The organism is Actinokineospora cianjurensis (genome assembly GCF_003663795.1).
Taxonomy (GTDB): Bacteria; Actinomycetota; Actinomycetes; order Mycobacteriales; family Pseudonocardiaceae; genus Actinokineospora; species Actinokineospora terrae.
Genome location: NZ_RCDD01000002.1, coordinates 749,273 through 805,151, shown reverse-complemented (window position 1 = coordinate 805,151; position 55,879 = coordinate 749,273). Strand labels below are relative to the sequence as shown.

56 protein-coding genes (1 of these 56 only partly in view) are annotated in these 55,879 nt (G+C 72.3%); 28 read left to right on the top strand and 28 right to left on the bottom strand.

Features of this window, described 5'->3' with window-relative positions; genetic code table 11:
- Window positions 1-86: 86 nt before the first annotated feature.
- Genes wrbA through CLV68_RS18170 form a run of 3 tightly spaced genes read left to right on the top strand, consistent with a single transcriptional unit; the run spans window position 87 to window position 2,010 of the window.
- Window positions 87-698, top strand: a complete 612-nt coding sequence (gene wrbA, locus CLV68_RS18180) for an NAD(P)H:quinone oxidoreductase (protein WP_121392027.1) — start codon at window positions 87-89, stop codon at window positions 696-698.
- Between the two features lie 29 nt (window positions 699-727).
- Entirely contained in the window at window positions 728-1,231 is a 504-nt protein-coding gene (locus tag CLV68_RS18175) for a VOC family protein (RefSeq protein WP_121392026.1), read from the top strand.
- A complete protein-coding gene (locus CLV68_RS18170; RefSeq protein WP_246009946.1) occupies window positions 1,228-2,010 on the top strand; it encodes a pirin family protein in 783 nt (260 codons plus the stop codon). The genes CLV68_RS18175 and CLV68_RS18170 overlap by 4 nt, the downstream gene beginning before the upstream one ends.
- 64 nt (window positions 2,011-2,074) lie before the next feature.
- On the opposite strand, the gene CLV68_RS18165 is transcribed toward CLV68_RS18170, so the two are convergent.
- Genes CLV68_RS18165 through CLV68_RS18150 form a run of 4 tightly spaced genes read right to left on the bottom strand, consistent with a single transcriptional unit; the run spans window position 2,075 to window position 5,263 of the window.
- Window positions 2,075-2,263 (bottom strand): hypothetical protein, encoded by a 189-nt coding sequence (locus CLV68_RS18165; RefSeq protein WP_121392025.1) that lies wholly within the window; start codon window positions 2,261-2,263, stop codon window positions 2,075-2,077.
- Window positions 2,260-3,312, bottom strand: coding sequence for an acyl-CoA dehydrogenase family protein (locus tag CLV68_RS18160; RefSeq protein WP_121392024.1), 1,053 nt, complete (start codon window positions 3,310-3,312; stop codon window positions 2,260-2,262). Before CLV68_RS18160 ends, CLV68_RS18165 begins: the two co-directional genes overlap by 4 nt.
- Entirely contained in the window at window positions 3,309-4,472 is a 1,164-nt protein-coding gene (locus tag CLV68_RS18155) for an acyl-CoA dehydrogenase family protein (protein WP_246009997.1), read from the bottom strand. The genes CLV68_RS18160 and CLV68_RS18155 overlap by 4 nt, the downstream gene beginning before the upstream one ends.
- Before the next feature lie 38 nt (window positions 4,473-4,510).
- A complete protein-coding gene (locus tag CLV68_RS18150) occupies window positions 4,511-5,263 on the bottom strand; it encodes an SDR family oxidoreductase (RefSeq protein WP_121392022.1) in 753 nt (250 codons plus the stop codon).
- 143 nt (window positions 5,264-5,406) lie between these two features.
- On the opposite strand from CLV68_RS18150, the gene nudC reads away from it, so the two are divergent.
- Together nudC and CLV68_RS18140 are read left to right on the top strand one after the other, a co-directional pair.
- Window positions 5,407-6,273, top strand: a complete 867-nt coding sequence (gene nudC / locus CLV68_RS18145; protein ID WP_211346614.1) for an NAD(+) diphosphatase — start codon at window positions 5,407-5,409, stop codon at window positions 6,271-6,273.
- 132 nt (window positions 6,274-6,405) lie between these two features.
- Window positions 6,406-8,616 (top strand): MMPL family transporter, encoded by a 2,211-nt coding sequence (locus CLV68_RS18140; protein WP_246009945.1) that lies wholly within the window; start codon window positions 6,406-6,408, stop codon window positions 8,614-8,616.
- A 203-nt stretch (window positions 8,617-8,819) separates the two neighbouring features.
- Here CLV68_RS18140 and CLV68_RS18135 read toward each other — a convergent pair whose 3' ends face one another.
- Window positions 8,820-9,095, bottom strand: a complete 276-nt coding sequence (locus CLV68_RS18135; protein WP_121392019.1) for a GlsB/YeaQ/YmgE family stress response membrane protein — start codon at window positions 9,093-9,095, stop codon at window positions 8,820-8,822.
- 126 nt (window positions 9,096-9,221) lie between these two features.
- Between CLV68_RS18135 and CLV68_RS18130 the strand changes: the two genes are divergently transcribed.
- A complete protein-coding gene (locus CLV68_RS18130) occupies window positions 9,222-9,863 on the top strand; it encodes a phosphoribosyltransferase (RefSeq protein WP_121392018.1) in 642 nt (213 codons plus the stop codon).
- A gap of 42 nt (window positions 9,864-9,905) precedes the next feature.
- Here CLV68_RS18130 and CLV68_RS18125 read toward each other — a convergent pair whose 3' ends face one another.
- The 7 genes from CLV68_RS18125 to CLV68_RS18095 all read right to left on the bottom strand — a co-directional run bounded on the left by CLV68_RS18125 (window position 9,906) and on the right by CLV68_RS18095 (window position 18,255).
- Complete coding sequence (locus CLV68_RS18125) at window positions 9,906-10,271, bottom strand: STAS domain-containing protein (protein ID WP_170224431.1); 366 nt, start codon at window positions 10,269-10,271, stop codon at window positions 9,906-9,908.
- 139 nt (window positions 10,272-10,410) lie between these two features.
- Window positions 10,411-12,258, bottom strand: a complete 1,848-nt coding sequence (locus CLV68_RS18120) for an ArnT family glycosyltransferase (protein WP_121392376.1) — start codon at window positions 12,256-12,258, stop codon at window positions 10,411-10,413.
- 5 nt (window positions 12,259-12,263) lie between these two features.
- Window positions 12,264-13,553: a bifunctional glycosyltransferase family 2/GtrA family protein gene (locus CLV68_RS18115; RefSeq protein WP_121392375.1), complete on the bottom strand. Its 1,290-nt coding sequence runs from the start codon at window positions 13,551-13,553 to the stop codon at window positions 12,264-12,266.
- An 85-nt stretch (window positions 13,554-13,638) separates the two neighbouring features.
- On the bottom strand, window positions 13,639-15,492 hold the full coding sequence (locus tag CLV68_RS18110) for a glycosyltransferase family 39 protein (protein WP_121392016.1): 1,854 nt from the start codon (window positions 15,490-15,492) through the stop codon (window positions 13,639-13,641).
- A gap of 67 nt (window positions 15,493-15,559) precedes the next feature.
- Window positions 15,560-15,964 carry a hypothetical protein gene (locus tag CLV68_RS18105; RefSeq protein ID WP_147460055.1) on the bottom strand — a complete coding sequence of 135 codons (405 nt, stop codon included), beginning with the start codon at window positions 15,962-15,964 and terminating at the stop codon, window positions 15,560-15,562.
- Between the two features lie 88 nt (window positions 15,965-16,052).
- Entirely contained in the window at window positions 16,053-17,507 is a 1,455-nt protein-coding gene (locus CLV68_RS18100; RefSeq protein WP_281274672.1) for a sensor histidine kinase, read from the bottom strand.
- 16 nt (window positions 17,508-17,523) lie between these two features.
- Window positions 17,524-18,255, bottom strand: a complete 732-nt coding sequence (locus CLV68_RS18095) for a response regulator transcription factor (RefSeq protein WP_121392013.1) — start codon at window positions 18,253-18,255, stop codon at window positions 17,524-17,526.
- A 225-nt stretch (window positions 18,256-18,480) separates the two neighbouring features.
- Between CLV68_RS18095 and CLV68_RS34020 the strand changes: the two genes are divergently transcribed.
- The gene (locus CLV68_RS34020; RefSeq protein WP_170224430.1) at window positions 18,481-19,104 is read left to right on the top strand and encodes a hypothetical protein; all 624 of its coding nucleotides are present in this window, start codon (window positions 18,481-18,483) and stop codon (window positions 19,102-19,104) included.
- Between the two features lie 22 nt (window positions 19,105-19,126).
- Here the strand turns inward: CLV68_RS34020 and CLV68_RS18085 are convergent, their stop codons facing one another.
- Both CLV68_RS18085 and CLV68_RS18080 read right to left on the bottom strand, forming a co-directional pair.
- Window positions 19,127-19,414 (bottom strand): hypothetical protein, encoded by a 288-nt coding sequence (locus CLV68_RS18085; protein WP_092780111.1) that lies wholly within the window; start codon window positions 19,412-19,414, stop codon window positions 19,127-19,129.
- Between the two features lie 267 nt (window positions 19,415-19,681).
- Window positions 19,682-20,290 (bottom strand): alpha-ketoglutarate-dependent dioxygenase AlkB, encoded by a 609-nt coding sequence (locus CLV68_RS18080; protein ID WP_121392374.1) that lies wholly within the window; start codon window positions 20,288-20,290, stop codon window positions 19,682-19,684.
- A 274-nt stretch (window positions 20,291-20,564) separates the two neighbouring features.
- Here CLV68_RS18080 and CLV68_RS18075 point away from each other — a divergent pair, with 274 nt between their 5' ends.
- The 8 genes from CLV68_RS18075 to CLV68_RS18040 all read left to right on the top strand — a co-directional run bounded on the left by CLV68_RS18075 (window position 20,565) and on the right by CLV68_RS18040 (window position 26,792).
- Window positions 20,565-20,897 (top strand): hypothetical protein, encoded by a 333-nt coding sequence (locus CLV68_RS18075; protein WP_121392011.1) that lies wholly within the window; start codon window positions 20,565-20,567, stop codon window positions 20,895-20,897.
- 111 nt (window positions 20,898-21,008) lie between these two features.
- Complete coding sequence (locus CLV68_RS18070) at window positions 21,009-21,314, top strand: hypothetical protein (protein ID WP_092780107.1); 306 nt, start codon at window positions 21,009-21,011, stop codon at window positions 21,312-21,314.
- Window positions 21,315-21,473: 159 nt separating this feature from the next.
- Window positions 21,474-21,860, top strand: a complete 387-nt coding sequence (locus tag CLV68_RS18065) for a hypothetical protein (RefSeq protein WP_211346672.1) — start codon at window positions 21,474-21,476, stop codon at window positions 21,858-21,860.
- Window positions 21,861-22,075: 215 nt separating this feature from the next.
- Window positions 22,076-22,420, top strand: coding sequence for a hypothetical protein (locus tag CLV68_RS18060; protein WP_121392009.1), 345 nt, complete (start codon window positions 22,076-22,078; stop codon window positions 22,418-22,420).
- A gap of 56 nt (window positions 22,421-22,476) precedes the next feature.
- Window positions 22,477-23,472: a 1-aminocyclopropane-1-carboxylate deaminase gene (locus tag CLV68_RS18055; RefSeq protein WP_121392373.1), complete on the top strand. Its 996-nt coding sequence runs from the start codon at window positions 22,477-22,479 to the stop codon at window positions 23,470-23,472.
- Between the two features lie 113 nt (window positions 23,473-23,585).
- On the top strand, window positions 23,586-24,767 hold the full coding sequence (locus tag CLV68_RS18050; RefSeq protein ID WP_170224429.1) for a PP2C family protein-serine/threonine phosphatase: 1,182 nt from the start codon (window positions 23,586-23,588) through the stop codon (window positions 24,765-24,767).
- Window positions 24,760-26,352: a sensor histidine kinase gene (locus tag CLV68_RS18045; protein ID WP_121392008.1), complete on the top strand. Its 1,593-nt coding sequence runs from the start codon at window positions 24,760-24,762 to the stop codon at window positions 26,350-26,352. The genes CLV68_RS18050 and CLV68_RS18045 overlap by 8 nt, the downstream gene beginning before the upstream one ends.
- Window positions 26,349-26,792 (top strand): response regulator, encoded by a 444-nt coding sequence (locus tag CLV68_RS18040; protein WP_121392007.1) that lies wholly within the window; start codon window positions 26,349-26,351, stop codon window positions 26,790-26,792. Before CLV68_RS18045 ends, CLV68_RS18040 begins: the two co-directional genes overlap by 4 nt.
- 67 nt (window positions 26,793-26,859) lie before the next feature.
- On the opposite strand, the gene CLV68_RS18035 is transcribed toward CLV68_RS18040, so the two are convergent.
- From CLV68_RS18035 to CLV68_RS18020, 4 genes are all read right to left on the bottom strand, one after another.
- Window positions 26,860-27,252, bottom strand: coding sequence for a hypothetical protein (locus CLV68_RS18035; protein ID WP_147460053.1), 393 nt, complete (start codon window positions 27,250-27,252; stop codon window positions 26,860-26,862).
- Window positions 27,253-27,476: 224 nt separating this feature from the next.
- On the bottom strand, window positions 27,477-27,788 hold the full coding sequence (locus tag CLV68_RS18030) for a hypothetical protein (protein WP_121392005.1): 312 nt from the start codon (window positions 27,786-27,788) through the stop codon (window positions 27,477-27,479).
- Between the two features lie 83 nt (window positions 27,789-27,871).
- Window positions 27,872-28,468, bottom strand: coding sequence for a hypothetical protein (locus CLV68_RS18025; protein WP_121392004.1), 597 nt, complete (start codon window positions 28,466-28,468; stop codon window positions 27,872-27,874).
- Between the two features lie 75 nt (window positions 28,469-28,543).
- A complete protein-coding gene (locus CLV68_RS18020) occupies window positions 28,544-29,980 on the bottom strand; it encodes an SDR family NAD(P)-dependent oxidoreductase (protein WP_121392003.1) in 1,437 nt (478 codons plus the stop codon).
- A gap of 437 nt (window positions 29,981-30,417) precedes the next feature.
- On the opposite strand from CLV68_RS18020, the gene CLV68_RS18015 reads away from it, so the two are divergent.
- The 3 genes from CLV68_RS18015 (at window position 30,418) to CLV68_RS18005 (ending at window position 33,242) form a co-directional block, all read left to right on the top strand.
- Window positions 30,418-31,191 carry an enoyl-CoA hydratase/isomerase family protein gene (locus tag CLV68_RS18015; RefSeq protein WP_246009944.1) on the top strand — a complete coding sequence of 258 codons (774 nt, stop codon included), beginning with the start codon at window positions 30,418-30,420 and terminating at the stop codon, window positions 31,189-31,191.
- Window positions 31,192-31,598: 407 nt separating this feature from the next.
- Complete coding sequence (locus tag CLV68_RS18010; protein WP_170224428.1) at window positions 31,599-32,819, top strand: NAD(P)/FAD-dependent oxidoreductase; 1,221 nt, start codon at window positions 31,599-31,601, stop codon at window positions 32,817-32,819.
- Window positions 32,820-32,855: 36 nt separating this feature from the next.
- A complete protein-coding gene (locus CLV68_RS18005; RefSeq protein ID WP_092775422.1) occupies window positions 32,856-33,242 on the top strand; it encodes a response regulator in 387 nt (128 codons plus the stop codon).
- Window positions 33,243-33,244: 2 nt separating this feature from the next.
- On the opposite strand, the gene CLV68_RS18000 is transcribed toward CLV68_RS18005, so the two are convergent.
- Entirely contained in the window at window positions 33,245-34,465 is a 1,221-nt protein-coding gene (locus tag CLV68_RS18000) for a GAF domain-containing sensor histidine kinase (protein WP_121392001.1), read from the bottom strand.
- 175 nt (window positions 34,466-34,640) lie between these two features.
- Here CLV68_RS18000 and CLV68_RS17995 point away from each other — a divergent pair, with 175 nt between their 5' ends.
- Entirely contained in the window at window positions 34,641-35,057 is a 417-nt protein-coding gene (locus CLV68_RS17995; RefSeq protein WP_121392000.1) for a DUF6319 family protein, read from the top strand.
- 639 nt (window positions 35,058-35,696) lie between these two features.
- On the opposite strand, the gene CLV68_RS17990 is transcribed toward CLV68_RS17995, so the two are convergent.
- Window positions 35,697-36,734, bottom strand: coding sequence for a sensor histidine kinase (locus CLV68_RS17990; RefSeq protein ID WP_425454860.1), 1,038 nt, complete (start codon window positions 36,732-36,734; stop codon window positions 35,697-35,699).
- Window positions 36,731-37,417 (bottom strand): response regulator transcription factor, encoded by a 687-nt coding sequence (locus tag CLV68_RS17985; RefSeq protein WP_121391999.1) that lies wholly within the window; start codon window positions 37,415-37,417, stop codon window positions 36,731-36,733. Before CLV68_RS17985 ends, CLV68_RS17990 begins: the two co-directional genes overlap by 4 nt.
- 108 nt (window positions 37,418-37,525) lie before the next feature.
- Between CLV68_RS17985 and hrpA the strand changes: the two genes are divergently transcribed.
- The gene (gene hrpA, locus CLV68_RS17980) at window positions 37,526-41,434 is read left to right on the top strand and encodes an ATP-dependent RNA helicase HrpA (protein WP_121391998.1); all 3,909 of its coding nucleotides are present in this window, start codon (window positions 37,526-37,528) and stop codon (window positions 41,432-41,434) included.
- 274 nt (window positions 41,435-41,708) lie between these two features.
- Window positions 41,709-42,629: a sensor histidine kinase gene (locus tag CLV68_RS17975; protein WP_121391997.1), complete on the top strand. Its 921-nt coding sequence runs from the start codon at window positions 41,709-41,711 to the stop codon at window positions 42,627-42,629.
- A gap of 1 nt (window position 42,630) precedes the next feature.
- Here the strand turns inward: CLV68_RS17975 and CLV68_RS17970 are convergent, their stop codons facing one another.
- Window positions 42,631-43,266, bottom strand: a complete 636-nt coding sequence (locus tag CLV68_RS17970) for a DUF427 domain-containing protein (protein ID WP_246009943.1) — start codon at window positions 43,264-43,266, stop codon at window positions 42,631-42,633.
- Between the two features lie 55 nt (window positions 43,267-43,321).
- Here CLV68_RS17970 and CLV68_RS17965 point away from each other — a divergent pair, with 55 nt between their 5' ends.
- Window positions 43,322-44,101: an ion transporter gene (locus CLV68_RS17965; RefSeq protein ID WP_121391996.1), complete on the top strand. Its 780-nt coding sequence runs from the start codon at window positions 43,322-43,324 to the stop codon at window positions 44,099-44,101.
- 551 nt (window positions 44,102-44,652) lie between these two features.
- Window positions 44,653-45,759: an aminotransferase class V-fold PLP-dependent enzyme gene (locus CLV68_RS17960; RefSeq protein WP_170224427.1), complete on the top strand. Its 1,107-nt coding sequence runs from the start codon at window positions 44,653-44,655 to the stop codon at window positions 45,757-45,759.
- A 5-nt stretch (window positions 45,760-45,764) separates the two neighbouring features.
- Here CLV68_RS17960 and CLV68_RS17955 read toward each other — a convergent pair whose 3' ends face one another.
- Both CLV68_RS17955 and CLV68_RS17950 read right to left on the bottom strand, forming a co-directional pair.
- Entirely contained in the window at window positions 45,765-46,004 is a 240-nt protein-coding gene (locus CLV68_RS17955) for a hypothetical protein (RefSeq protein WP_121391994.1), read from the bottom strand.
- A complete protein-coding gene (locus CLV68_RS17950) occupies window positions 46,001-47,182 on the bottom strand; it encodes a S8 family serine peptidase (protein ID WP_121391993.1) in 1,182 nt (393 codons plus the stop codon). Before CLV68_RS17950 ends, CLV68_RS17955 begins: the two co-directional genes overlap by 4 nt.
- Before the next feature lie 161 nt (window positions 47,183-47,343).
- Here CLV68_RS17950 and mshC point away from each other — a divergent pair, with 161 nt between their 5' ends.
- Window positions 47,344-48,570: a cysteine--1-D-myo-inosityl 2-amino-2-deoxy-alpha-D-glucopyranoside ligase gene (gene mshC, locus CLV68_RS17945; RefSeq protein WP_121391992.1), complete on the top strand. Its 1,227-nt coding sequence runs from the start codon at window positions 47,344-47,346 to the stop codon at window positions 48,568-48,570.
- Window positions 48,571-48,612: 42 nt separating this feature from the next.
- Here mshC and CLV68_RS17940 read toward each other — a convergent pair whose 3' ends face one another.
- Both CLV68_RS17940 and CLV68_RS17935 read right to left on the bottom strand, forming a co-directional pair.
- Complete coding sequence (locus tag CLV68_RS17940) at window positions 48,613-49,746, bottom strand: MFS transporter (RefSeq protein ID WP_121391991.1); 1,134 nt, start codon at window positions 49,744-49,746, stop codon at window positions 48,613-48,615.
- The gene (locus tag CLV68_RS17935) at window positions 49,743-50,639 is read right to left on the bottom strand and encodes a PAC2 family protein (RefSeq protein WP_092775483.1); all 897 of its coding nucleotides are present in this window, start codon (window positions 50,637-50,639) and stop codon (window positions 49,743-49,745) included. Before CLV68_RS17935 ends, CLV68_RS17940 begins: the two co-directional genes overlap by 4 nt.
- 227 nt (window positions 50,640-50,866) lie before the next feature.
- Between CLV68_RS17935 and CLV68_RS17930 the strand changes: the two genes are divergently transcribed.
- Complete coding sequence (locus CLV68_RS17930; protein ID WP_121392368.1) at window positions 50,867-51,505, top strand: HAD family hydrolase; 639 nt, start codon at window positions 50,867-50,869, stop codon at window positions 51,503-51,505.
- A gap of 44 nt (window positions 51,506-51,549) precedes the next feature.
- On the top strand, window positions 51,550-51,813 hold the full coding sequence (locus CLV68_RS17925; RefSeq protein WP_121391990.1) for a phosphoribosyl-ATP diphosphatase: 264 nt from the start codon (window positions 51,550-51,552) through the stop codon (window positions 51,811-51,813).
- Here CLV68_RS17925 and CLV68_RS17920 read toward each other — a convergent pair.
- A complete protein-coding gene (locus CLV68_RS17920; RefSeq protein ID WP_121391989.1) occupies window positions 51,810-52,658 on the bottom strand; it encodes a RecB family exonuclease in 849 nt (282 codons plus the stop codon). The two genes, CLV68_RS17925 and CLV68_RS17920, sit on opposite strands and share 4 nt — an antisense overlap.
- Window positions 52,659-53,456: 798 nt before the next feature.
- Between CLV68_RS17920 and CLV68_RS17915 the strand changes: the two genes are divergently transcribed.
- A complete protein-coding gene (locus CLV68_RS17915; protein WP_170224426.1) occupies window positions 53,457-54,590 on the top strand; it encodes a site-2 protease family protein in 1,134 nt (377 codons plus the stop codon).
- An 80-nt stretch (window positions 54,591-54,670) separates the two neighbouring features.
- Complete coding sequence (locus tag CLV68_RS17910; protein ID WP_092775408.1) at window positions 54,671-55,504, top strand: tRNA (adenine-N1)-methyltransferase; 834 nt, start codon at window positions 54,671-54,673, stop codon at window positions 55,502-55,504.
- A gap of 64 nt (window positions 55,505-55,568) precedes the next feature.
- Here CLV68_RS17910 and CLV68_RS34775 read toward each other — a convergent pair whose 3' ends face one another.
- Window positions 55,569-55,879 carry the final stretch of a hypothetical protein gene (locus tag CLV68_RS34775; RefSeq protein ID WP_211346610.1) on the bottom strand. The gene runs 505 nt beyond the window's last position, so the window shows 311 of its 816 coding nt (coding positions 506-816); the start codon falls outside the window, past its right edge; it ends in the stop codon at window positions 55,569-55,571.

Sequence of the window (55,879 nt, the reverse complement as noted above, 5' to 3'; positions counted from 1 at the left end):
AGCCTACGCAGCACCCCTCTCGTTGACATCGCAACTACCCGGGGCTACAGTCGCGGTAGTTAATTCATTAACTAGTTGGAGGAACGGTGACCGAGCAGGTCAAGGTGGCGGTCGTGTACTACTCGGCGACGGGCAGCGTGTACGCGCTGGCCAGGGCCGCCGCCGAGGCGGCGGAGAAGGAGGGCGCCGAGGTCCGCCTGGTCAAGGCCAAGGAGCTCGCCCCGGCCGAGGCCATCGCGGCCAACGAGGGCTGGGCGGCGCACGCCGCCGAGACCCAGTCGGTTCCCGAGGCGACGATGGACGACCTGGACTGGGCCGACGTCGTCCTGATCGGCAGCCCGACCCGCTTCGGCCTGCCCGCCGCGCAGGTCAAGCAGTTCATCGACCAGGCAGGTCCGCTGTGGTCGCAGGGCAAGCTGGTGGACAAGGTGGCATCGTCGTTCACGTCCACCGGTACCGCGCACGGCGGCCAGGAGACGACCATCACGGCGATCAACAACACCTTCTACCACTGGGGCGCGATCATCGTGGCCCCCGGCTACGCCGACCCGATCCAGTTCCAGGCGGGCAACCCCTACGGTGCCAGCCACATCTCCCACAACGGCGCCACCCCGCCGGGGGAGACCGAGTTGGCCGCGATCTCGTTCCAGGCGAGCCGCGCGGTCAAGGTCGCCGCCCGGCTCAAGCGCGGCGCCTGAGACACCCGAACCCGGAAGGCGGAGAAACCATGGCACTGCCGGACAGCCGCGTCGCCGAGCTGACCGCGGAACGCGACCGGCTGCGGACCGAACTGCTGCGCGAGCGCGGGCAGCGCCCCGCCAGCAGCGCCCGCGGCATCCACCACACCGCGCTGATCAGCGGGGACGTGCGCCGGACGGTCGAGTTCTACCAGGACGTGCTCGGGTTCCCGCTGACCGAGATGTTCGAGAACCGCGACTACCCGGGGTCCACGCACTTCTTCTTCGACGTGGGCAACGGCAACGCGGTCGCGTTCTTCGACCTGCCCGGCCTCGACCTCGGCGACTACGCCGAGGTCCTGGGCGGGCTGCACCACCTGGCGATCTCCATGGCGCCGGACCAGTGGCAGGCGGCCAGGGCGCGGCTGGATGCCGCCGGTGTGGCCTACATGGAGGAGAGCGGCACCTCGGTGTACTTCCGCGACCCCGATGGCGCCCGCGTGGAACTCATCGCCGACCCGCTCGGCGAGATGTACGGGGAGTTGGTCGTATGAAGGACAACAGCATGAACATCGACACCGCGGTGGATGTCCGCAGGGCCGGGGACCGGTTCAAGACGAACATCGGCTGGCTGGACTCGAAGCACTCGTTCTCCTTCGGCCACCACCAGGACCACCGCAACACCCACTTCGGGCTGCTGCTGGTGAACAACGACGACGTGGTGACCCCTGGCTCCGGGTTCGACACGCACCCGCACCGGGACATGGAGATCGTCACCTGGGTGCTGCGCGGCGCCCTGGTGCACCAGGACTCCGAGGGGCACAGCGGGATCATCTACCCGGGCCTGGCCCAGCGGATGAGCGCGGGCACCGGGATCCTGCACTCGGAGAAGAACGACTCGTGGCGGGTCTCCGGCGGGCCGAAGCACGCCGACCCGGTGCACTTCGTGCAGATGTGGGTGGTGCCGGACGAGGCGGGCAAGGCCCCCGGGTACGAGCAGCTGGAGATCGACGACGAGCTGCTCGCGGGCGGTCTGGTGCCGGTCGCGTCGGGGATGCCCGAGCACGAGGGTGCCTCGGCCATCCGGATCGGCCAGAAGCACGCCGCGCTCTACGCCGCCAGGATCGCCCCCGGTGGCACGGTGACGCTGCCGGACGCGCCGTTCGTGCACCTGTTCGTGCCGGTCGGGTCGGTCACGCTGGAGCAGTCCGGTGCGCTGGCCACCGGTGACGCCGCGCGCATCACCGCCTCGGGTGGTCAGCGGGTCACGGCCGGGCCGCAGGGCGCGGAGATCCTGGTGTGGGAGATGCACGCCACTGTCCGCCTGGGCTGACTCCCGCACGGGAGGACCCGTGATGTGCGAGGGGCCACGTGGCCCCGGCGCCTGACCTGCCCGGTCAGGCGCCGGTGTCGTCGGTGCGCGGGGGAGTGGGGCGGCGGACGTAGAGGACACCGGCGTCGAGGTCGATCGGGCCGGTGGTCAGCTCCTCGATCCGCTCGAGTGCCGGGTCCTGGCCGTTGCCCGCCTCGTCCTGGCTCTCCTTGCGGAGCTTCTGGCTGCCGAACAGCTCGCCGAATGCGCTCATGGTGTCGACTGTAGGGGCAGGTCCACCAGCGGGGCGAGGGTCGCGCGGTGCCTGCCGGGGGTGCCGAGCGCGATCTCGTCGGCCTTGGCGCGCTTGAGGTACAGGTGCGCGGGGTGCTCCCAGGTCATGCCGGTCCCGCCGTGCAGCTGCACGCACTCCTCGGCCGCCCGGACCGCGACCGTCGAGCACAGCGACTGCGCGACCGACACCGCGATGTCCACGTCGACCCCGGTGGCCAGGGCGTCGGCGGCGTGCCGGGCGGCGGCGGTGGCCAGCACGATGGACTGCCACAGGTCGGCGACGCGGTGCTTGAGCGCCTGGAACGACCCGACGGGCCTGCCGAACTGGTAGCGGCCCTTGATGTGGGCGACCGTGCTGTCCAGGCACCACCGGGCGATGCCGACCTGCTCGGACGCCAGGATCCCCGCCCCCACGACCAGGGCGGCGCGGACGGCCTCGTCGCCGGGGCCCGCGAGCGGGGTCGTGGGGGCGCCGGTGATGTCGACGTCGGCGATGGGCCGGGTCTGGTCGAGCGAGGTCACCGGTGTGACCGCCGCGTGGCGTGCCTCGACCAGGTGGACCGTTCCCTCGACCGGGACGACGAGCACATCGGCTGCCTCGGCGTCGGCGACACTGCGCGCCTTGTACCCGCCTGCTGTTGGTCCCCAGGACGACAACGGCACCACCAGGGCGGCTGTCGTCTCACCCTGGGCGAGTCGGCTGAGCAGGTCACGGGCGGCGGGGTCGTCGGCGAGGTGGGTCAGGACGGCGGTGGCCAGGACCGCGCTGCCGAGGAACGGGACCGGGGCCACTGATCGCCCCAACTCCTCGGCGACCACCGCCGTCTCGCGGTAGCTCGCGCCCTGACCGCCCAGGTGTTCCGGCACGTGCAGCGAGGTGGCACCGATGCGCGCCAGATCCCGCCACAGCGCCGTGTCAGCTCCGTTCCCCAGGTTGGCGAGCACGGCAGCGGGCGCGGCCCGGTCGGCGAGCAGACCGGCCACGCTCGCCCGCAGGTCGTCTTCGACGTCGGTGTAGAGCAGGTTCATCGGGGGAGGTCCTTCCAGGGCACGTCCTTGTCGGACCTCGGTTCGGCGGGGAGTCCCAGCACCCGTTCGGCGATGATGTTGCGGAGGACCTCGGAGGTGCCGCCCTCGATGGAGTTGCCCTTGGCGCGCAGGTAGCGGTATCCCGCCTCGCGGCCGGTGAAGTCGACCGCGGCCGGGCGGTGGGCGGTCCAGTCGTCGTAGCGGAGGCCGTCTTCGGCGAGGAGCTCGACCTCGAGGCCGGAGAGGGCCTGGGACAGGCGGGCGAAGCCGAGTTTCATGGCCGAGCCCTCCGGGCCGGGGGAGCCCGCGGCGAGTTGTTGGCGTAGGCGGATCCCGGCCAGGCGCAGCGCTTCCGACTCCACCCACAGGCCCAGCAGGCGGTCGTGCAGCTCGGCTGTCCTGCGGTCCGGGTGCGCCCGCCAGGTGTCCGCGACCACCCCGACCATGCCGCCCTCGCGCGGGACCGGGCGGCCGCCGATCGCGACCCGCTCGTTCATCAGCGTCGTCTGGGCGATCCGCCAGCCCGCGCCGACCTCGCCGACCCGGTGCGCGTCCGGTACCCGCACCCCGGTCAGGAACACCTCGTTGAACTCGGCCTCGCCGGTGATCTGCCGCAGTGGCCGGACCTCGACCCCCGGCGCGGTCATGTCGCACAGGAAGTACGTGATCCCCGCGTGCTTGGGCACGTCCGGGTCGGTGCGGGCGAGCAGGATGGCCCACCGGGCGTTGTGCGCGCTGGAGGTCCACACCTTCTGCCCGGTCACCACCCAGTCGTCACCGTCGCGCCGCGCCCGCGTCCCCAGCGCCGCCAGGTCCGATCCCGCTCCCGGCTCGCTGAACAGCTGGCACCACACCTCCTCGCCGGTCCACAGTGGACGCAGGAAGCGCAGCCGCTGCTCGTCGGTGCCGTGCGCCAGGATCGTCGGCGCGGCCATGCCCAGCCCGATGCCGATCCGCCGCGGGCTGTTGTCCGGCGCGCCCGCCTCGGCCAGCGCCCGGTCGACCTCCTGCTGCGCGTCGCGGGGCGCGCCGAGCCCACCGAGCCCGACCGGGAAGTGCACCCACGCCAGGCCCGCGTCGAACCGGGCCCGCAAGAACCCCAGCCGCTCGGTCTTCGCCGGGTCGTGCGCCGACAGCAACGCCGTGACCCTGTCCCGCATCCCGCTCACCGTTGCTCCTCCATGCCGCGCGAACGCCATCAGTCCGTCGGTCCACCGGCGACGTAGACCACCTGACCGGACACGAACCCGGCCTCCTCGCTCACCAGGAACGCCGCCGCGGCCGCGACGTCCTCCGGTTGCCCGATCCGGCCGACCGGCACGGAAGCCGCCACGCCCGCCTTGAAGTCCTCGAACGACACCCCGATCCTCGCCGCGGTCGCCGCCGTCATCTCGGTCTCGACGAACCCCGGCGCGATCGCGTTCGCGGTGACCCCGAACCTGCCCAACTCGATCGCCAACGTCTTGGTCAGCCCCTGCACGCCCGCCTTCGCGGTCGCGTAGTTCGCCTGACCGCGGTTGCCCAGCGCCGACGTGCTCGACAGGTTCACGATCCGCCCGTACCGCTGCTCGGTCTGGTGGCGCTGCACCGCGCGGCTCATCAGGAACGCGCCCCGCAGGTGCACCCCGATGACCGAGTCCCAGTCGTCGTCGCTCATCTTGAAGACGAGGTTGTCGCGCAGGATCCCGGCGTTGTTCACCAGCACCGTCGGTGGCCCGAGCTTCTCGGCGACCTCCGCGACCGCCGCCTCGACCTGCTCGGTCACGCTCACGTCCGCCCCGACGGCCAGCGCCGTCCCGCCCACCCCGGTGATCGCCTCGACCGTGCCCGCGCAGGCCGCGGCGTCGAGGTCGAGCACCGCGACCGCGAACCCGTCCCGCCCGAGCCGCGTGGCGATCGCGGCACCGATGCCCCGCGCCGCCCCCGTCACGATCGCGATCCGCTGGGTCACTGGCCCTCCACTGGTCGTCGCCGCCTGCGAATCGTCACCGCACCGGAAGTTACTCCCGGGTCCGTTCGAGTGTCCACCATCTCGCTGGCCCCGACCGAACGGCCGTGACAGGGTGGGGACAGACCCACCGATGGAGGCTCAACGTGGAGAACTCCCTCATTCCGTACAGCGGTATGGTGCTCGACCGGGCTGGTGCGCGACGGGCTGACGCGGCCTGGATCGACGCAAGGCGACCGAGCGGGCACGCCCTGGCGTTCTGGCGCGACCGGTGCCTGGTCCGCGACGGCCGACCGCTGTTCACCACCGTCACCGACGACGCGGTGTTCCTCGGCCTCGACGGCGACACCGCCCTGTTCGCGCGCGACCTGTCCGAAGTGGACGAAGGCGTCGCGGTCGCCGACACCGGCGCGCACGGTGCCGCCGACATCCGCGTGCTGTTCGCGGACCTCGGTCCGGAAGACGCCACCCGCCTCGCCTACGCCAGGGGAATCCTGCACTGGCGGCGCAACCAGCGCTTCTGCGGCGCCTGCGGTAGCGCCGCCATCGACTCGCACGGCGGGCACGTCCGCCAGTGCACCGGCTGCGGCAAGCTGCTGTTCCCGCGCATCGAACCGGCGATCATCGTCCTGGTCGAGCACGGCGACCGCTGCCTGCTCGGCCGCCACCGCGGCGCCACCGGCTTCTCCACGCTGGCGGGGTTCGTGGAGATCGGCGAGAGCATGGAGGACGCCGTGCGTCGGGAGGTCGCCGAGGAGTCCGGAGTGGCGGTCGGCGCGGTGCGGTACCTGGCCTCGCAGGCGTGGCCGTTCCCATCCGGACTGATGCTCGGTTTCCGCGCGGTGGCGTTGTCGCCGGACATCGCGGTGGACCTCGACGAGCTGGAAGAGGCCCGCTGGTTCACCAGGGCCGAGGTCGCCGCGCTCGGCGGCCGCAGGCCGGACTCGGTGGAATCGTTCCTAGTGGACCACTGGCTGGTCGGTTCCTCACTCCCGCAACGCATGCACGGGTGACCCCGGTCACCCCTAGGGGGTCGTCCCCTGGCCAAGATCGGGGACGAATCCTGATTCGCCGGTGCCACGCCGCTGACACTCTTCTGCCCAACAGCGAAGAGTGTCGTTTCCGTCAGCGGGGGGAACCCAGACATGTCAGGCAATTCGGCGACGCAGGCAAGACCGATGGCGACGGTGCGGATCGCGCGGTGGAGCGCGGAGCACCCGTGGCGCGCGATCACCGCGTGGCTGGTGTTCGTCGCGGTGTGCATCGGGGTCGGCAACATCGTCGGCACCAAGACCACCGACTTCGACGACGCGGCCAAGGGCGAGCTCGCGGTCTACCAGAAGATGGTCGACGACGCGGGCTTCAACCGCCCGGCCAGCGAGAACGTCCTGATCACCGCCCGCTCCGGCGCGCTCGACAAGGCGGCGGCTGGCAAGGTCGCCGAGGACGTGCGCGGCAGGATGTCGGGCCTCAAGGAGGTCGGTGAGGTCAGCGAGGCGCTGCCCTCGCCCAACGGCAACGCGCTGCTGGTCAGCGTCGAGATCGCCGGTGACCGCAAGACCGCCGACGAGCGGCTGCAACCGCTGCTCGACGCCACCGCCGCGGTGCAGGCCGCGCACCCCGACCTGCTGGTCGAGCAGGTCGGCGGCGAGTCGCTGAACAAGGCGCTGTCCACCGCGCTCGGCGACGACTTCGCCAAGGCCGAGCTGATCAGCATCCCGGTCACCCTGGTGATCATGCTGATCGCCTTCGGCGCGGTCATCGCCGCGGGCATCCCGGTGCTGCTGGCGCTCTCCGCGGTGGCCGCCGCGATGGGCCTCTCGGCGCTGGCCTCGCAGCTGGTGCCCGCCTCCGAGAACACCTCCAGCATGATCCTGCTGATCGGCATGGCCGTCGGCGTCGACTACTCGCTGTTCTACGTCCGCCGCGAACGCGAGGAACGCGCCAAGGGCCGCACCCACCTCGACGCGGTGGAGATGGCCGCGGCCACCTCGGGGCACGCGATCGTGGTCTCCGGGTTCGCCGTGGTGGTCGCCATGGCGGGCATGTTCGTCGCCAACGACGTCATCTTCACCTCGATGGCCATCGGCTCCATCCTGGTCGTGCTGACCGCCGTGATCGGCTCCATCACCGTGCTGCCCGCGATGCTGGCCAAGCTCGGCCGCTGGGTGGACAAGCCCAGGGTCCCGTTCGTGTGGCGCCTGTCGGCCAAGGGCGGCGAGCCCAGGGTGTGGAAGGCGATCCTGCGGCCGTCGCTGCGCCGCCCGGCCACCACGCTCACCGTGGCGGGCCTGGCCCTGGTCGCGCTGGCCATCCCGGCGCTGGGCATGAAGCTCAACTCCCCGTCCGACGCCGACCTGCCGCGCAGCATCCCGGTCATGCAGTCCTACGACCGGATGACCGCCGCGTTCCCCAGCACCGGCGCCACCCACGCGGTCGGCGTGCGGGCCCCGGCCGACAAGGTCGCCCAGACCGAGGCCGCGGTGACCGCGCTCACCGAGCGGATCAAGGCCGACGCCGGGTTCGCCCACGAGCGCGAGATCGAGGTCACCCGCTCATCGGACGGCCGGGTGTTCCTGCTCAACGCGGCCATCTCGTCCTCGGCGGCCAGCCCCGAGGCGGACAAGTCCCTCACCTGGCTGCGCACGGTCGCCCTGCCGCAGACCGTCGGGGCCGTCGCCGGTGCCGAGTTCGCGGTGAGCGGGCAGACCGCGGGGGAGAACGACTTCGTCGACTCGATGAACGAGTCGCTGCCGTGGGTCATCGCGATCGTGCTGCTGCTGACGTTCATCATCATGACCTGGACGTTCCGCGCCCCGCTGATCGCGCTGTCGTCGATCGCGCTGAACATGCTCTCCGCCGCGGCCGCCTACGGCGTGCTGGTGCTGGTGTTCCAGAACACCTGGGCCGAGGGCCTGCTCGGCTTCACCTCCACCGGCGGCATCGTCGCCTGGCTGCCGCTGATGCTCTTCGTCGTCCTCTTCGGACTCTCGATGGACTACCACGTGTTCGTCGTCAGCCGCATCCGCGAGGCGCGGGACTCCGGTATGGACACCAGGGCGGCGATCTCCCAGGGCATCACGTCCTCGGCGGGCGTGGTCACCAGCGCCGCGGCCGTGATGATCGGGGTGTTCTCCATCTTCGCCACGCTCAGCACGATCGACATGAAGCAGATGGGCGTCGGCCTGGCCACCGCGATCCTGCTCGACGCCACCCTCATCCGCGCCATCGTCCTGCCCGCGCTGATGGGTGTGCTCGGTGAGCGGAACTGGTGGACGCCGCGGATCCTGCGCCCCCGCCGGGTTCCCGCCCCGGTCGAGGCCGAGCAGACCCGCGAGCTGGACCCGGTCGGCTGATCCCGGGACGGCGCTGAACAGCCCGACAACGAGGGGAAGCCCCGACCAGCGAACTGGTCGGGGCTTCCCGCAACCCTGTACTTCCCCTGACAACCCTGTACTTCCCCTGACAACCCTGTACTTCCCACTGCAACCCTGTACTTCGCACTGCAACCCTGCTGCATCCCCTGCGCGGCTGTTCCCTGCCCGGTCAGCCCGCGGGGTTACCGGCGGGCGTGGCTGCGCCCGTAGAAACCGGCGACCAGCGCCACACCGAGCGCGGCGAGGCCGATCTGGAAGATGATCTCGATCCAGTCCACGCCCGCGGTCGTGCCGACGCCGACCGCGTTGGCCAACGCGGTACCCAGGAAAGCCGCGACGATACCGACCACGATGGTCAGCCAGATCGGGATCGACTGCTTGCCGGGAACCACCAGGCGGCCCAGTGCGCCGATGATCAGACCGATGATCAGCGCGGTGAAGATGCCGGTGACGGTCATTGTCCGCTCCCTCGAATCTCGGTGGGGGTCTCGACACTGAGGTACCCCGGCGAACGCGATTCTCACTCGATCCGGCGAACTTTTTCTCGCCCGGCGGCGACCGAACCCGGGGCGCACACTGGGGGGATGCACTACACCGACCGCGTCCACGCCGGTCGGGTGCTCGGCGCGAGGTTGGAGTACCTGCGCGGCGAGGACCCGGTCGTCCTCGGCCTGCCCCGCGGCGGGGTCCCGGTCGCCGCCGTGGTCGCCGCCCTGCTCACCGCCGAACTCGACGTCGTGCTCGTGGGCAAGGTCGGCGCACCCGGCACCGCGGAACTCGCGGTCGGCGCGGTGGGGGAGGGCAGGCACGGATCGGACTGGGTCGAGGTGCGCGCCGAACCGGTGCTCGCCCTGCTGGAACTGTCCTGGTCGGACGTCGCCGACACCGTCGCCAGGGTGAAGGCCGACCTCACCGACCAGTCCCGGCGACTGCGCGGCGGCGGGGAACCGCACTCGCTGCGCGGCCGCACCGTCGTGGTGGTCGACGACGGGGTGGCCACCGGGTCCACCGTCGAGGCCGCCGTCCGGGTGGTGCGCGGACTCGGCGCCGAACGCGTGGTGCTGGCCGTACCGGTCGCCCCCGCGAGCGTGGTCGACCGGCTCACCGAGATCGCCGACGACGTCGTCTGCCCGCTCGCCCCGGACGACCTGAACTCCGTCGGCCAGTGGTACGAGGACTTCACCCAGGTCGACGACGCCGAGGTCCGGGAACTGTTGTCCCGGTGACCGCTCCCGCTGTGACACAGTCACAACAGGGTTGTTCGGCGGTCAGTCGACAGTGACCCCCGCCGCGCCCACAGCGGGCCCCAGCAGGTCCAGGATGCGCCGCATGGACTCCGGCGGGTTGCGCAGCACCAGCCTGCTCTGACCCGGCAGCGTCCCGGCCGCCCGCAACAGGGTGATCACACCGGACACGTCGATGAAGTCCAGCTCCGCAAGGTCCAAGTGGACGTCGCCGGTGGCCTGGGTGCACAGCGCGACCAGCAGCTGCTCGAAGTCCGGCCGGGTGCGCAGGTCCGCGTGCCCGGTCAACCGGCCCTGCCGGGGAACCACCCCGTCCGGGGTGGCCCGCCCCGGCTGCCGGTCGGCCCGGTGCTCGGCGCGCGGTGGTGGCTGCTCAACGATCGCGACCACCACCCCGGTGGGGCCGGGCGGCCGGGGCGGGCGTCGCGTCGTCGAGCACGGCGAGCCTCCCAGCGGCGTCGGAACCGAGTGGACGGCAGCCTACGCGGCACCGACGCCGCTGTCCCAGGTCCAAAGACCCCAGCCGGGGTCAGCCCGCGCGGACCGCCAGGTCGTACACCGTCTGGCCGCCAATCGTGACCTGCGCGAAGTTCTCCTGAACCCAGGTCGCGATCTGACTCCCGCCGCCGAAGCCGCCACCGCGGCCGCCCTCGACGTAGTAGCGGACCTGTCCGGACTCGACGTACGCCTGGAACTGCGCCAGCGTCGGCGCCGGGTCACCGCCGTTGAACCCGCCGATCGCCATCACCGGCATGCCACTGGCCAACTGCAACGAGGCAGCGCCCTGCGAACCGGTGCTCGCCGCCGCCCAACGACCCGTGGTCGCCTGCAACGCCGCCACCAGTTCCGCGCTGACGGAACCGGTGTCGCCCATACCGCCACCCATGCCGCTGCTTTGCGACACCGGGCCGGACAGCGGGATCGAGCCACTGTGCGCGGTCGCCGCCGTGGCCACCGTGTACGCCGATGTCGCACCGAGACACGCCACCAGCGCCAGCACCGCCACCGGCACCGCCGCCCCGCGCAGCAGGTGCACGCCGGTCGCGATCGCCGCGGCGGCCAGCACACCCGCCACCGCGATGACCCACCGCAGCCACGGCAACCAACTGCCGTCCCAGCCCAACATCACGAACGCCCAGCCCGCGGTCAGCGCGACCATCGACGCCAGCGCGATCCGCGCGGGCAGGTGACCGCGGCCGCGCCACAGCTCGCGGCCGGAGATCGCGACGACACCGGCGATGCCGGGCGCCAGCGCGATCGCGTAGTACGGGTGGACGGTGCCCTGCATGTAGCTGAACACCAGCGCGGTCACCACGGTCCAGCCGCCCCACAGCAGCAGCCCGGCCCTGGTGCGGTCGGTGCGCGGCGCGCGGCGGGTGAACCACAACCCGGCGATCATGCCGACGAGCGCGGCGGGCAGCAGCCACGACACCTCGGGGCCGAACGCCGCGCCGAACATCCGGAACAGGCCGGTTTCCCCGCCGAAACCGGTGTTCCCGCCGCCACCCCCGCCGCCGTTGCCGTCACCGCCGAAGATCCGGCCGAGGCCGTTGTAGCCGAGGGCGAGGTCGAGCACGGTGTTGTCGGTCGACCCGCCGATGTACGGCCGGGACGCGGCGGGCCACAGGTCGGCCACCACCACGTACCACCCGGCGGCCACGACCACCGCGACCCCGGCGGCCAGCACGTGCAGCGCGCGCCGCAGCGGGCTGGTCGGCGCGACCACCAGGTACACCAACACGAACGCGGGCAGCACGAGGAAGGCTTGCAGCATCTTGGTGAGGAACCCGAAGCCGATCGCGGTACCGGCGAGCACCAACCAGGTCGGGCTCGCCTTCTCCGCCGCGCGCACCGTGCAGTACGCGCCGACGACCAGCAGCAGCACCAGCAGCGCGTCGGGGTTGTTGAACTTGAACATCAGTGCCGCCACCGGGGTCGCGGCCAGCGCGGCCCCCGCGAGCAGCCCGGCGCCGGGCCCCGACCAGCGGCGCACGGCCCGGTAGAGCAGCCACACCGAGCCGATCCCGGCCAGCGCCTGCGGCAGCAGCATGCTGAACGACGAGAAGCCCAACACCCGGCCCGACAGCGCCATCAGCCACAGCGCGGCGGGCGGCTTGTCGACGGTGATCAGGTTGCCCGCGTCGAGGGACCCGAAGAACAGCGCCTTCCAGTCCTGGGTGCCCGCTTGCGCGGCGGCGGCGTAGAAGCTGTTGCCCATCCCCGACGCGCTGAGGTCCCACAGGTACAGCACGGCGGTCGCGACCAGCAGCGTGATCGCGGCGGGCAGTTCCCAGCGGGGGTGTCGAGGGGCCGGTGCGGTGCTGGGCCCGGGATCGGTGGGGGTGTCGGTCGCGGGGACGGCGGACTCGGCGGTCACGGTGCTCACAGCGCGCTCTCCAGGACGGGCTCGGCGGGACGGCGGAAGACCCAGCTGCGCAGCAGCAGGAACCGCAGGACGGTGGCCAGCAGGTTGGCCGCGACCAGCACGGCCACCTCGGTGCGGCCGCTCGGCGCGGTGAGCCCGTGCAGCAGCGCCAGCGCGCCGCTGGTGAGCCCCAACCCGAGGACGAACACGAGCAACCCCTGGAACTGGTGCCGGACCGCGTCGCCCGACCCGCGCACCCCGAAGGTCAGCCGCCGGTTGGCCGCGGTGTTGCCGACCGCGGTCACCAGCAGTGCCACCAGGTTCGCCGCCTGCGGCCCGACCTGGCCGCGCAGCAGCACGTACAGCACCAGGTACGCCAGGGTGCTGACGACGCCGACCGCGGCGAACCGCACCAGCTGCCGCAGCAGTCCACGGGGGACACCCGGCGGGTCCGGGGTGATCGCGCCGCGGCCCAGTTGCGCGCGCAGGTCGGCGATCGGCAGCCGACCGGTGGCCAGACCGCGGCCGAGCCGGGCGATGCCGCGCAGGTCGGCGACCGCGGTGCGCACGATGTCGACCCGGCTGTCCGGGTCGTCGACCCAGTCGACCGGCACCTCGTGGATGCGCGACCCGGCCCGCTGCGCCAGCACCAGCAGTTCGGTGTCGAAGAACCAGCCGGTGTCGGCCACGTGCGGCAGCAGCGCCCTGGCCACGTCCGCGCGGATCGCCTTGAACCCGCACTGGGCGTCGGAGAAGCGCACCGCGAGGGTGCCGCGCAGCAGCAGGTTGTAGGCACGCGAGATCAGTTCCCGCTTCGGCCCGCGCACCACCCGGGCGCCGCGCGCCAGCCTGCTGCCGATCGCCACGTCCGAGTGCCCGGAGATGAGCGGCGCCACCAGCGGCGAGAGCGCGTTGAGGTCGGTGGACAGGTCGACGTCCATGTAGGCGAGGACCTCGGCGTCGGAGCCGAGCCAGGTGGTGTGCAGCGCCCGGCCGCGGCCCTTCTCCGCCAGCCGCGCCGCGCGCACCCCGGGCAGCGACGCGGCGAGCGACTCGGCGACCGCCCAGGTGCGGTCCGTGCTGGCGTTGTCGGCGACGGTGATCCGGAACCGGTAGGGGAAGTGCGCGAGCAGATGCGCGTGCAGTCGGCGCACGCACGGCTCCAGATCGCGCTCCTCGTTGTGCACGGGCACCACGACGTCGAGCACCGGTGCCGGTCCCGACGTCCGCACCGGTCCGCGGGCCACCTGCTGGGGGAGGGCGCCGGAGACCTCGGGGTCCGCGGCCGCCGTCTCAGTGGGGGTCATGCCGTAGACGATCGGGCGCCGCGCTGGGTGGTCGGTGTGCGGCGGCTGTGCGCCCGCTGTGGGAAATCCCGAAGTGGTGGTCATCTCAGCGGCTCAGGTCGTAGAGGGTGACGCCGTCGACGGTGGTGGCTTCGTAGTTTTGTGCTACCCACTCGGCGATCTCGTGCGCGTCGTCGCTGCCGGTCGAGCCCTGCATGAACGAGCTCGCGATGTACCAGTGCACCTCGCCGTCGGCGGCCATCCGCTGGAACTCGGCAGGCGTCGGCGCGGGATCCGTGCCGTTGAACCCGCCCAGGGCCAGCACCGGGACACCGGACCCGAGTTGGTACCCGGCTGCGTTGTTGGACCCGATCACCGCCGCGGCCCAGGTGTACTGGTCGGCGCCGGAAGCGATGGCCGCCGACAACTCCGCACTCGGCGTCGGCGCGCCCAGCAGCCCGCCCATGCCCCCGCCGCCCATGCCGCCGCGGCCGCCACCACCAGGGCCACTCGACGCCGACGGACCCACGGACGGCAGCGCACCGGAATGCGCCTGTGCCGCTGTCGCCACCGTGTACATCCCCGGCGCGACAAGGCAGAGCACCAACGCGACCACCGCCACCGCGCGCCCGGCCGCCCTCGGCAGCACCGGGACGAACACGACCGCCATCGCCGCGGCCAGCCCGCCACCCAGCACGAGCGGCGCGAGCCACGGCAGCCAGTCGTCCTCGCGGGAGAGCAGCAGCCACGCCTCCAGCGCCGTCACCGCGATCCCGGCCGACAGGAACCCGATCGCCGCCGGATCGGCCCGGTTGCGCCACACCGCCACCGCGCCGATGCCGAACAGCGCCGCGACCGGCGGGGCCAGCGCCACCGCGTAGTACGGGTGGATGATGCCGTCCATCAGGCTGAACACGGCCCCGGTCACCACCAGCCACAGGCCCCACAGCAGCGCCGCGGCCCGCGTCCGGTCGGTCCGGTCCGCGCGGCGGGTCAGCCACACCAGCGCGACGAGCGCCAGCAGCGCGGCGGGCAGCAGCCACGCGATCTCGCTGCCCATCTCACTGCCGAACAACCGCGACCAACTGGCCGTGCCCCAGCCCGCGCCGCCGCCGACGCTGCCCACCTCGTCGCCGGTGAGCCTGCCCAAACCGTTGTAGCCCAAGGCGAGTTCGAGCACGCTGTCGGTCTGCGAGCCGCCGATGTAGGGCCTGCTGCCGGACGGGATCAGCTCGACCACCGCGACCCACCATCCGCCCGTGCAGATGACCGCGCCGACAGCGGCGCACAAATGCGCGATGCGTTTGCCCAATGAGGTTGGTGCCGCGATGAGGTACACCAGACCGAACGCGGGCAGCACGAGGAACGCCTGCAACATCTTGGTGAGGAAACCGAAACCGACCAACGCGCCCGCGAGCACCAGCCACCGCACACCGGCCCGCTCGACCGCGCGGACCGTCGCGTAGGCGGCCGCGGTGAGCAGCAGGACCAGCACGGCGTCGGGGTTGTTGAACCGGAACATCAGCGCGGCCACCGGGGTCAGCGCCAACGCGGCACCGGCGATGAGCCCCGCGTGGTGCCCCGACCACCGCCGCACCGCCGCGTAGAGCAGCCAGACGGACCCGACACCGGCCAACGCCTGGGGGACCAGCACGCTCCACGAGCCGAGCCCGAAGACCCGCACCGACAGCCCCATCACCCACACCGCGAACGGCGTCTTGTCGACGGTGATGCCGCCCGCGCTGTCGGTGGCGGCGAAGAACCACGCCGACCAACTCTGCCCGCCCGCCTGGGCCGCGGCCGAGTAGTAGGCGTTCGCCCACCCGGACGCGCCGAGGTCCCACAGGTAGAGCGCGGCGGTGCCGAGGAGCAGGACGGCCACGGAGAGCCTGCGCGGCACCGGGGTGCGCGCGGTGTCCGGGGTGGGGACGGCCACCGGCCGGTCAGCGACGAGTGTCATGCCCTCACGGTCGGGCAGCGCGCTGGGGCGGGGATGTGCGTTCCCTGTGCGGGAACTGTGCGCCCGCTCAACCGTTGCAGTGCCGGTCGCCCTCGTCCGGCGAGGTGGACCCCGGCGAGCTGTCGGCGTCCTTCACCGTGACGCACCGGGGGCTGGTGCCGCGCCGGAACAGGACCGAGACGAGGCCGGGGGAGTCCTGCCTGGTGAACGGCCGCATGGTGGCGGCGGGCAGCCCGAGGCAGTCGTCGTTGGGGAACACCAGGACGCTGCGGTTGGTGTCGTTGTCCAGGTGCCGCACGGTGAAACCGAGCCGGTAGCACCAGTCGTCGTCGGGGTTGACGATCCCCAACCCGCCGTCGAACTCGTAGTAGAGGAAGATCCCGGTCGCCGCCGCCGCTTGTGGTACCGAGGTCCCGGTCATCGCGAAACCGGTGACCACAAGCGACACGACTATTCGGCGAACACCTTTCACCGCAACTCCTTCCGCCGCGAACACGTCGCCGGAATTGTTGCCGCGCCGGGTGCGTGATCGGCCGAAAGACACCCGATCGTGGTGATCATCAGACGGTGGCCGCGACCGCCCCGCTCGCCGCGGGGACCTTGACGGTGAACACGGTCCGACCGGGTCCGCTGATCACCTCGACCGACCCGTGGTGCGCCGCGACCACCGCCGAGACGATGGCAAGACCCAGCCCCGTGCTGCCCTGCGCGCGCGAGCGCGACTCGTCGCCGCGGGCGAACCGCTCGAACACCTCGGGCAGCAGTTCCGCCGGGATGCCGGGGCCGTCGTCGGCGACCGACAGCACCGCGTCCGACCCGTCCACCCGCAGCGCCACCGTGATCGTCGTGCCAGCCGGGGTGTGCGTGCGCCCGTTGGCCAGCAGGTTCGCCAGCACCTGGTGCAGCCGCGCCTGGTCGCCGACGGCCAACACCGGCTCGGCGGGCAGTTCCAGCCGCCACGCGTGCTCGGGCCCGGCGACCTTGGCGTCGCCGACGGTGTCGAGCACCAGCCGGGACAGGTCGACCGTCTCGTAGAGCAACGGACGCCCGGAGTCCAGGCGGGCCAACAGGAGCAGGTCCTCCACCAGCGTCGTCATCCGGCGCGCCTCCGACTCCACCCGGGAGATCGCGTGCGCCACGTCCGGCGGCACCTCGTCGCCGCGGCGGCGCGCCAGTTCGGCGTAGCCGCGGATCGCCGCCAGCGGGGTGCGCAGTTCGTGGCTGGCGTCCGCGACGAACTGGCGCACCCTGGTCTCGCTGGCGTGCCGCGCGGTCAGTGCCGCGCCGATGTGGCCGAGCATCCGGTTCAGCGCCGACCCCACCTGCCCGACCTCGGTACCGGGGTCGGTGTCCGCTTTCGGCACCCGCACCGACAGCGCCACCTCGCCCCGGTCGAGCGGGAGCTCGGCGACCCGGCGCGCGGTGGCCGCCATCCGGTCCAGTGGGCGCAATGTGCGCCGCACGATCAGCACCCCCGCCACGCCCGCGATGGTCAGGCCGAGCAACGACACCCCGCCGAGCACCAGGCCCGTGGTCCACAGGGTGTCCTCCAGCGCCTCGATCGGCAGCCCGATCAACGCCACCACGCCGTTGCCCGCCTGGGTGGGCACCGCGATGAGCCGGTACCGGCCCAGGTCGCCGAGATCGCGGTCGCGGGCGACGCCGTCCGCGGGCAGCGCGGTCAGCACCGAGTCGTACGCGGTGGTGGTCAGGTTCTCCTTGCCGGAACTCGTCTGCCGCTGCGCCGAGAACACCACGCCGTCCACGATCGCGGCGTTGATGGCGCCCAGGTCCTGGATCGGCCCGCTGCCCGGTTGCCGGTTGCGGTCGCCCGAGGGCGGTGGGCCGCCGCGGCCGAGGAACTCGGCCGCGCCCTTGCTGGCGTCGGTCAGCCGCGCGTCGAGCTGGTCGACCAGGAACGCGCGCAGGCCGACCACCGTGACCACGCCCGCGACCAGCAGCACCAGGCCGAGCAGCACCAGCTGCTCGGCGATCAGCCGCGCCCGCAGGGACATCGCCCTGCCCGGCTCCTCAGGCGGGCTTGAGGACATAGCCCGCGCCCCGCATCGTGTGGATCATCGGATCGCGGCCCGCGTCGATCTTCTTGCGCAGGTACGAGATGTAGAGCTCGACGATGTTGGCCTGGCCGCCGAAGTCGTAGTTCCACACCCGGTCCAGGATCTGGGTCTTGCTCAGCACCCGGCGCGGGTTGCGCATCAGGTAGCGCAGCAACTCGAACTCGGTCGCGGTCAGCGTCACCGCCTCGCCTGCCCGGAACACCTCCCTGGTGTCCTCGTCCAGCGTGAGGTCGCCGACCACCAGCGCGGAACCGCCGCCGGACTCGGTCACCCCGGTGCGGCGCAACAGCGCGCGCAGCCGCAGCACGACCTCCTCCACGCTGAACGGCTTGGTGACGTAGTCGTCGCCGCCCGCGGTCAGGCCCGCGATCCGGTCCTCCACCGAGTCCTTCGCGGTCAGGAACAGCACCGGCATGCCGTCCACCTCGGCGCGCAGCCTGCGCAGCACCTCGATGCCGTCGAAGTCGGGCAGCATCACGTCGAGCACCACGGCGTCGGGCTTGAACTCCCGGGCCACCCGCACCGCGGCGGAGCCGTCGAGCGCGCTGCGCACGTCCCAGCCCTCGTAGCGCAGCGCCAGGGTCACCAGCTCGGCCAGCGTCGGCTCGTCGTCGACGACGAGTACCCGGACCGGCTGGCCGTCTGGCCTGCGCAGCTCCGGGCGGGACGAGGTGTTCACGGTCATGCCCCCGATCTTGGCCGGTGCCGTTGGGCGCTACCTGTGCCGATCCTGTGTACCACCTGTGTCCGTTTCCCTCTTGTCGCGCCCCGGGCACATAGGCCGCCCTGAGCACAGAGGCCGCCCCGGGCACATAGCCGATGCCCACCCCGTGCACAGCGTGCGCACAGGCTTGATCCCGATGGTTGGTGGTACCGGGGCCACGAGGCCGCGGACGAACCAGGAGGAACCATGACGGAGCAGACCCCCCAACCGGAGCAGCAGCCCGCGGCCTGGGGCGCGCCGGTTCCGGAGCGCACCCAGCCGCGCTGGTCGTGGAAGAAGTCCGCCGTCGCAGGCGTGGTCGCCGTGGGCATCGCCGGTGCGGGCGGGTTCGCCGTCTACGCGGCCAGCGACGCCACCGCGGACAACGCGGGCGGGCGCTCCGGTGGCATGGGCGGCCCCGGCGGCGGGATGGGCGGCGGCCGCGGCGGCATGGGTGGCGCGGGCGGTGTGGCCGGCGCGCTGCACGGCGAGTTCACCGTGTCCGAGGGCGACGGCAAGTACGGCACCCGGCTCCTGCAGACCGGCGAGGTCACCGCGATCAGCGACACCTCGGTCACCGCCAAGAGCACCGACGGCTACACCAAGACCTACACGATCGACGCCAAGACGGTCCAGCAGTCCATCGCGCAGGGCGACACCGTCACCATCGTCGCCACCACCTCCGGGGACACCGCCACCGCGACCACCATCAGCGAGCGCGGCGCGGGCGGCCCCGGGATGGGCCAGGGCGGCGCGCCGGAGGGCCAGCAGGGCGTCCCGCCGCGCCGCGAGGACGGCACCGCGCCGGAGGGCGCGCCGCCGACCGAGTGACGCGGCCGTGGTGGGCCCGGCGTCACTTGTCGACCGGGTCCACCACCTTCGACGCGGCGGTGATGATCGACCACAGTGGACTGCGGGTGCGCTCGTAGTACACCCGCCGGTTGGCCGGTTCCCGGTGCTCGGTGAGCATCCCCAGGTCCACCAACCTGGTCAGCTCGACCCCGCACGCGCTCTGCGCGATCACCGTCTTCGGCGGCTCCGACTGGAAGAACCGCGGCCCGGCGTGCTGGTGGATCCACAGCGCCACCCGCAACCTGCTCGGCCGCCCGAACAGCAACCGCCCGACATCCCCAGCGTCCATGTCCGCGCGCTCCCGTGCTCTGCCGAAGGCCAGTAGTGCGTAGTCCAGTATCAGGAATCAAGATACCGGCGGGGACGGGCGGTGTCGAGGGCGTCGCGCGCGGTGAACGGGCCGACTGCCGGTTCCGGTGCGGTCTGGCCGTGCGCCTGCACGGTCGGATGTCCGCACCGGACACCGTTCTCGGCCGGACACCGCTCTGTCGGACTCGGGTTCGCTGTCGGACTCCAGTGCCTGCCTGCCGCCGTCGTCCACCGGGAACCCCGTTGCCTACCGGACGCCGCGCGGGCGGAACTGGACGCTGACGCGGGGTCCGGTGGGCCGGCTGGTCTTGGGGACGGAGTGGTCCCAGGTGCGCTGGCACGAGCCGCCCATCACCAGCAGGTCGCCGTGGGCGAGCGGGAAGCGGCGGGACGGCCCGCCGGTGCGCGGGCGCAGCAGCAGCGACCGGGTCGCGCCGAGCGAGGCGATCGCCACCCAGGTGTCCTCAGTGGACCCGCGGCCGATCCGGTCGCCGTGCCAGGCGACGCTGTCGCGGCCGTCGCGGTACAGGCACAGGCCCGCCGTGGTGAACTCGATCGGGTAATGCCGCGATAGCGCTTCCTTTGCCTCCGCCAGTACCGGATGCGGCACCGCGTCACCCTCCCGGTAGAAGGCCAGCAGTCGCGGTACGTCGACAACGGCGTCGTACATCGCCCGCCGCTCCGCCTGCCACGGCACGTCTTCCACCAAAGCGGTGAACACGGTGTCTGCTGCGTGTAACCACCCCGGCAGGAAATCCACCCACGCGCCACCGGCCAGTTCGGTGCGGTGCGCCAGGGCGAGATCTCCCAGGCCAGGGCCGGAATCCAGCAGCGAGGTCTGGAACGGGACGGGCATGTCAGGCAGCATACTCGAACACCTGTTCGACCTGCTGGGTTTGCGGTGGTCTGGCAGACTGGCCGCTGGTGACGTCGCACCTCGCACCGGGACGAGGTTTCGCACCGCCGCGATCGGGGTACCCGCCGCCGCCCACCCGCCTTCGCCGCGCCGCGCCGCCGTGAGAGATCGAGGTACCCCCATGGCCACACCCGTCACCGCACCCCACTCGCAAACCCCTGCCGCGCAAGGCCGTCCGCTCGCGACCGCCCCGACGAGAGTCGCGGGGGGACAGGTGCCCGCTCGCGGCCGGACCGTCCGCCAGGCACCGAAAGCGGTCCACCCCGGCCTGCACCTGCGCGCCGCCGTCGAGCGCGTGCTGCCCGACCCCGCCGGGCAGGCCGCGGTCGCCGAGCTGATGGCCGGTCTCGCGTGGACGGCCGCCGCGGGGGAGACCTGCCTGCTCACCCGTCCGGTGGCCGACGTGCGCCGCGCCATCGCCGCGATCGCCGCCGCAGACACCCCGGCCGCGCGCGCCGCGCTCGACCACGCCGCGGCCGCCCTGCTGGATGTGCCCGCGCTCCCGGTGCCGCGCCCCGCGACCGCGTTCGAGCGCCGTTCGATCTAACGTCTTTAACCCGGACGAGTGGACCCTGCCGCTCCGAGTTCAGCCCCCGCCACCTGAGCGGGCAATCTCAGCTGACTGGCTCAACGAAGCGCCGGACCCCTGGGAGAACTCATGACACGGCAACTGGACGCACTGCCCTTCCCCGGAACCCCGTCCCCCGGTCTCGACCTCCGCCGCGCGGTCGACACCGCCCTCGCCGCACTGATCACCCCGCCGTCCGCGGCGGCGGCCCGCGCCATCGCCGACGACCTGCTCGGCGCCCTCGCCAGGACCGCCGCCACCGGCGACACCTGCCTCGTGCTCACCGCCGCCGAGGCGGTCGGCCTGGCCAGGGGCCACCTGGTGGCCGCCCGCGACATCGAGGCCCGCGCCGCCCTGGTCCGCGCCCGCGGCCTGCTCGACCGCAGGGCCCCGTGAACCGCGTCGCGCCCGTGCTCCCGCGCCGGACCCCGTGACCCCACCGGGACGTCCCGCGATCCCCGAATATCCCCACTCACCACCGGGTACTGACCACACGTGACACCGAAGACCTCCCCAGCCGACGCCCCCGACCCGGCCCACTGCCGCCCCGCCGGGGTGGACGACGCGACCGTCGAGGCCGTCGGCAAGCTCACCGAGGCGCTGGAGACCATCGAGCGCGCCCGCGGCCACCTGTACTCCTTCCACCAGCTCACCGGCGGCGCCGACTTCGAACTCGGCGAGGCGGCCGACCTGCTCGAGAAGGCGGGGCACGCCGAGATCGCGCGGCGGCTGCGCACCGAGCTCGTCGGGCGCAACGTCCTGCCCGGCCGCTGGACGTTCCAGATCGTCGAGGAGTACGACGAGGACTACTACGAGCGGGTCCGCGCCGAGGAGCGCTCGGTCCGCGACGAGCTGCTCCAGGGCAGGCGGCACGTGTACGAGTCCGAGCTCAAGGAGTCCCGCCGCACCCGCGGCGCCGAGGGACACGAGGCCCGCCCGTGAGCCCGCCCCCGCGGTCGCGCGAGGGAACTGGCGTCACCGGACGCGGTACGGAATCCTGGTGACCATGCGGACTCACGCGCGGAACACCATGACGATGCACGGTCAACCCAGCCTCCCGGTGCGGACCGGCGAGTGCCCGGAGTGCCTCGGCTCCGGGCTCGCCCCCAACCGCAAGGACTTCTGCCCGCGCTGCGGGGGGATAGGGCAGGTGCCTCGTGCCGCCTGACCCCCCCGAGCCGCCCGACCGCACTGGCGCGCCCTGCCCGCACCAGTGCGGACCGGACGGCGTCATCCGCTGGCACCAGCCCCGACCGGACGGTCGCGGCGGGACCGAGTTCGCGCTGATGGAGCTGCCGTGCCCGGAGGGGCACGCGGGCCAGTGGCGCCACCCGGCCGCCGAACGCGACCGGGTCGTCGACTCCGGCGCGCCGGGTACCCCCACCCGGCTGCCCTCCGTCCCGACCCGGCTGCCCGGTGCCACCGACGCGGTCAACCAGCTCCCGCCGGGCCTGGCCAAGCTGCTCGCCGACATCCACCGCCGCGCGGGCCACGCCGACTGACCGGCCCCGGCGAAATAACCCCATCCCTAACCCCGGTACGGGGTATGGTCGAGGCCATGGCGCTGGCAGACCACCCCCGCATCCCGCTCACCTTCGGCCCCTCGCCGCTGCACCCGCTCGACCGGCTCACCGCCCACCTCGGCGGGGCGCGGATCTGGGCCAAGCGCGAGGACTGCAACTCCGGTCTCGCCTTCGGCGGCAACAAGGTCCGCAAGCTGGAGTACCTGGCCGCCGACGCCGTCGCCACCGGGTGCGACACCCTCGTGTCCATCGGCGGCGTGCAGTCCAACCACACCAGGTCCGTCGCGGCCGTCGCCGCGTACCTCGGCCTCAAGTGCGCCCTGGTCCAGGAGTCCTGGGTGGACTGGCCGGACTCGGTGTACGACAAGGTCGGCAACGTCCAGCTCAGCCGCCTGCTCGGTGCCACGTCCCGGTTCGTCAAGGCGGGTTTCGGCATCGGGATCAAGGAGAGCTACCAGCAGGTCCTCACCGAGGTCGACCTCGCAGGCGGCAAGCCATACCCCATCCCGGCAGGCGCCTCCGACCACCCGCTCGGCGGCCTCGGCTTCGCCCGCTGGGCCGCGGAACTGCTGGAGCAGGAACGCGCCGCGGGCGTCCGGTTCGACACCGTCGTCGTCGCCACCGGCACCGGCAGCACCCAGGCGGGCATGGTCGCCGGGTTCGCCGCCCTCGGCGAGCGGCGCAGGGTGATCGGCGTCGACATCACCGCCAAGCCGGTCGAGACGCTGGCCGCCGTGCGGCGCATCGCGCACCGCACCGCCACCCTCCTCGACACCGAGATCACCGACGACGTCATCCTCGACGAGCGCTACCACGCGGGCACCTACGGCATCCCCGACGAGGAGACCCTGTCGGCGATGCGGCTGGCCGCGCGCACCGAGGCCCTGATCACCGACCCGGTCTACGAGGGCAAGTCGATGGCCGCGTTGATCGACCTGGTCGGCACCGGCGAGATCGCGCGCACCGACACCGTCCTGTTCGCCCACCTCGGCGGCCAGCCCGCGCTCAACGGCTACAGCGCGGTCGTCTAGGCGGCGGGGGCGTGGGTCGCACGTCCGGCGCGCGCCCCACGGTCACCGCACGGATCCACGGCTACCATCTGGCGACTGGGTAGACGCCCAGAGTGCCTGGAGCCGGTGTTTGTATGGATGCTGTGGTGGCGGCGCGGGACGTGGTGCGCGTCCTGCTCGTCGAGGACGACGCGGGTGACGCGCTGCTGGTGGAGGAACTGCTCGCCGATGTCGACGCCCCCGTGGTGCTGACCAGGGCGCAGAGCCTGGCCGAGGCGCAACCGCTGCTGGCAGGCGTGGACTGCGTGCTGCTCGACCTCGGCCTGCCCGACGCGAGCGGGTTGCAGGGGCTGCGCAAGCTGGAGGAGGCCGGTGGCGGCGTCGCCGTCGTCGTGCTCACCGGGCTCGCCGACGAGCAGCAGGGTGTCGCCGCGGTCGCCGCTGGCGCACAGGACTACCTGGTCAAGGGGCAGGTCGACGGCGACCTGCTCAGCCGCGTCATCCGCTACGCGGTGGAACGCGTGCGCAGCGAGGAGATCCAGCGGCAGCTGCGCGAGGAGCGGCTCTACGCCGAGGAGAAGGCCCGCCTCGAACGCGGCCTGCTGCCCACCCCGGTGCTGTCGGACCCCCGGCTCGAGCGCGACTTCACCTACCAGCCAGGCAGCCAGCGGATGCTGCTCGGCGGCGACTTCTACGACCTGGTCCAGACCGAGGACGGCACCGTGCACGCGGTGATCGGCGACGTCTGCGGCCACGGCCCGGACGAGGCCGCGCTCGGCGTCCACCTCAGGGTCGCCTGGCGCGCGCTGGTGCTGGCCGAGCGCCCGGTCGACGAGGTGCTCGGCACCATGCAGCGGGTCCTGCGGCACGAGCGCCACCTCGACGGCCTGTTCGCCACCGTCTGCATGCTCTCGGTCGACCCCGACCGGCGCACCGCCCGGCTCCGGCTGGCCGGGCACCCGCCGCCGGTGCTGGTCGCCGACGGGCGGGTCAGCCTGCTGCACGCCCCGGTCGGTGTCCCGCTCGGCGTCCGCGCCAAGGCCACCTGGCCGTCGACGACGGTCGAGCTCGGCGAGCGGTGGTCGGTGCTGCTCTACACCGACGGCCTGATCGAGGGCCGGATGGGCACCACCTCGGAACGGCTCGGCTTCGCCCGCCTCGCCGAGATGGTCGGCACCCTCGCCGGGGCCGACCCGCGCTGGCGGGTCACCGTGCTCGACGACCTCATCCGCCAGGCGTGCGCCCTCAACGAGGGCGACCTGGTCGACGACGTCGCCGCGATGCTGCTGAGCCGGGTCGGCGACCGCGATGCCTGAGCGCGGTGCCCCCGCGGCGGGCCGGGTGAGCTCGCGCTGGCCGCTGCGCCGCTGGCTGACCCTCGCCATCGGCGCGCTGGTGCTGGTGTTCATCGGCGCCGTGGTCGCCGGGTCGTTGGCCATCGCCGGGCTCACCGAGGCGCGCACCACCATCGTCGACCGCGTCGACCCCGCCGTGCAGCACGCCCTGCGCCTGGACACCGCGCTGGTCGACCAGGAGACCGGGCTGCGCGGCTACGTGCTGACCGCCCAGGACGAGTTCCTCGAACCGTACGACTCCGGCATCGAGCGGCAGCGCGCCGCGATCGCGAACCTGCGCCGCACCATCGTCGTGCGCACCGACCTGCTCGACCGGATCACCGCGATCGAGACCGACGTCGAGCGCTGGCGCACCGACTACGCCGTGCCCACCATCGAGCGCGTCCGCGCCACCGGGGTCAGCGGTGACGCCCAGACCGAGGCGGGCAAGCGGCGCTTCGACCAGGTCCGCGCCGCGGTCGGCGGGTTGCAGCGCGAGCTCGACCTGGCCCGCGAGGCGGGCAGGGCGGCGCTCGCAGGCGCGGCGAGCACCCTGGTGATCGTGTGCGTGAGCATCGCGATCGTGCTGCTGGTGGTGTTCCTGCTGGTCGCCGTGGTGCTGCGGGCCGCGGTGGCCGGGCCGCTTGCGCAGCTGACCGGCGGTGTGCGCCGGGTCGCCGACGGCGACTTCCAGCACGAGCTGCGGGTCACCGGGCCGAGGGAGGTCACCGAGCTGGCCGGGGACGTCGACTCGATGCGCAGGCGGATCCTGGCCGAGGTGTCGGTGCAGCGCGAGGTCAACGCCGCCCTCGACGCCCGCACCGAGGACCTCAAGCGGTCCAACGCCGAACTGGAGCAGTTCGCCTACGTCGCCTCGCACGACCTGCAGGAGCCGCTGCGCAAGGTCGCCAGCTTCTGCCAGCTGCTCGAACGCCGCTACAAGGGGCAGCTCGACGAGCGCGCCGACCAGTACATCGGGTTCGCCGTCGACGGCGCCAAGCGGATGCAGGTGCTGATCAACGACCTGCTCGCGTTCAGCCGGGTCGGTCGGCACGCCCGCGACCGGGTGCCGGTGGCCGGGGCCGACCTGGTCGCCCAAGCCGAGGCCAACCTGGCCGAGGCCATCGGGGACGCGGGCGCGGTCGTCGAGGTCGGCGAGCTGCCCACCGTGCTCGGCGAGGCGCCGCTGCTGACCGCGGTGTTCCAGAACCTGATCGGCAACGCGGTCAAGTTCCACGGCTCGGCGCCCCCGGTCGTGCGGATCACCGCGCAGCGCGACGGCGATCAGTGGCTGTTCACCGTGACCGACAACGGCATCGGCATCGAACCGGAGTTCGCCGAGCGGGTGTTCGTCATCTTCCAGCGCCTGCACGGCAAGGACGCCTACCCGGGCACCGGCATCGGCCTGGCCATGTGCCGCAAGATCATCGAGTACCACGGCGGCCGCATCTGGCTCGACCCCGTCGACGACGGCACCCGCTTCCGCTTCACCCTCCCCGTCGCCGCCGACGCGACCACCCCGGCGGGTACCCTCGCCGAAACCCCCACGGAGAAGGCGCAACCATGACCGACCCCACCGCCATCAAGGTCATCGACGTCCTGCTGGTCGAGGACGACGACGGCGACGTGCTGATGACCCGTGAGGCATTCGAGCACTACAAGATCCGCAACCAGCTGCACGTCGTGCGCGACGGCGAGCAGGCAGTCGCCTTCCTCCGCCGCGAGGGCCAGTACGCCGACGCCCCCCGCCCCGACCTGATCCTGCTCGACCTCAACCTCCCCCGCTTCGACGGCCGCCAAGTCCTCGCCGAGATCAAGGCCGACGCCGAGTTCCGCATGATCCCGGTCGTGGTGCTGACCACCTCGGAGGCGGAGGAGGACATCCTGCGCAGCTACCAGCTGCACGCGAACGCCTACGTGACCAAGCCGGTGGACTTCGACCGCTTCATCGAGATCATCCGCAAGATCGATGAGTTCTTCGTGACCGTGGTTAAGCTACCCCGCTAGGCCGTTCTCGCTGGTCAGCGGCATGTGTGACGCTGCGGCCGGTACCTGACGTGCGGAAGCCGAAGCGTCAGATGCCGATGCCGAAACTCGCGCAGACCTCGTGCTCCTCCACCATTCGGACGATCCGTCGACCGTCAGCCCAGCTGAGTTCGGCATCGTCGCGTTGGAACCGGAGAGCGGTATTGCGCATCACCGTGTTGGCGTCCTTGCCTGCGTCGATGTCGAGGCAGGTGTTCTCCGCGTCCGTCAGCGCGCTGTCCCACCGCTTGGCGGTGCTGGTCAAGGCGGGGTAGTACGCGCTGAGGTCGGTGATGAACCTGCTCTGCGCGAGCGGGCGGCCGGACAACGGGACGATGGGTGTCTGCGTGTGCGACGTGCTGCCTGGTGATCGGGCATCGTGGTCGCCGCTGGTCGTGATCGCGATGACCACCGCGGACACGCCGATCACGAGCCCGAACACGATCAACAAGGCTATGCGCCCTCGGCGGCGGGCGGCTGGAGATGGGTCGACTGTCTCGTTCACACCATGCCGCGTCGTGTCGGGCCGAGTGGTTGTTACGCCGCTTGGTGCGAACTGCCCCGCTAGCAGGTCTGTTCTTGCTGGTCAGCGGTGTGCGTCCGCCACCATGAGCGGGCCAGCCGGGCGTGTATTCCGTTGCTGTTCCGCCTACCGAGGTGGCTTTGTCAGCCGAGGTGGCGGGGGCGCGGGGCCACGGTGGTGGTCGGGCTGCTGCCGAACAGGCGCCGGGGGCCGAGTTTGCGCGGGCCCCGGGTGCGGCGGTGGCGTGGGCGCTGGCGGTCGGTCAGCTCCGTGGGGCCGGAGTCGCGTCGTGAGACGAGGCTCGCGGCCAGGCAGGCTATGGCGACGCCGCCGAGGAGCATGGCTATCACGGTCCACGCGGTGGAGCCACCCGAGTGGTAGGAGACCATCCCGCAGGCCGCGGCGCCCGCGGCGGCGAGGAACGCTTCGAGGAAGTACTTGCGCACGGTGACCACGGGCCTCTCGGTTGCTCTTGCCCGAGAGGTACCCGTTCCGGCGCGGTTCACCCGTGCCGGTTTTGGTCCACTGTGGATGGTGCTCATGTGTTGTTGGTCGCGCTGACGGTCAGCGACTGCGACACCGTCTTCGCGCCCTTGGGCCACACGGTGTACGTGTGCGTGGTCTTGCCCGGCGTGGTGTCGCACGGGAAGGACAGCTCCAACTGGCCCGAGGCGGCGTAGTCGCTGCCGTACGAGCCGTACATCCCGGGGCTGTCCACGGAGATCGCCGCGCCGTCGGCGCCGGTCACCTTCCACGCGATCACCACCGGCGCGCCGGGGGAGGAGAACGGGGCGCCCGGCTTGGCCAGCACCGGGCACGCGGGCTTGCTGACCACGGTGAAGCTGACGATCTTCGCGCCGGTGGTGACCGGTTTCGCCGAGGTCGTCGTGGTGGTGGTCTTGTGCGTGGTGGTCGGCTTCGCGGACGTGGTCGGCTTGCGCGTGCCGGTCGCCGCGGACGTCTCACCCGAGTCGTCGGGGGTGTCCGATCCCGACTCGGCCGAGGTCGGCGTCGGCTTGGCGGAGGTCGTCCCCACCGTCGGCAGCGAGTCGGCCGCCTGCACCGAGGTGCACCCCACCGCGCCTGCCGCCAACACCGCTCCGATGACTAAACCACCCAGTGCCCGCTTGTTCATCGTCCCCACCCTCTCGCCCCGTCTTCTTGTCCACAAAGACGTGTTGGTGCGAAAGAGGTTGCGGCGGCAGGGGAATTACCAGGCCGAGGGCGCGTAGTCCTTCAGGAAGCAACCGAAGACGTCCTCGCCCGCCTCACCGCGCACGATCGGGTCGTACACCCGCGCGGCGCCGTCGACCAGGTCGAGCGGGGCGTGGAAACCCTCGTCGGCCAACCGCAGCTTGGTCGGGTGCGGGCGCTCGTCGGTGATCCAGCCGGTGTCGACCGCGGTCATCAGGATGCCGTCGGTCAGCATCTCCTCGGCGCTGGTGCGGGTCAGCATGTTCAGCGCGGCCTTGGCCATGTTCGTGTGCGGGTGCCCGGGGCCCTTGTAGGCGCGGCTGAACTGGCCCTCCATCGCCGAGACGTTGACCACGTACTTGCGCCGCGCCCGCGCCGCCGCCATCGCGGGCCGCAGCCTGCTCACCAGGATGAACGGCGCGGTCTGGTTGCACAGCTGCACCTCGAGCAGCTCCAGCGGGTCGACCTCGTGCACCCGCTGCGTCCAGCTGTTCACCTCGTGCAGGTCCGGCACCAGCCCACCGGCGTCGATGGCGGTGTTCGCGGCGATCCGGTCCGGGCTCGCCGACCCGGCGGTGAGGGCCAGCGCGGTCAGCGGGTGCAGTTCGTGCGGGGTGTTGTCGCCGGTGCCGATCAGGGCGGCCGGGTGCGCCGCGCTCGCCGCGCCCAGGGTGATCACCTCGGGCAGCGGCCCCGACGGCAGCCGGTCGTTCTCGGCGGCGGCCAGCGGGGCGTACGCGCCGGGGGAGCGGCGGACCGTCTGCGCGGCGTTGTTGATCAGGATGTCCAGCGGGCCGCGCGCGGCGACGGTGTCGGCCAGTTCGACCACCTGGGCCGGGTCGCGCAGGTCGATGCCGACCACGCGCAGCCGGTGCAGCCAGTCACCCGAGTCCGGCATCGCGGCGAACCGGCGCACGGCGTCACGCGGGAACCGGGTGGTGATCGTGGTGTGCGCGCCGTCGCGCAGCAGCCGCAGCGCGATGTACATGCCGATCTTGGCGCGACCACCGGTGAGCAGCGCGGTACGCCCCGTGAGGTCGGCCCGCGCGTCGCGCTTGGACCGGTTCAGCGCCGCGCACTCGGGGCAGAGTTGGTGGTAGAAGGCGTCGACGTCGTGGTAGCGGCGCTTGCAGGTGTAGCAGGCGCGCGCCCGCAGCAGGGTGCCCGCGGTCGCGCCGGGGGCGGACGAGACGAGCGGGATGCCCTGGGTCTCGTCGTCGATCCGGTTGGGCGCGCCGGTCGCCGTCGCCGCGGTGACCGCGTCATCGGCCGCCGTGACCGCCGCCCGCCGCTGCGCCCTGCGCTGCTTGCGGACCTCCTTGAAGATCCGCGCCGTGGCCCGCCGCACCGCCACCGCATCCGGGTGCTCCGGCGGCAACCCGTCGACCTCGGCCAACACCGCGAGGCACTCCCGCAACCGCCCCGGGTCGATCCCCACGCCGTCCTCCGCCATACCCATCCCCACTTCGGTGAACCCCCACTGTAGAAGTGGCCCCCGACCGGCCGGTGCACGGCCTCACCAACGGGGTCTGAGGATGGGCATACAGCTATCTGGATAGTGGGTAGAGGTGGGGGATGGCGGGCGGATGGCGGGCGGAGCGAGGGCGGGGAGGGCGAATGGCGGGGAGGGCAGGGCAGGAGCAGGGAAGAGGAGGGGCAAGGGAGGGCAAGAGCAGGGAGGGGTGGGCAGGGGAAGGCAAGGGAAGGCAGGAACAGGGAAGGGTGGGCAGGAGCGGGGAGGGAAGGAGGGCAGGAGAGGGGAAGTGGAGGGGCAGGGGCTTCTGGGGCTGGTTCAGCGCGGGTGCGGCGAGCGGTGTGTTCGGCGTCCGGCGGGGGTGGGTGGGGCGTGATAGCCATAGGGCCGGGCCGGTCGATGTGAGGGAGTTCGTGGTGGGTGTGGTGTTGGAGCGGGTCGGTGGGGTTGCCGTGCTGACTATCGATAGTCCGCCGTTGAACCTCTACACGGTGGAGTTGCACGAGAGCTTCGCGGTGGCGTTGGACGAGATCGAGGCTCGGCCTGCGCGGGCGGTGTTGGTCAGGGCCGCGGGGAACATCGTCAGTGGTGGGGTTGATGTCGCGTTGTTCGCGGCGCAGCGGTCGGTGGTGGAGGCCAAGGCGCTGTTCGACGTGATGTTGGAGTTGCCGGAGCGGATCGCGGCGTTGGGGTGTCCGACGGTGTTCGCCGCGCACGGGTTGTGCCTGACCTGGGCGTTCGAGGTCGCGTTGGCGTGTGACCTGTTGTTGGCGGTCGAGGAGTCGCGGTTCGGGTTGGTGGAGAGCGTCATCGGGCTCACCCCGACCATGGGCGGCACCCAGCGCCTCGCTGCCAGGGCCGGGGTGGCCAGGGCCAAGGAGATGGTGCTCACCGGCGACAAGTACGACGCCGACACCCTGCACGCCTGGAACGTCGTCAACGAGGTCTTCCCCGAGGCGGGCTTCGCCGACGCCGCCCTCTCCTACACCACCCTCCTCGCCGACGGACCCACCCGCGCCCACGCCGCCACCAAGTCCCTCCTGCGCCACTTCGAGGCTGGCGGCGTCCCCCAGGCCACCGCCCACACCACCGCCACCGCCGCCGCCCTCTACGACACCGCCGACCTCCAGGAGGGCGTCCGCTCCTTCCTGGCCGACGGCCCCGGCCGAGCCACCTTCACCGGCCACTGACCCGCCCGCCGCACCCACCGACCCGGCCGCCGAGTCTGCCCACTGACCCGGTCACCGATCCGGCCGCCGAGCTAGCACCGACCTGGCACCGGGTCCGGCCGGTTCGGCACCTGACCCAGTCACTGGCCCGGTCGCCGATCCGGCGCCCGATCCGGCCGCTGGTCCGGCCACCGGTTGGGCACCTGGCCCGGCCGCCGATCCGACCACCGGTCCGGCGCCGGACCCGGCTGCTGGCCCGACCACCGATCCAGCCACCGATCCAGCCACCGATCCAGTCACCCATCCGCCCGCCGGTCCGGCACCCGGCCCGGCCACCGACCCGATCATCGACCCGGCGAAGACCAGGTCGGCTCGGCGTCCGTGTCGGACGGAACGGGGACCGGGGTGGGCTGGGTACGGTGGCGGGCGTGGCGACGGAGACCGACATCGTGGTGGTGGGGGCCGGGTTGGCCGGGTTGACGGCGGCCAGGGTCCTGGTGGAGGCCGGGCGCGAGGTCGTGGTCGTGGAGGCGGACGAGGCGCCGGGGGGTCGGGTTCGGACCGACCGGGTGCAGGGGTTGTTGCTGGACCGGGGGTTCCAGGTGCTCAACGCCGGTTACCCGGCCGTGCGGGACCTGCTCGACCTCGACGCGTTGGACCTGAGGCCGTTCCTGCCGGGGGCGTTGGTCAGCGACGAGACCGGGTTGCACCTGATGGCCGATCCGGTGCGCGAACCCGGCGCGCTGCGGGCGACGTTGCGGGCGCCGGTCGGGTCGTTGGCCAGGAAGATGATGCTCGGGGCGTACGCGGCGGCGTTGGCGGCGGCGCCTGCGAAAACCCTGCGGGAGCGCGACGACCGGCCGTTCCGGGTGCGGTTGGCCGACTACGGGATCACCGGGCCGCTGTACGACCGGTTCGTGCTGCCGTTCCTGTCCGGGGTGTTCCTCGACCCGGAGTTGACCGTCCCCAGCCGGTTCGCCGAGTTCGTGGTGCGGTCGTTCGCGCGCGGGACGGTCGGCGTTCCCGCGGCGGGGATGCGCGCCGTCCCGGACCAGCTGGCGGCGTCGCTGCCGACCGACGCGATCCGCTACAGCTACCCGATCCGCGAGGTCCACCCGGGACGGGTCACCGGCGAGTTCGGGACGGTCACCGCGCGGCACGTGGTCGTGGCGGTCGACGGCTCGGCCGCGCACGCGTTGTCCGGTGGGCGGATCCCGGCGCCGCGGATGCGCGGGTGCCTCACCTACTACCACCTCGCGGACTTCCCGCCCGTCGCCGAGGCCGCCATCGTGGTCGACGGCGCGCGGCGGGGGCCGGTGGTCAACAGCGTCGTGCTGACCAACACCGCGCCCGAGTACGCGCCGGGCGGGACCCTGGTGTCGTCGACCGTCCTGGGCACCGAGGACCCCGGCGAGCCCGCGGTCCGCGCCCACCTGGCGGCGATGTACCACCGCGACACCACGTCCTGGCTGCACGTGCGCACCTGCCGGGTCCCGGAAGCGCTACCCGTCCACACCGGACCGTTGCGCAAGCCGGTCGCGCTCGGCGACGGCGTCTACGTGTGCGGCGACCACCGCGACACCCCGTCGATCCAGGGCGCGATGGTGTCGGGCAGGCGAGCGGCGGCGGCGGTGCGTGCGGCGCGGTGAGCTGCCGGAACGCCGCCCTGCCCGCACAATGTGGGGATGGCCGCGCCCGAGCGAGCAATGCGAGTGCTGGTGGTCGACGACGACCAGGACCTCGTCGACCTGATGGAGATGTGCCTGACCACCTACCAGGGGTGGGACGTGCAGGCGGTGACCTCGGGGGTGGAGGCGCTGCGCCGGTGCCGCGACGAGGCCCCGGACGCGGTGCTGCTCGACGTGGACATGCCCGAGCTCGACGGACCCGGCGTGCTCGCGGCGTTGCGCGCCGACCCTGACACGTGCGCGGTGCCCGTCGTGTTCGTGACCGGCGCCGCTGAGCCTGACCTCAACCAACGCCTGTGTGCTCTAGGCGCGGCCGCGGTCCTGTCGAAGCCCTTCGACCCGCGTCGCATCGGCGCGGAGGTAGCGCTCATCCTCGGCTGGTAGGGCTACCACCACGGACGGTCCTCGTCTTGGGGTCCGTCGGCAGGGACAACGACCTCGAAGACGCTGCCGCCGCCAGGGGGCAAGAGGGCCTTGATGGTGCCGCCGTGCGCCTCGACGATGCCGCGGGTGATCGCCAGCCCCAGGCCCGCGCTGCCCGCCCGGCGCTGGGCGGGGACCTCGAACTGGACGAACGGCTCGAAGATCGCCGCGAGCCGGTCCGGCGGGATCCCCGGCCCATGGTCGCGGACGGTGATGGTGGTCCAGTTGCCCGCGCGCTCGGCCGCCACCTCCACCTTCGTACCCGGCTCCGACACCCGGACCGCGTTGGCCAGCAGGTTCGTCAGCACCTGCACCAGCCGGTCGGCGTCGCCGCGCAGGTGCAGCGACTCGGGGCAGGCGACCACGACCGGGACCTGGCCGGTGCGGCTGGCGTGCGCCACCGACTGCACCGCGTGGTCGACCACCTCGGCGAGCGACACCCGGTCGAAGCGCAGCCGCAGATCGCCCTTGCGCATGTGGTGCAGGTCGAGCACGTCGGAGGACATCCGCACCAGCCGGTCGGCGTTGCGCGAGGCGATGCCGACCAGGTCGCGCACCCTGGGGTCGAGGTCGCCGAAGTCGCCGGACATGGCCAGCTCCAGCGAGCCGCTGATGGAGGTCAGCGGGGTGCGCAACTCGTGGCTGACGACGGAGACGAAGTCGGTCCTGGCCCGCACGGTGTCGCGCTCCCACTGGGTGGCCTGCACGACCGCGCACTCCAGTTCCACCCACGCGGCCAGGTCGCGCAGGCACTCGCGCTCGGCGTCGTCGAGGTGGCGGACCTCCGTGCCGACCACGCACAGCGTGCCGACCAGGTGCCCGGACGGGGCCGCGATGGGCTGGCCCGCGTAGAACCGGATGTGCGGGTCGCCCACGACGTGCGGGTTGTCGGCGAAGCGCGGGTCGAGGGTGGCGTCGGGGATCTCCATCAGCGTCGGCTCGGCGATGGCGTGGGAGCAGAACGACACGCTGCGGTGGGTCTGCTCGGCATCGAGGCCGACGCAGGACTTGAACCACTGCCGGTCCACGTCGACCAGGCTGACCAGCGCGATCGGCACGTCGAGCAGCCGCTGGGCGAGCCGGGTGATCCGGTCGAACCGCTCCTCGCGCGGGGTGTCGAGCAGCCGCAGCGCCTTCACCGCGGCCAGCCGTTGGATCTCGGAGTCCCAGCCAGCACCGGACACGCGCACCCTCCCTCGCCACCACCGAGTATCGAGGCCCTGACCAGGCCCTTCACCTCGCGACCGCAGATGCGCCCGATCGAGTGACACCGGCCGCTACCCGACCCGGCGATCCACACCAGGCGAACGAGTGTTCTAATTCACCGGATTCACCACGCGTCGTGAGAGGGAGTGGATCTTGTCCACCGAGACCGAGACCGAGCAGGCGGAGACCGTGGCGACCGAGTCGTCGGCCCCCGCCGCCGCGCCTGAGCAGCCTGCCGTCGCGGAGCCGCCGACCAAGAAGCCGAGGGTGCCGCGCGCCCAGAGCACGGCGAAGAAGACCCGCACCGTCGAGCTGACCCTCACCGTCACCGGCACCGCCGATGGCGAGTGGCAGGCCGAGCTCAGCCAGGGCGGCAAGCGGATCCTGCAGGGCCTGCAGGTCCCCGCCGCCGCCGTGTCCCGCGCGGCGGCCGAGCTGCACGAGGACATCTCGAAGACCATCGAGGCCGTCCTCGACACCGCGCGCGAGCAGCACCGCGCGCGGATGGAGGAGCTCGAGGCGGAACTGTCCAAGGTGAAGGCGGCCTTGGCGGACCTCCAAGAGGGCTGACAACCCCGGCGTCACCGGGCCGTCCACCCCTCGCGGGTGGGCGGCCCTTCGCATTCCCGGCACACGGATCCCCCGGCCCCCTAGGGGCGAAATCTCGGCCGACTCCTGGCCACACCCAGCCAACACGGGCTCAACCCCGGCCGCCGCGCTGAGCAAGCCTTCTGGTCCTGTCCCGGTCGCCGCGCTGGGCAAGCCTTCTGGTCCTGTCCCGGTCGCCGCGCTGAGCAAGCCTTCTGGTCCCGGCCCCAGCTGCCGCGCTGAGCAAGCCCTCCTACCCCACCCAAGCCGCTTCGCGCGCACGCGGTCCCGACCCTGCCCAGCCCCCACCCACACCGGGGGGCGTCCCAGTGCCAGTCTATCGGCACCCCCCGACAGAAGATCTTGAAACAGGCCGCCCAAGATCCACATGTGGATAACTTCTGTCGCTGGAACGGGTGAATGTGAAGGTGGCGCAGCCCGGGAAACGCCTGGTCGGGAGGGTGTAGGGCATGTCGGGGTGGCTGCGCCGGAGCAAGTCGTCCGGGTGGAGATCGACAAGGCCCCGACACTCCCGATGAACGTCCACAGTGGACAAGCGCGCAGTGGCTCGGTACCCGAAGCGGCACCACCGAGCGCGCTCGGTGTGGGCGGATCGGCAGCTCAGGGTTGGAAGGGGAGGGTGACCCGGATGCGGCAGCCGTGGGTCGAGTCGACCACGGCGATGGTGCCGTTGTGCAGGTCGACGACCCAGCGGGCGATGGACAGGCCGAGGCCGGTGCCGCCGCCGCGGGCTTTCTCGCCTCGGGTGAAGCGGCGGAAGACGAGGTCGCGTTCGGCGGGGGCGATGCCGGGGCCCTCGTCGCGGACCTCCAGCAGGATGCCCGCGGGGGAGCGGGCGGCGGTCACCCACACCCGGCCGTCCGGTGGGCCGTGGCGCACGGCGTTGTCCAGCAGGTTCACCAGCACCTGGTGCAGCCGTTCCCGGTCGGCCGACACCGTGACCGCGTCGGCGGCGACCGTCGTGGTGAACCGCACCGACCTGCCCACCGCGACCGCGTTCACCTCCGCCTCCGCGACCACCTCGGCCAGCAGCGGCACCACCTCGATCGGCTCCCGCAGCAGCGGGTGCGCGCCCGCGTCGATCCGCGACAGGTCCAGCAACTCCGTCACCAGGCGGCTCAGCCGGACCGTCTGCGCCAGCGCGGTGCGCATGGTCGCCGGGTCGGGCTCGCTCACGCCGTCCACGACGTTCTCCAGCACCGCCTGCAACGCCGCGATCGGGGTGCGCAGTTCGTGCGAGACGTTGGCGATCAGTTCGCGGCGGTTGCGGTCGGCGGCCTCGAGGTCGGCGCTCATCCGGTTGAACGCCCGGCCAAGGTCGCCGACCTCGTCGCGGGCGGTGACCCGGATCCGGCGCGAGTAGTCGCCCCTGGCCATGGCGCCTGCGGCGGCGGTCATGTCGCGCAGCGGCCTGGTCATGCCGTGCGCCAGGATCTGCGAGACCGCGACCGCGCCGACGATGGCGGTGACCGAGGTGGACGCCGGGATCCAGCCCACGTCGGCCCAGAAGTAGGCCAGGCCGGCCGTCCCGGAGGCGACCAGCAGGATGCTGATCTTCAGCTTCATCGACCGCACCGGGTCCAGCGGCCGCGGCAGCAGTTCGAGCACGGCCAGCGCCCGGCTCCGCGCGGTGCTCACCCGGCCACCTCGAGCGCGTACCCCACCCCGTGCACGGTGCGGATCAGGTCCGGCCCCAGCTTGCGCCGCAGCGCCTTGACGTGGCTGTCGACCGTGCGGGTGCCCGCCGCGTCGCCCCAGCCCCAGATCTCGGCCAGCAGCCGCTCCCTGGGCTGCACCGCGCGCGGCCTGGCCGCCAGGTAGGCCAGCAGGTCGAACTCGATCGGCGTCAGGTGCGCCTCCACCCCGGCCCGCCGCACCCGCCGCTGCACCGCGTCCACCTCCAGGTCGCCGACCACCGTCGGCGCCTGCCCCGGCTCGCCCTGCCCGGCCCGCTCGACCCTGCGCAGCAGCGCGTGCACCCTGGCCACCAGTTCACGCGGCGAGAACGGCTTGGTCATGTAGTCGTCGGCGCCGACCCCGAGGCCCACCAGCAGGTCGGTCTCGTCGTCGCGCGCGGTCAGCATCAGCACCGGGACCGGGCGGCGCGCCTGCACCCGGCGGCACACCTCCAGCCCGTCGAACCCGGGCAGCATCACGTCCAGCACGACCAGGTCCGGCCGGGTCCGCTCGGCGGCGTCGACCCCGGCGGGACCGTCGTGGGCGAGGTCGACGTCGTAGCCCTCGGCGCGCAGCCGGGCGGCGATCGACTCGGCGATCGTGTGCTCGTCCTCGACCACCAGTACCCGGCGCCTGTTCCCCATGTGGGGTGACTCTAGGCACGGCGTGTGGAGGTTGTGTGCAGGTGGGCGGCGGGAACTGGGGAAACCGAGGTGAGGACCGCGGGCCCCATTGCCTAGGCTGGGGGGCAAATGAGCACCACCGACACCCCGGTCGGCCTGGCCGACCTGCGCGCCGCCCTGCCGGAGCTGATGCTGCGCGACGAGCGGCGGCTGGCCCGCAGGCTCGACGGTCTGCGCAAGACCAGGGACCCCAAACGCAGGCAGGCCGCCGCGGCCAAGGTCGCCGAGGAGGTCGAGGTCGCCCGCGCGCGGGTCGCCAAGCGCCGCGCGGCCGTCCCCGCGCTGAAGTACCCCGAGGAACTGCCGGTCAGCCAACGGCGCGATGACATCCTCGCCGCCATCCGCGACAACCAGGTGGTGATCGTCGCGGGGGAGACCGGGTCGGGCAAGACCACCCAGCTGCCCAAGATCTGCCTGGAGCTCGGCCGGGGCGTGCGCGGGTTCATCGGGCACACCCAGCCGCGCCGGATCGCCGCGCGCACGGTCGCCGAGCGGGTCGCCGAGGAGGTGGGCTCGCCGCTGGGCGAGGCGGTGGGCTGGAAGGTCCGGTTCACCGACCAGGTCGGCGACCGCACCCTGGTGAAGCTGATGACCGACGGCATCCTGCTCGCCGAGATCCAGAACGACCGGCTGCTCTCGGCGTACGACACGATCATCATCGACGAGGCGCACGAGCGCAGCCTCAACATCGACTTCCTCTTGGGCTACCTGGCCAGGCTGCTGCCGAGCAGGCCGGACCTCAAGATCGTGATCACCTCGGCGACCATCGACCCGGAGCGCTTCTCCCGGCACTTCGGCGACGCCCCGATCGTCGAGGTCTCCGGCCGCACCTACCCGGTCGAGGTCCGCTACCGGCCGCTGGTCGACCAGGACGACCCCGACGCCGACCCGGACCGCGACCAGACCCAGGGCATCCTCGACGCCGTCGACGAGCTGTGCGCGGAGGGCCCCGGCGACATCCTGGTGTTCCTCTCCGGCGAGCGCGAGATCCGCGACACCGCCGAGGCGCTGGCCGGGCGGAACCTGCGCGGCACCGAGATCCTGCCGCTGTACGCGCGGCTCTCCAGCGCCGAGCAGCACCGGGTGTTCCAGGCGCACGGCGGTCGTCGGGTCGTGCTGGCCACCAACGTCGCCGAGACGTCACTGACGGTGCCGGGCATCAAGTACGTCGTCGACCCGGGCACCGCGCGGATCTCCCGCTACAGCAACCGGCTCAAGGTGCAGCGGCTGCCGATCGAGCCGGTGTCGCAGGCGTCGGCCAACCAGCGCAAGGGCCGCTGCGGCCGCACTTCCGACGGCATCTGCGTGCGGCTCTACTCCGAGGACGACTTCCTCGCCCGCCCCGAGTTCACCGACCCGGAGATCCTGCGCACCAACCTCGCGTCGGTGATCCTGCAGATGAGCGCTGCGGACCTGGGCGAGATGGCGGACTTCCCGTTCATCGACCCGCCCGACCGCCGCCACATCGCCGACGGCGTGCAGCTGCTGCAGGAACTCGGCGCGCTCGACCCGGCGGAGAAGGACCCGGCCAAGCGGCTGACCCCGCTGGGCCGCGACCTCGCCCAGCTCCCGGTCGACCCGCGGCTGGGCCGGATGGTCATCGAGGCGGACAAGGCGGGCTGCGTCACCGAGGTCATGGTCATCGCCGCCGCGCTGTCCATTCAGGACCCCCGCGAGCGGCCGCAGGACAAGCAGCAGGCGGCCGCGGAGAAGCACGCCAGGTTCGCCGACCCGGACTCGGACTTCGTCAGCTATTTCAACCTGTGGCAGTACGTGCGGGAGCAGCAGAAGGAGCTGTCCGGCAACAGGTTCCGCAAGCAGTGCAAGGCCGAGTTCCTCAACTACCTGCGCATCCGGGAGTGGCAGGACATCCACTCGCAGCTGCGGCAGGTGACCAAGCAGCTGGGCGTCACGCCGAACGAGGTCCCCGCCGAACCGCGCAACGTGCACATCGCGCTGCTGTCGGGCCTGTTGTCGCACATCGGTTTCCGCGACCCGGCAGGCAAGGAGTACATCGGCGCCCGCAACGCGAAGTTCGCCGTCTTCCCCGGTTCGGCGCTGTTCAAGAAGCCGCCGCGCTGGGTGGTCGCGGCGGAGCTGGTCGAGACGACCCGGCTGTGGGGGCGGATCTGCGCCCGGATCGAACCGGAGTGGGTCGAGCCGCTCGCCGCGCACGTGGTCAGGCACACCTACAGCGAGCCGCACTGGGAGGCCCGCCAGGGCTCGGTGGTGGCGACCGAGCGGGTCACGCTCTACGGGCTGCCGCTCGTGGTCGACCGGAAGGTCCACTATGGACGGATCGACCCGGAGATGTCGCGCGAGCTGTTCATCCGGCACGCGCTGGTCGAGGGGGACTGGCAGACCAGGCACCACTTCTTCCGCGACAACCGCGCCCTGCTGCGCGAGGTGGAGGAGCTGGAGCACCGCGCCCGCCGCCGCGACATCCTGGTCGACGACGAGACCCTGTTCGCCTTCTACGACCAGCGCGTCCCGGCCGAGGTCGTCTCCGGCAGGCACTTCGACAGCTGGTGGAAGAAGACCAGGCACGAGTCGCCGGAGCTGCTGACCTTCGCCAAGTCCATGCTGCTCAACGACTCCGCCGCCGACGTGCGCGAGCAGGACTTCCCGGACGCGCTGAGCCAGCGGGGCCTCACGTTACCGCTGACCTACCGCTTCGAACCCGGTCGCGCCGACGACGGGGTCACCGCGCGGATCCCGATCGCGGTGCTCAACCAACTCGACGGCGACGGGTTCTCGTTGCAGGTCCCCGGCCAGCGCGAGGAAGTGGTCACGGCGCTGATCCGCTCGCTGCCCAAGCCCTTGCGCCGCAACTTCGTCCCGGTCCCCGACTTCGCGCGCGCCGTCGTCCGGCGCCTGGGGGCGGAGGAGGAGTCGCTGCCCGAGGCCATCGGTCGTGAGTTGCGGGCGTTGACGGGCGTCGTGATCCCGCGTGACGCGTGGCAACTCTCAGCGGTACCGGATCACTTGCGCACCACGTTCCAGGTGGTCGATGGGGACAAGACCCTCGCGCAGGGCAAGGACCTGGTGGCGCTCAAGGACCAGCTGAAGTCCCAACTGCGCGCGTCCCTGGCCGAGGCGACGGTCGACCTGGAGAAGACCGGCCTCACCTCGTGGACGATCGACAGCCTCCCCAAGGTCGCCCGCACCGAGCAGAACGGCCTGGTCGTCACCGCGTACCCGGCCCTGGTCGACGAGGGCGCGACGGTCGCGGTCCGGATGCTGGACACCGCCACCGACCAACGCGCCGCCATGTGGACCGGCACCCGGCGCCTGCTGCTGCTGAACGTGCCTGCCCCGACCAAGTTCGTCATCCGCTCCCTGTCCAACCAGGCCAAGTTGGCGCTGTCGCACAACCCGCACGGCGGCGTACCGGCGTTGCTGGCGGACTGCGTGGACGCCGCGGTGGACCACCTGATGACCGGGGCCGGGGGACCGGCGTGGACCGAGGCCGGGTTCACCGCGCTGCGCGACTCGGTGCGCCGGTCGTTGAACGAGACCACGGTGGACGTGCTCGACCGGGTCCGCAAGGTCGTGCTGGCGTGGAACGAGGTCCAGGCGCGGCTGGCGCGGACCCGCGGGCCGATCTTCGTGGACCCGTTGCGCGACATCCGGGAACAGGTGGCCGGGCTCGTGTTCCCCGGTTTCGTGACCGCCACCGGCGTCGAGCGGCTGCCGGACGTGGAGCGCTACCTGCGCGCGATCGACCGGCGCCTGGACAAGCTGCCGGAGCGGCCGGACCGGGACCGGGCCTGGATGCACACGGTCCAGGACCTGGAGGACGCCTACCACGGGGCCGTGGAGGACCTGCGGCCCAGCGCGCGGGAGACCCCTGAGGTCCGCGCGATCTGGTGGATGATCGAGGAACTCCGGGTCAGCTACTTCGCCCAGACCCTCGGCACTTCCGGCGCGGTGTCGGACAAACGCATCCTCAAGGCCATCGAGGCGCTGCGCCCCTGAGCGTGTTCCGCTGCCTGGCCCCCGAGTGGAACGGATCAGCGTGGGATGGATCAGCGGTGGGACGGACCAGCGGTGCGGCACCGGCGGTGTGGACAACCGCGACCTGGGGGAACGGGCGTCCCGGTGGGGTTGGGCCGCGAGATCACCCGACTGGCGGGCCGTGGCGTGGTGGTCGCTCGGGGTGGCGGGCACGGGTAGGATTCGCCTCGACTCCAACTCCCCTGGGCGGTGGGCACCCGGTCCCCCCGACCCCCCGGTTCGAGGACGTGACCGCATGAACGCACCGGGTTTCGCCCACGAGGCGCTGGTCTACCGCGACGAACCGACCTATGTCGACGCGGCCGCCGGGTTCACCCGTGACGGGGTGCTGGCGGGCGAGGCGGTGTTCGCCGTGTTGCCGCCGCAGGGCACCAAACTGCTGCGCGAGTCGCTGGGCGACCTCGCCGACGAGGTGAGCTACGTCGACGCGTGCGAGGTGGGTCGCAACCCGGCCCGGCTCATCCCGGCGATGCGCGCGCACCTTGCCGAGGTCGGTGATCGCCCGGTCCGCGGCGTCGCCGAGTCGGCGTGGCCGGGGCGCGCCGCCGCCGACCACGCCGAGGTCGTGCTGCACGAGGCCCTGGTCAACCTGGCGTTCGAGGAGGCGACCGCGCTGCGCCTGCGCTGCCTGTTCGACGGCACGGCCCTGCCGCCGGAGTTGCTCGCCGCGGTCGCGCACACCCACCCGGTGGTCACCGACGGCACCCGCGCGGTGAGCCCCGTCTTCGACCACGGCTACGCCCACGACCGGTTCGCCGCGGACCTGCCCGCCCCGGCCGAGGTGAGCGACATGGTCCACTTCTGCCTCGACGACCTGCCCGAGCTGCGCGACCTGGTGGCCGTCCGCGCCAAGCAGTTCGGCCTGCCCCGCGGCCGCGCGCTCGACCTCACCCTCGCCACCAACGAGATCGTCACCAACAGCATCTGCCACGGCGGCGAACGCGGCACCCTGCGGCTGTGGACCGACGGCGACACCCTCGTCTGCGAGATCACCGACAGCGGCCACATCACCAACCCGCTCGTCGGCCGCGTCGCCCCGCTCCCGTCGGTCCAGGGCGGTCGGGGTGTCTGGCTGGCCAACCAGCTCTGCGACCTCGTCACCATCCGCTCCCAGCAGCCGCGGGGCACCTTCGTCCGGCTGCACGTCCGCCGCTGACCTAGCGGTCGACCCCGGCGGGCGCGCCGTCGACGAGCACGGTGGCGCGTTCGGTGTAGAAGCAGGCGAGGCCCGCGATCTTCTGGCTCTCGGGCAGCGGCGAGCGGTAGCTCCACACGAGGTCCTCGTGCAGGGTGCCGTCGACGAGCACGTGCCAGTAGGTGGCCGTTCCCTTGTACGGGCACATGGTCGTGGTGCGGGACGGCCGCAGCAGGTCGAGGCGGATGTCGTGCAGGGGCAGGTAGTACCGGGCGGGCAGACCGGTCTCGAACAGGATCCGGGGTTGGCGCGACGACGCGACCGCGGTCCCGGCGACCTCCACGAGCACGTGCCGGGAGGACGCCAGGACGTCCACCCGCGTGTACGGGTCCCTGGCGTGCACGTAGACCGGTTCGTCCTCCTCGAACCACTCGTCCATCGACTCCCAGGCGACCCGCGCCAGCCCGGCCAGCTCCGGCTCGTCGGCGACCCGCAGAGCCCCGGGCGGCACCAGTTCGGCCCGCACGTCGGCGACGGGGAAGTAGTACGTCGGGTACACCCGCTCCCAGACCAGCCGTGGACGCGGGCAGTCGACGACGAGTGCGCCGTCGCGGTAGGCGCGGACTCGCTTCGGTGACCGTTCGACACGCAGGGGCATGGGGCGAAAGTACCCGCGAGTGGCCGCCCGCACCGGGGCGTGGGAGGTTTCTGTCATGGTCATCAACCCGGGGGTCGGGCCGCGCAAGCACCGCGTCTCGGTGGATGACTGGGCGATGCTCCTGTTGGCGGTGCTCGCCGTCGGCCTCTTGGTCTACCGGGCGTTCTGGCACCCGCCGGTCGAGCAGGTCAGGGTGATCCTCTGGGTCGACCGGGGGCTGTGCGCGGTGTTCGCCGTCGAGTTCCTGTGGCGGTGGGCCGCGGTCGGGTTCACGCGGCGGTTCGTGCTGGTCAACTGGTACGACCTGGTCGGCATGATCCCGGTGGCGCACGTGGCGCTGCGGGCCTTCCGGCTGCTGCGCGTGGTCCGCATCGGCGTGCAGCTGACCCGGCTGCGGCGCCCGGTGGACCGGTCGGTCGGCGAGGAACTGGCGCACCGCGCGATGGCCCGCTTCGGCGGCGTCCTGATCGACGTGGTGAGGAAACCGCTGACCGTGGCCGTGCTGGAGGAGGTCGCCTCCGTCCTGCGCACCGGTCACTACGCGCGGAACCTGGCCAGCGCCCTGGAGGAGAACCGCGCCGAGATCCGCGCCATGGTCCTGGAGAAGATCCGCCAAGACCCCCAGGCCGGACTCCTGCGCCGAGTCCCCTTCCACGACGAGATCGTCGGCTCCGTCACCGACGCCACCCTCCGCGTCCTACTGGAGATGCTCGCCGACCCCCGCACCGACGAACTCATCTCCGACCTCCTCCGCGAGAACATCGAACAAATCCGCACCGCCGTCCACGCCGACGCCCACCGCAACCTCCCCGACCCGGAGCCGCCAGACCGGTGATCGCCGCCACCCGTGTCCCGTGAGCTGCTGCCACCCCTGATCGCTCCTGCGACCACTCGGTGACTGCTGTCCGCACGGACTCTCGGCTGCTGCCACCATGCCCCGTGATCGCCGCCGCCAAGCCTCTGGTGGCTCCCGTGGCGGCTTGGTGGCGCCCTCGGCCGGTTCGTGATCGCTTCTGCGCCCCCGTTGATCGTCACCGTCCCAGGCAGGCGGTCGTTGCCGCGTCAGATCGGGACCGTTGCCGTCGCGGGCCGAGATCGCTGCCACGGGTCCTGATCGCCGCCGCACGGCCCCTGATCACGACGCTCGGTGGCTGCTGCCACCGCGCACCCCCAGGTCGCACCGTGACATCCTTGATCGATGCCACGACGGCCCGGGGCAGCTTTTCGTTCGCTGCCAACTCAGAACCGCGATCACTCCGTCGCGCCCGTGATCGGTGCCGCCCCGGACCGGTGGTCGCTGCGGGGCGGGGCTGTTGCCATCGCAGGTCTCTGTCGTGGTTCTGGTCGTTGCTGCCGCAGGTCGGTGGGCGCTGCCATGATGGTCTGGTGACCGATGAGCGCTTCCACCTGGATCCGGCCATCCACTACCTCAACCCCGGTGCGGTGGGCATCGTCCCCCGGGCGGTCGCTGGGGCCAGGGCGCGGTACGCGTCGCGGGCCGAGAGCAATCCCATGCGGTTCCACCGGGTTGAGACGATTCCGCTGGTGGCGCGGGCCAGGGAGGCGGGGGCTGAGTTCCTTGGCTCCGACGGGATCGTGCTGGTGCGTAACACCACCGAGGCTGTGGCGACCGTCCTCGCGTCCATCCCGTTCGGCGACGGGGACGAGATCCTGGTGTCCGATCACGGTTACCCGACCGCGTTGCTCGCTGCCCAAGACCGGGCCGAGGTGCGGCAGGTGTCGTTCCCGATCACCGCCACCCCCGACGAGGTTGTCGCGGCGTTCGCGGAAGGGCTGCGGCCCACTACCAAGCTGGTGATCGTTGACGCCATCACCTCGATCAGCGCGTTGGTCCTACCGGTCGAGCGGGTCGTGGCGCTGGCCCACGAACATGGCGTGCCGGTGTTGGTTGACGCGGCGCATGTGCCGGGGCATCTGCGGCAGCGGCCCGCGGACACCGGGGCGGACTTCTGGGCGGGCAACTTCCACAAGTGGGCCTACGCGGCGCGGACCACCGCCGCGTTGTACATCGCCGAGCAGTGGCGCGACCGGATCCGGCCCCTGGTGCCGTCTTTCGAGCACCCGCTCGGCTTCCCGCGCTGGTTCGATCACGCGGGCACGTTGGACTACTCGGCGTGGATGGCGTTGCCGGAGGCGTTGGGCTTCTGGCGCGAGGTAGGCGGATGGGATGCCGTTGACGCCAGCGCTCGACTGTTGGACAAGGGCGTCCGGATCGTCGCGGATGCTCTAGGCGCCAACGGACAGGTCGGCTCGCACCACGCGCCCCTGATGCGGTTGGTGCCACTGCCGGAAGGTTGGGTCACCAGCCCCGAGGACGCCCTGGCGTACTACGACGAACTCAGCACCCGCCACAACATCGAGGTGGCCGTGCACTTTTACGGCGGCCAGGGCTACTTCCGCCTAGGTGCCACGATCGCGAACACCGAGGCCGGGTTCGAGGCCCTCGCCGACGCGGTCGCCGAGGGCCGCTAGCGGCGCTACTGCACGCCCTTGCCGGGGTGCGGGATGGAGAACCCGGGCCCCGCGCGCTCCACGCTGTCCACACCGGACACCGCGCGCAGGGCGGCGAACACGCCCGGCTCGGCCGCGCCGGTGATGGTGGCGATCTCCGGCAGGACGCGGTCCACCCGCATCCCGGCCGACTCCAACGCCGCCACCACCGCCGTCAGCCCGCCGAGCGCGCCGTCGTCGACCATCACCAGCACCGGGACACTCACGGAGCCTGCACCACACCAGCACCCACGTCGACCGAGGGTAGCGGCAACCGGCGCGCCGCCTGGTGCAGCCGCGCCCACAGCTCCCACCCGCGCGCCCCGGTGGCCTGCGCGATCAGCGCCGCCACCCCGGCCACGTGCGGGGTCGCCATGCTGGTGCCGCTGATCCGGTTGTGGTTCTTCGGCCGCGGCCACGACGAGTACACGTCCACCCCGGGCGCCACCACGTCCACCGCGCCGACCAGGTCGACCGTGCCGCAGGAGAACCAGCCCAGCGCGGTCGCCACGTCGATCGCGCCGACCGCCAGCACCGACGGGCAGTTCGCCGGGTGCCCGACCGGGTTGATCCGACCCTCCTGCCGCCGCGACTCGTTGCCCGCAGCCGCCACGATCAGCGTGCCCTGCGCCAGCGCCCGGCTCGCCACCCGCTCGTAGGTCTGCGAGTACGGGGTGCCCGGCCGCACCGCCGCGCCCAGCGACATCGACACGACCTGGCAGTTGTTCGACACCGCCCACGCGATGCCGGCCAGGATGCCGCCGTCGGAGCCGGACCCGGCGTTGCTGAGCACCTTGCCCGCGAAGATCTCCGCCTCGTACGCCACCCCGTAGCCCGCGCCGCCGCCCGGTGCCCGCGGCCCGGTCGCCGTGCCGATGCAGTGCGTGCCGTGCCCGTGGCCGTCCGCGACGGTCTCGCCGTCGATGAACGACGCCGTGGTGATCGCCCGGCCAGCGAACTCCGGGTGCTCGGCGTCGAACCCGGTGTCGAGCACCGCGACCCGCACCCCGGCCCCGGTGGCCTTCGACTTGTTCGCGCCGACCGCCTGCAGTCCCCAGGTGAACACCGACTCGTCCACCTGCGGCCCCGGTGCCGCTTCCTCGGCGGCCGCGCTGATCGCGAACACCCGCCGCTCCGCCTCCAGCGCCGCGATCGGCCCCGGCGCGTCCACCGCGCTGGTGAGCGCGGCGAGCTGGTCGGGGTCGGCGGTGACTACCGCGACCCCGAGCCGGTCGAACACCAGCCCGTCCGGACCGGGGAACTCGGCCCCGGCCGCCTCCGCGGTGCTGGCCGTCAGCAGCCCCGCGATCCGGTTCAGCTCGCGCGTGCCCGCCTCGACCGCGCCGTCCTCCAGCAGCACCAGGAACCGACCCGTGGTGCCGTTCTCCTCGTCGGGATTGGTCATCTCCGCCCCTCTCCGCGCACAGGCCCCCTGTACAGGGTGATCGCCAACACCGGGTGGGTGTAACGGGCGTCACACGTTTGGCCCACGGTGTTCGGGTCCGCGCACCGTCCACCCCGTGGCACACACCCGCGGGTGCGGCCGGGACGTTTACTGTCGGAGTCATGCAGACCTGGCAATCCCACCCGGTGCCGCGGGTAGCAGGCACGCCCCGGCCGCTGCGGCTCTACGACACCGCCGCGGGGGAGGTCCGGCCGACGGCCCCCGGCCCGACCGCGACGATGTACGTCTGCGGGATCACCCCCTACGACGCGACGCACCTGGGGCACGCGGCCACCTACCTGGCCTTCGACCTGGTGCACCGGCAGTGGCTCGACAACGGCCACGACGTCCACTACGTGCAGAACGTCACCGACATCGACGACCCGCTGCTGGAGCGGGCCGAGCGCGACCGGGACGACTGGGTGGTGCTCGGCATGCGCGAGACCGCGCTGTTCCGCGAGGACATGGTCGCGCTGCGGGTGCTGCCGCCGCGCGAGTTCGTCGGCGCGGTCGAGTCCATCCCGGAGATCGTCACCGCGGTGGCCAAGCTCATCGCCGACGGCACCGCCTACCGGGTGGACGACCCCGAGTTCCCGGACGTCTACTTCGACCACACCGCGACCGGCCGGTTCGGCTCCGAGTCCAACTACGACGAACCGACGATGAACCGGTTCTTCGCCGAGCGCGGCGGCGACCCGGACCGCGCGGGCAAGCGGCACCCGCTCGACGCGCTGCTGTGGCGCGCCGCGCGCCCCGGCGAGCCCAGGTGGGACAGCGAACTGGGCCCGGGCCGTCCCGGCTGGCACATCGAGTGCAGCGTCATCGCGCTCAACCGGCTCGGGATCACCTTCGACCTGCAGGGCGGCGGGTCGGACCTGATCTTCCCGCACCACGAGTACAGCGCCGCGCACGCCGAGGCGCTGACCGGCCAGCACCCGTTCGCCCGGCACTACACGCACTCGGCGATGATCGCCCTCGACGGCGAGAAGATGTCCAAGTCCCGCGGCAACCTGGTGTTCGTGTCCCGGCTGCGCGCCGACAAGGTCGACCCGATGGCGGTCCGGCTCGGCCTGCTCTCCGGCCACTACCGCCAGGACCGGTCCTGGGCCGACGCCGTGCTCACCGAGGGGCAGGCCAGGTTGGCCCGCTGGCGCGCCGCGGTCGACGCGGCCACCGGCGCCCCCGCCGCGGACGTCATCGCCCGGCTGCGCGACCACCTGGCCGACGACCTGGACACCCCCGGCGCGTTGGCCGCCATCGATGCCTGGGCGAGCCAGGGCGGCACGGACCGGGACGCGCCACAGGCCGTCCGGGACGCTGTGGACGCTCTCCTCGGGATCGCGCTCTAGCGGTTCCCGTGACTCCGGTCCCCTGGCGCGGCACCCGTCGCGTCAGGGGACCGGCTCGTCCCGCGCCCGTCGCCTGCCCAGCAGCAGCACGGCCGAGGTGGACACGAACACCGCGGGCACGACGAAGCCCAGCCAGGACTCGACCTGGTACAGCGGGGTGAACGCCAAAGGTGACACCGCGGCGCCGGTGAACCGCAACGACTGCACCACCGACACCGCTCCCGCCCGGTTAGGACCGTCCCCGCCCAACACCAGCGAGTTGACTCCTGTTAGCACCAACTGCGCCGAGATGCCGGTGAGCGCCCACAGCAGCGCTACCGCGGGCAGCCAGTTCAGCGTCCCCACCAACGCGACCGGCACCGCGCCCGCGACCGACCCGATCAACACCGCGCGCCGACCCCCGATCCGGTCGATCGCCCGCCCCACCGGCCTTGCCGAGAGCAGACCGACCACACCGAACCCGGTCAGCACCAACCCGCGCTCGGCAGCGCTAAGGCCGAAGGTCTCCTCTGCCCGCAAAGCGAGCAATACGGACATACCGCCAAGGCAGGCCCAACCGACCATGGCGAGCCAACCGGCCTTCAGCACGTGGGGCCGCCACGCCGACCGCAACGTCGAGTGGGTGCGCTGCGGTTCGCGCATCTGCTCCGGCAAGCCCGCCAGCGCCAGACCCGCCGACACGACCGCGACCCCCGCGAACGCCCACCGCCAGTCGACCTCCGCGGCCACCCCGCCCAGCAGCGGCGCGCTGGTCTGCCCAGCGGCCTGCAACGACGCGTAGAGGCCCAGCGCCCGCCCCAGCCGCTCCGGGGGCGTCACGGTCGCGATGGCGGCCAGCAGCAGGGGAGTGGTGAACGCGTTCGCCCCGCCCTGCACGGCCCGCGCGGCGAGGAACTGCGGGTAGGTCGAGGCCAGCGCGCAGGCCGCCGACGACACGACATACACCAGGTACGCGACCCGCACGCTGCGCCCGGCGCCCCACCGGGCCCCCAGCGTGCCGGAGAACAGCATCAACGCCGCGAACGGCACCAGGTACGCCGTCAGCGAGTACGACGCGACCTGCGTCGACACCCCGAAGTCGGCCCCCAGTTCCGGCAGCATCGAGGTGGTGATGCCGCCCGCGAACGGACCGAGGAACCCGCCCGCGTACAGCGCGACGGTGACGCCGCGGTTCACACCCCGGTCGGCCCCGGGCCTGACCCGCCGCGGCCGGGACCGGGCCTGCGCCTGCGCAGGTAGCGCTCGAACTCGGCGGCGATCACGTCACCGCTGGTCTCGTTGAGGGTGTCCTCGGCGTCGCCGCGCTCCTCGAGGGCGCGCACGTAGTTGCGCACGTCCTCGTCCTCCTCGGCCATCTCGCTGACCGTCTGCTGCCACTCCTCGGCCTGGTCGGGCAGCGTGCCGAGCGGCACCTCCACGTCCAGCACCTCCTCCACGCGGTGCAGCAGCGCCAGCGTCGCCTTGGGCGAGGGCGGCTGCGACACGTAGTGCGGCACCGCGGCCCAGATCGAGATCGCGGGCACCCCGGCCCGCACGCAGGCGTCCTGCAGCACCCCGACGATCCCGGTCGGGCCCTCGTAGCGCGAGCGCTCCAGGCCGAAGCGGGCCGCCGAGGTCGCGTCGTAGGCGGTGCCGGTCACCGGGACCGGGCGGGTGTGCGGGGTGTCGGCCAGCAGCGCGCCCAGCGTCACCACCGTGGTGATGTTGAGCTCCTCGATGTGGCCGAGCAGCTCCGCGCAGAACTTGCGCCACCGCATGTTCGGCTCGATGCCGTGCACCAGCACGACGTCCCGGTTGGACCCAGGCGGCCTGCACAGGTACAGCCGGGTCGTCGGCCACTCCACCCTCCGCGTGACACCGTCCACCATGCGCACGGTCGGCCTGGTCACCTGGAAGTCGTAGTAGTCGTCCGGGTCGATCTCCAGCAGCGGGCTCGCGTCCCAGGTCAGCTGCAGGTGCTCGATCGCGGTGCTGGCCGCGTCGCCCGCGTCGTTCCAGCCCTCGAACGCCGCGACCAGCACGGGGTCGACGAGTTCCTGCCGCGCCGTCGGCTCGCGGTCGGGCGCCATCTGCTGGTGGTCCGGGTCGGTCACCCGGCAAGCCTACGGCTAGGGGGTCGGCGGCGGAGATCGTAGGCTGGGAGATCGCGGGCCGGGGATCGTAGGCTGGGGTGGTGCCGCGACGCCGCGGCCGGACCCGGGCCGCCGCCCGGCGCGCCGCGACGTCGCACGAGTGGAGCACGCCAGTGACCGGACCGTCCACAGTGGATGGCCTGCCCGCCGCGGTCCTGTGGGACATGGACGGCACCCTGCTCGACTCGGAGAAGCTGTGGGACATCCCGCTGCGCGAGTACTCGCTGAAGCTGGGCACCCCGCTGGCGGCCGAGACCAGGACCGCGATGGTCGGCAGCAACGTCCCCACCAGCATGGGGCTGCTCTTCGGCGGCATCGGCGTGGTGCCGACCGAGGCCGACATCCGCGAGGCCATGGGCTGGATCAACGCCCGAATGCGGGAGCTGTTCGCGACCAGGCTGGAGTTCCGGCCGGGCGCGCCGGAGGCGCTGCGCGCGGTGCGGGCCACCGGGCTGCCGGTCGCGCTGGTCACCTCCACGGAGCGTGAGCTGACCGAGGTGGCCCTGCACACCCTCGGCCGCGACCACTTCGACGTCACCGTGTGCGGCGACGAGGTCGACGGCCGCAACAAGCCGCTGCCCGACCCGTACCTGCGGGCGGCCGCCCTGCTCGGCGTCGACCCGGCCGCCTGCCTGGCGATCGAGGACTCGCCGACCGGCACCACCTCGGCCGTCGCCGCCGGGTGCGTCGTGCTGGTCGTGCCCTGCGAGGTCCCGGTGCCGGACGGGCCGCGCCGGGTGCCGCGCACGTCCCTGGTCGGCCTGGACGCCGACGTCCTGCGGGCGGTCATGGCCGCCGGGTGAGGTGGTTTCACCCCGGGGGGTGCCTGGTGGCAGGATCGTCCGGCGTGAAGACCTTCGACCAGCTGTTCGCCGAGCTCACCGACCGCGCCACCACCAGGCCGGAGGGCTCCGGCACGGTCCGCGCGCTCGACGACGGCGTGCACGCGCAGGGCAAGAAGGTCCTCGAGGAGGCGGGCGAGGTGTGGATCGCCGCCGAGTACCAGACCGACGCGCAACTGGCCGAGGAGATCTCCCAGCTGCTCTACCGCGTCCAGGTCCTGATGCTCGGCCGCGGCCTCACCCTCGACGACGTCTACAAGTACCTCTAGTCGGCCCGGTCCAGCGCCGACTCCTCGCCGGGGTCGGGCTCGGGCCAGCCCGGGTACCGCGGCGGGGTACCACCGAACTCCGGGCAGTGCGCCTGGTGCGAGCACCACCCGCAGAGCTTGCTCTTGTTCGGCCGGAAGTCCCCGGTCCGGCCCGCGCGCAGGATCGCCGCCCAGATCGCGTCCAGCGTCCGCTCGAACCGCGCCAACTCGGCCTCGTCCGGCGTGTAGGCCAGCGACTGCCGGTCGGCCAGGTACATCAACCGCAACTGCCTGGGCACCTCACCGCGCAACCGCCACACGGCCAACGCGTAGAACTTCATCTGGAACAGCGCCTTGGCCTCCCCGATCTCCCTCGGCGCCGCCCCGGTCTTGTAGTCCACCACCCGGATCTCCCCGGTCGGCGCCACGTCCAACCGGTCGATGTACCCGCGCAGCAGCACCCCCGAGGGCAACTCGGTCTCCACCAGCAGCTCACACGCGTCCGGCTGCAACCGCCGCGGGTCCTCCAACTCGAAGTACCCGTCGATCAACCCCTCCGCCGACGCCAGCCACTCACCGGGGTCCTCACCCTCGGCGAAGATCTCACCGAGCCCGGGCTGCTCCGCCAGCATCTCGTCCCAGGTCGGCGCGAGCAGCCCCCGCGCGGTACCGGGCACCCGCTCGGCAGCGGGCAGGGCGTAGAGCCGCTCCAGGACGGCGTGCACGACCGTGCCGCGCACCTGGGCCTTGGTGGGGGTCTCGGGCAGCCGGTCGACGGCACGGAAGCGGTAGAGCAGGGGACACTGCTTGAAGTCACCCGCGCGGGAGGGGGAGAGTGCGGGCCTGCGCCTGCCAGACCCACGCACGGGCTGTTCCGCTGTGCCCTTTGGCTCCGCTGCGCTCTCTGGCTCCGCAGTGGCCCCTGGCTCCGCAGTGCCTCTTGGCTCCGCTGCGCTCCCTGGCTTCGCTGTGCCCCCTGGCTCCGCAATGACCTCGGCCGCCTGGACCGGAATGGGCTCGGTGTCCGTCGCCATGACCGCCAACCCTAGTGTCGACCACCGACAGTCCTAGACACCGCACTGCGCGCAGGCGCCCAGCAAGGCCGCCAGCCCCACACGAACGCTGTTCTCCACCCGGCCCCCACAGACGTTGGCCCTACGCGCCCCTCACAGGCATTGGCCTCCACCCGGCCTTCACAAGCGTTGGCCCACACGCGCCCCCGAACAACGTTGGCCCCCACGCGCTCCTCGGATCCGCTGGTGCCAACCCTGCTCGATGGGGCGGACTTGTTTTGTGTGGGGGAGCAGTGCCAGTAGCGTCGTCCACGCGGCAGGGCCTGCTTTTCGGCCCCTGCTTTGTGGTTCTGCCACGGGTGCTGTCGGGGCCCCGCGCAAAACAAGTTCGCCGCATCGAGCAAAGCTCGAAACTCGCGCCCCACCGCAATGCCGCAGGCGAGCCGTTGACCGTCGATGGCGCAGCCGAGCACGAGAGCCGGATCCCCCCAGCTCAAGATCAAACCGCCCACGGCAGCCCCCGATATACAGCTTACCGAGCAGCACCGACAGAACCGGCCGCCCGAGCAACCACCCTGTGGACAACCAGGACAACCAGTCACCCGGTGGGGATCACCCCCGTCCCACACCGGGCCGGATAGGCTGGGTGGGGTGACGGGTACCACACATCAACTCCCTGCCGCAGGCGGTGGGTTGTTGCTGTTCCGCTACAGCGGTGTACCAGTCGTGCTGGCCCCGTCCTGGTGGATCGGGGCGTTGGCGGTGGTGGTGTTCTACGCGCCCTTGGTCGGGAACCTGATGCCTGGGGCGTCAATGGTGACCTCGGTCCTGCTGGCGTGTGCGTTCGCCGTTCTCCTTGGTGCGTCGGTGCTGGCACATGAGCTCGGGCACTGCGTGGTGGCGCTCCGACTCGGTTTGCCGGTGCGCAGGTTGCGGTTGTTCCTGCTCGGGGGGCTCTCCGAGATCGCCAAGACCCCGCGCAGGCCGGTGCACGAGGGTGTGGTTGCCGCGGCTGGGCCCGCGGTGTCGATCGTGCTCGCGGGTGGGTGCGGGTTGGCGTTGCTGGCCATCCCGGCCGGTGGGCCGGTGTGGTTGCTGGTGCTCGAGTGCGCTTTCGCCAACACCGCCGTTGCCGTGTTCAACCTGCTGCCCGGGCTCCCGCTCGACGGTGGGCGGATGCTGCGCGCGGGTGTGTGGGCGCTCACCGGTCGCCGGGGCGCTGGGACCAGGGCCGCCGTGGTCGGTGGGTGGGCCGTCGCGGGGTTGTTGGTCGCGTGGGCGCTGTGGGGGGTTCTCGAGCAGAGCCCGGACCGGTGGCTGCGGCTGGGTGTCTGCGTGCTCACCGCCTGGTTCGTGGTCGCGGGCGCGGGTGGGGAACTGGCGGCTGAGCAGCGTCGTGGATGGCCGGAGGGGCTACTGCTGTCCGACGTGGTGCGGCCCGTGCTGCAGTTGCCCGCCGAGAGTCCGGTCGCCGACGCGCTCGCCGCCGCGGCTGGTAGGGGAGTGGTGCTGGTCCGCGCCGACGGTGTCGCGGCCGGGTTGCTCGACGAGATCGCCGCCAGGGAACTCGCCGCGCACTCGCCGTTCGCGCCCGCCGAGCACGCCGCCGAGCCCATCCGGCCCGAGTCGGTGCTGCTGGCCTCCGAACCGGGCGAGGAGATCGCCGAGCGGGTCCTGGAGACCCCGGCCTGGCAGTTCGTGGTCGTCGACGACGAGGGGCGCCCGTCCGGGGTGCTGCGCCGCGAGGACCTGCACGCCGCGCTGCGCGACCACGGGGCCCGCTGACCGGGGTGGGTGCCCGCCCGGGTGACCCGCTCTGCGACCATCTCCTGTCGGTTCAGGCACGGCAGGAGGGCGAGGTCCGGGTGTCGGCACGCAAGGTCAGCGGTCCGTTCGAGGCGGGGGACCGGGTTCAGCTCACCGACCCCAAGGGCAGGCACTACACGCTCGTGCTCGAGGCGGGCGAGAAGTACCACACCCACCGCGGCGCCCTCGCCCACGACGACATCATCGGGCAGCCGGAGGGCTCGGTCGTCAGCTCCGTCGCCGGTACCGCCTACCTGGCGCTGCGCCCGCTGCTGGCCGACTACGTGCTGTCCATGCCGCGCGGGGCCCAGGTCATCTACCCCAAGGACGCCGCGCAGATCGTCATGCACGGCGACATCTTCCCCGGCGCCAGGGTGTTGGAGGCCGGTGCGGGCTCCGGCGCGCTCACCTGCTCGCTGCTGCGCGCGGTCGGCCCCACCGGCACCGTGATCTCGCACGAGATCCGCGCCGACCACGCCGAGCACGCCGAGCGCAACGTCGTGCAGTTCTACGGCGAGCACCCGCCGAACTGGTCGCTGACCGTCGGCGACCTCGCCGACCACACCGGTGAGGTCGACCGGGTCATCCTGGACATGCTCGCCCCGTGGGACGTGCTGCCCACGGTCGCGAAGAACATCATCCCCGGCGGCGTCCTGGTGGTCTACGTGGCCACCACGACCCAGCTGTCGCGGGTCGCGGAGGCGCTGCGCGAGCAGACCTGCTGGACCGAGCCGTACGCCTGGGAGACCCTGGTCCGCCCGTGGCACTCGGTCGGCCTCGCGGTCCGGCCGGAGCACCGGATGATCGGGCACACCGCGTTCCTGATCACCGCCCGCAGGCTGGCCGACGGCGTGGTCACCCCGCGCCCGCAGCGGCGCCCCAGCAAGGGCTGAGCACACGGCGAGGGCCGGTGGGATAACCCACCGGCCCTCTTCGCCTACCTGTCCGGGGACCGTCTTACAGGGACACGCACCAGCCCTTGGACTTCTTCTCGAACACGATCGGGAAGTCGATGGGCGCGCTGCCCATGACCGTCACCTGGGTGTCGACCTTGCCGTTGCTGTCGCCGTAGGTCTCCGGCTCGCCGACCACGGTCACCTTGCCGCCGTTGGGGGCGACGCTGGTGTACATGATCCCCGCGTCGGTGCCGGAGCAGGTCAGCGCCTTCGCGGTCGCCTCGTCCTTGGCGTTCACCGCGTCGGCGTACTTCGCGCCAGCCGCCTTGAGGTCCTCGCCACCGCCGCCGGTCCCGCCGCCGTCCGCGGTCG

What these genes read in the sequence shown, in the direction of transcription:
- CLV68_RS18025 (WP_121392004.1), bottom strand. Translation starts at nt 28,468, where the DNA reads ATGAACAAGCGGGCACTGGGTGGTTTAGTCATCGGAGCGGTGTTGGCG.
- CLV68_RS18005 (WP_092775422.1), top strand. Translation starts at nt 32,856, where the DNA reads ATGGCCGCGCCCGAGCGAGCAATGCGAGTGCTGGTGGTCGACGACGAC.
- CLV68_RS34020 (WP_170224430.1), top strand. Translation starts at nt 18,481, where the DNA reads ATGACGGAGCAGACCCCCCAACCGGAGCAGCAGCCCGCGGCCTGGGGC.
- CLV68_RS18170 (WP_246009946.1), top strand. Translation starts at nt 1,228, where the DNA reads ATGAAGGACAACAGCATGAACATCGACACCGCGGTGGATGTCCGCAGG.
- CLV68_RS18095 (WP_121392013.1), bottom strand. Translation starts at nt 18,255, where the DNA reads ATGACCGTGAACACCTCGTCCCGCCCGGAGCTGCGCAGGCCAGACGGC.
- CLV68_RS18160 (WP_121392024.1), bottom strand. Translation starts at nt 3,312, where the DNA reads ATGAACCTGCTCTACACCGACGTCGAAGACGACCTGCGGGCGAGCGTG.
- CLV68_RS18165 (WP_121392025.1), bottom strand. Translation starts at nt 2,263, where the DNA reads ATGAGCGCATTCGGCGAGCTGTTCGGCAGCCAGAAGCTCCGCAAGGAG.
- CLV68_RS18115 (WP_121392375.1), bottom strand. Translation starts at nt 13,553, where the DNA reads ATGACCCCCACTGAGACGGCGGCCGCGGACCCCGAGGTCTCCGGCGCC.
- mshC (WP_121391992.1), top strand. Translation starts at nt 47,344, where the DNA reads ATGCAGACCTGGCAATCCCACCCGGTGCCGCGGGTAGCAGGCACGCCC.
- CLV68_RS18040 (WP_121392007.1), top strand. Translation starts at nt 26,349, where the DNA reads ATGACCGACCCCACCGCCATCAAGGTCATCGACGTCCTGCTGGTCGAG.
- CLV68_RS17985 (WP_121391999.1), bottom strand. Translation starts at nt 37,417, where the DNA reads ATGGGGAACAGGCGCCGGGTACTGGTGGTCGAGGACGAGCACACGATC.
- CLV68_RS18110 (WP_121392016.1), bottom strand. Translation starts at nt 15,492, where the DNA reads ATGACACTCGTCGCTGACCGGCCGGTGGCCGTCCCCACCCCGGACACC.
- CLV68_RS17975 (WP_121391997.1), top strand. Translation starts at nt 41,709, where the DNA reads ATGAACGCACCGGGTTTCGCCCACGAGGCGCTGGTCTACCGCGACGAA.
- CLV68_RS18080 (WP_121392374.1), bottom strand. Translation starts at nt 20,290, where the DNA reads ATGCCCGTCCCGTTCCAGACCTCGCTGCTGGATTCCGGCCCTGGCCTG.
- CLV68_RS18175 (WP_121392026.1), top strand. Translation starts at nt 728, where the DNA reads ATGGCACTGCCGGACAGCCGCGTCGCCGAGCTGACCGCGGAACGCGAC.
- CLV68_RS18070 (WP_092780107.1), top strand. Translation starts at nt 21,009, where the DNA reads ATGACACGGCAACTGGACGCACTGCCCTTCCCCGGAACCCCGTCCCCC.
- hrpA (WP_121391998.1), top strand. Translation starts at nt 37,526, where the DNA reads ATGAGCACCACCGACACCCCGGTCGGCCTGGCCGACCTGCGCGCCGCC.
- CLV68_RS18100 (WP_281274672.1), bottom strand. Translation starts at nt 17,507, where the DNA reads ATGTCCCTGCGGGCGCGGCTGATCGCCGAGCAGCTGGTGCTGCTCGGC.
- CLV68_RS18085 (WP_092780111.1), bottom strand. Translation starts at nt 19,414, where the DNA reads ATGGACGCTGGGGATGTCGGGCGGTTGCTGTTCGGGCGGCCGAGCAGG.
- CLV68_RS18055 (WP_121392373.1), top strand. Translation starts at nt 22,477, where the DNA reads ATGGCGCTGGCAGACCACCCCCGCATCCCGCTCACCTTCGGCCCCTCG.
- CLV68_RS17935 (WP_092775483.1), bottom strand. Translation starts at nt 50,639, where the DNA reads ATGGCGCCCGACCGCGAGCCGACGGCGCGGCAGGAACTCGTCGACCCC.
- CLV68_RS18155 (WP_246009997.1), bottom strand. Translation starts at nt 4,472, where the DNA reads ATGCGGGACAGGGTCACGGCGTTGCTGTCGGCGCACGACCCGGCGAAG.
- CLV68_RS18050 (WP_170224429.1), top strand. Translation starts at nt 23,586, where the DNA reads ATGGATGCTGTGGTGGCGGCGCGGGACGTGGTGCGCGTCCTGCTCGTC.
- CLV68_RS18135 (WP_121392019.1), bottom strand. Translation starts at nt 9,095, where the DNA reads ATGACCGTCACCGGCATCTTCACCGCGCTGATCATCGGTCTGATCATC.
- CLV68_RS18140 (WP_246009945.1), top strand. Translation starts at nt 6,406, where the DNA reads ATGTCAGGCAATTCGGCGACGCAGGCAAGACCGATGGCGACGGTGCGG.
- CLV68_RS17950 (WP_121391993.1), bottom strand. Translation starts at nt 47,182, where the DNA reads ATGACCAATCCCGACGAGGAGAACGGCACCACGGGTCGGTTCCTGGTG.
- CLV68_RS18020 (WP_121392003.1), bottom strand. Translation starts at nt 29,980, where the DNA reads ATGGCGGAGGACGGCGTGGGGATCGACCCGGGGCGGTTGCGGGAGTGC.
- CLV68_RS18130 (WP_121392018.1), top strand. Translation starts at nt 9,222, where the DNA reads ATGCACTACACCGACCGCGTCCACGCCGGTCGGGTGCTCGGCGCGAGG.
- CLV68_RS18045 (WP_121392008.1), top strand. Translation starts at nt 24,760, where the DNA reads ATGCCTGAGCGCGGTGCCCCCGCGGCGGGCCGGGTGAGCTCGCGCTGG.
- CLV68_RS17965 (WP_121391996.1), top strand. Translation starts at nt 43,322, where the DNA reads ATGGTCATCAACCCGGGGGTCGGGCCGCGCAAGCACCGCGTCTCGGTG.
- CLV68_RS17930 (WP_121392368.1), top strand. Translation starts at nt 50,867, where the DNA reads ATGGACGGCACCCTGCTCGACTCGGAGAAGCTGTGGGACATCCCGCTG.
- CLV68_RS17970 (WP_246009943.1), bottom strand. Translation starts at nt 43,266, where the DNA reads ATGCCCCTGCGTGTCGAACGGTCACCGAAGCGAGTCCGCGCCTACCGC.